At 68.9% G+C, this 41,211-nt stretch carries 35 protein-coding genes, 1 tRNA gene and 7 pseudogenes; 27 read left to right on the top strand and 16 right to left on the bottom strand.

Annotated elements, in window-relative coordinates:
- Positions 1 to 592 precede the first annotated feature (592 nt).
- From OO54_RS34925 to OO54_RS48420, 3 genes are read left to right on the top strand one after another with little or no spacing between them, the layout of a single operon-like run.
- Positions 593 to 1,063 (top strand): hypothetical protein, encoded by a 471-nt coding sequence (locus OO54_RS34925; protein WP_234439585.1) that lies wholly within the window; start codon positions 593 to 595, stop codon positions 1,061 to 1,063.
- Complete coding sequence (locus OO54_RS44260; RefSeq protein ID WP_234439584.1) at positions 1,060 to 2,100, top strand: transposase; 1,041 nt, start codon at positions 1,060 to 1,062, stop codon at positions 2,098 to 2,100. Before OO54_RS34925 ends, OO54_RS44260 begins: the two co-directional genes overlap by 4 nt.
- On the top strand, positions 2,097 to 2,231 hold the full coding sequence (locus tag OO54_RS48420; RefSeq protein ID WP_267888972.1) for a hypothetical protein: 135 nt from the start codon (positions 2,097 to 2,099) through the stop codon (positions 2,229 to 2,231). The genes OO54_RS44260 and OO54_RS48420 overlap by 4 nt, the downstream gene beginning before the upstream one ends.
- Before the next feature lie 45 nt (positions 2,232 to 2,276).
- On the opposite strand, the gene OO54_RS34910 is transcribed toward OO54_RS48420, so the two are convergent.
- Complete coding sequence (locus OO54_RS34910) at positions 2,277 to 2,825, bottom strand: DUF4262 domain-containing protein (protein WP_033210653.1); 549 nt, start codon at positions 2,823 to 2,825, stop codon at positions 2,277 to 2,279.
- 329 nt (positions 2,826 to 3,154) lie between these two features.
- Between OO54_RS34910 and OO54_RS34905 the strand changes: the two genes are divergently transcribed.
- Positions 3,155 to 3,355 (top strand): hypothetical protein, encoded by a 201-nt coding sequence (locus OO54_RS34905; RefSeq protein WP_033210645.1) that lies wholly within the window; start codon positions 3,155 to 3,157, stop codon positions 3,353 to 3,355.
- Positions 3,356 to 3,493: 138 nt separating this feature from the next.
- Here OO54_RS34905 and xdhC read toward each other — a convergent pair whose 3' ends face one another.
- Genes xdhC through OO54_RS34890 form a run of 3 tightly spaced genes read right to left on the bottom strand, consistent with a single transcriptional unit; the run spans position 3,494 to position 8,164 of the window.
- Positions 3,494 to 4,315: a xanthine dehydrogenase accessory protein XdhC gene (gene xdhC, locus OO54_RS34900; protein ID WP_033210644.1), complete on the bottom strand. Its 822-nt coding sequence runs from the start codon at positions 4,313 to 4,315 to the stop codon at positions 3,494 to 3,496.
- A complete protein-coding gene (gene xdhB, locus OO54_RS34895; protein WP_051787537.1) occupies positions 4,308 to 6,692 on the bottom strand; it encodes a xanthine dehydrogenase molybdopterin binding subunit in 2,385 nt (794 codons plus the stop codon). The genes xdhC and xdhB overlap by 8 nt, the downstream gene beginning before the upstream one ends.
- Positions 6,689 to 8,164: a xanthine dehydrogenase small subunit gene (locus OO54_RS34890; RefSeq protein WP_033210641.1), complete on the bottom strand. Its 1,476-nt coding sequence runs from the start codon at positions 8,162 to 8,164 to the stop codon at positions 6,689 to 6,691. Before OO54_RS34890 ends, xdhB begins: the two co-directional genes overlap by 4 nt.
- Positions 8,165 to 8,889: 725 nt before the next feature.
- Between OO54_RS34890 and OO54_RS34885 the strand changes: the two genes are divergently transcribed.
- Both OO54_RS34885 and OO54_RS47800 read left to right on the top strand, forming a co-directional pair.
- Complete coding sequence (locus OO54_RS34885) at positions 8,890 to 9,693, top strand: ISL3 family transposase (RefSeq protein WP_167348166.1); 804 nt, start codon at positions 8,890 to 8,892, stop codon at positions 9,691 to 9,693.
- 852 nt (positions 9,694 to 10,545) lie between these two features.
- Positions 10,546 to 10,938: a restriction endonuclease subunit S domain-containing protein gene (locus tag OO54_RS47800; RefSeq protein WP_033210638.1), complete on the top strand. Its 393-nt coding sequence runs from the start codon at positions 10,546 to 10,548 to the stop codon at positions 10,936 to 10,938.
- 71 nt (positions 10,939 to 11,009) lie between these two features.
- Here the strand turns inward: OO54_RS47800 and OO54_RS34870 are convergent, their stop codons facing one another.
- On the bottom strand, positions 11,010 to 11,996 hold the full coding sequence (locus OO54_RS34870) for a helix-turn-helix transcriptional regulator (RefSeq protein ID WP_033210635.1): 987 nt from the start codon (positions 11,994 to 11,996) through the stop codon (positions 11,010 to 11,012).
- A 271-nt stretch (positions 11,997 to 12,267) separates the two neighbouring features.
- Between OO54_RS34870 and OO54_RS46095 the strand changes: the two genes are divergently transcribed.
- The 7 genes and pseudogenes from OO54_RS46095 (at position 12,268) to OO54_RS44250 (ending at position 16,629) form a co-directional block, all read left to right on the top strand.
- On the top strand, positions 12,268 to 12,420 hold the full coding sequence (locus OO54_RS46095) for a hypothetical protein (protein WP_157856558.1): 153 nt from the start codon (positions 12,268 to 12,270) through the stop codon (positions 12,418 to 12,420).
- A gap of 12 nt (positions 12,421 to 12,432) precedes the next feature.
- On the top strand, positions 12,433 to 12,603 hold the full coding sequence (locus OO54_RS47795; RefSeq protein ID WP_234439583.1) for a hypothetical protein: 171 nt from the start codon (positions 12,433 to 12,435) through the stop codon (positions 12,601 to 12,603).
- Positions 12,600 to 12,749: a hypothetical protein gene (locus OO54_RS47790; RefSeq protein ID WP_234439582.1), complete on the top strand. Its 150-nt coding sequence runs from the start codon at positions 12,600 to 12,602 to the stop codon at positions 12,747 to 12,749. Before OO54_RS47795 ends, OO54_RS47790 begins: the two co-directional genes overlap by 4 nt.
- Positions 12,750 to 12,877: 128 nt before the next feature.
- Positions 12,878 to 13,126: a hypothetical protein gene (locus OO54_RS46090; protein WP_033210633.1), complete on the top strand. Its 249-nt coding sequence runs from the start codon at positions 12,878 to 12,880 to the stop codon at positions 13,124 to 13,126.
- The gene (locus OO54_RS41935) at positions 13,057 to 13,566 is read left to right on the top strand and encodes a hypothetical protein (RefSeq protein WP_234439581.1); all 510 of its coding nucleotides are present in this window, start codon (positions 13,057 to 13,059) and stop codon (positions 13,564 to 13,566) included. Before OO54_RS46090 ends, OO54_RS41935 begins: the two co-directional genes overlap by 70 nt.
- A gap of 143 nt (positions 13,567 to 13,709) precedes the next feature.
- Positions 13,710 to 15,515, top strand: coding sequence for an FG-GAP-like repeat-containing protein (locus OO54_RS47785; protein WP_234439580.1), 1,806 nt, complete (start codon positions 13,710 to 13,712; stop codon positions 15,513 to 15,515).
- 293 nt (positions 15,516 to 15,808) lie between these two features.
- Positions 15,809 to 16,629 (top strand): annotated as a pseudogene (locus tag OO54_RS44250) (IS5 family transposase).
- A gap of 149 nt (positions 16,630 to 16,778) precedes the next feature.
- On the opposite strand, the gene OO54_RS34840 reads toward OO54_RS44250, so the two are convergent.
- From OO54_RS34840 to OO54_RS34830, 3 genes are all read right to left on the bottom strand, one after another.
- Entirely contained in the window at positions 16,779 to 17,537 is a 759-nt protein-coding gene (locus OO54_RS34840) for a class E sortase (protein WP_033210669.1), read from the bottom strand.
- Between the two features lie 181 nt (positions 17,538 to 17,718).
- Positions 17,719 to 18,186, bottom strand: a complete 468-nt coding sequence (locus tag OO54_RS34835) for a hypothetical protein (protein ID WP_033210630.1) — start codon at positions 18,184 to 18,186, stop codon at positions 17,719 to 17,721.
- 216 nt (positions 18,187 to 18,402) lie between these two features.
- Entirely contained in the window at positions 18,403 to 18,906 is a 504-nt protein-coding gene (locus OO54_RS34830) for a GNAT family N-acetyltransferase (RefSeq protein WP_033210628.1), read from the bottom strand.
- 444 nt (positions 18,907 to 19,350) lie between these two features.
- Between OO54_RS34830 and OO54_RS46085 the strand changes: the two genes are divergently transcribed.
- The gene (locus OO54_RS46085; protein WP_157856556.1) at positions 19,351 to 20,043 is read left to right on the top strand and encodes a hypothetical protein; all 693 of its coding nucleotides are present in this window, start codon (positions 19,351 to 19,353) and stop codon (positions 20,041 to 20,043) included.
- 558 nt (positions 20,044 to 20,601) lie between these two features.
- On the opposite strand, the pseudogene OO54_RS41925 reads toward OO54_RS46085, so the two are convergent.
- From OO54_RS41925 to OO54_RS34815, 4 genes and pseudogenes are all read right to left on the bottom strand, one after another.
- Positions 20,602 to 21,506 (bottom strand): annotated as a pseudogene (locus OO54_RS41925) (transposase).
- 15 nt (positions 21,507 to 21,521) lie between these two features.
- The gene (locus OO54_RS41920; protein WP_234439579.1) at positions 21,522 to 22,079 is read right to left on the bottom strand and encodes a transposase family protein; all 558 of its coding nucleotides are present in this window, start codon (positions 22,077 to 22,079) and stop codon (positions 21,522 to 21,524) included.
- Between the two features lie 128 nt (positions 22,080 to 22,207).
- Positions 22,208 to 22,450: pseudogene (locus OO54_RS47780) on the bottom strand (helix-turn-helix domain-containing protein); the annotation flags it as partial.
- Between the two features lie 65 nt (positions 22,451 to 22,515).
- Positions 22,516 to 22,968 carry a GNAT family N-acetyltransferase gene (locus OO54_RS34815; protein ID WP_200146773.1) on the bottom strand — a complete coding sequence of 151 codons (453 nt, stop codon included), beginning with the start codon at positions 22,966 to 22,968 and terminating at the stop codon, positions 22,516 to 22,518.
- A 403-nt stretch (positions 22,969 to 23,371) separates the two neighbouring features.
- Here OO54_RS34815 and OO54_RS34810 point away from each other — a divergent pair, with 403 nt between their 5' ends.
- Entirely contained in the window at positions 23,372 to 24,964 is a 1,593-nt protein-coding gene (locus OO54_RS34810) for an ISL3 family transposase (RefSeq protein WP_234439578.1), read from the top strand.
- Positions 24,965 to 25,198: 234 nt separating this feature from the next.
- Here the strand turns inward: OO54_RS34810 and OO54_RS34805 are convergent, their stop codons facing one another.
- Positions 25,199 to 26,665 carry a hypothetical protein gene (locus OO54_RS34805; protein WP_033210658.1) on the bottom strand — a complete coding sequence of 489 codons (1,467 nt, stop codon included), beginning with the start codon at positions 26,663 to 26,665 and terminating at the stop codon, positions 25,199 to 25,201.
- A 606-nt stretch (positions 26,666 to 27,271) separates the two neighbouring features.
- Between OO54_RS34805 and OO54_RS34800 the strand changes: the two genes are divergently transcribed.
- The 4 genes and pseudogenes from OO54_RS34800 to OO54_RS34785 all read left to right on the top strand — a co-directional run bounded on the left by OO54_RS34800 (position 27,272) and on the right by OO54_RS34785 (position 31,787).
- Positions 27,272 to 27,345: transfer RNA gene (locus tag OO54_RS34800), tRNA-Met, on the top strand.
- A 702-nt stretch (positions 27,346 to 28,047) separates the two neighbouring features.
- Positions 28,048 to 28,645: pseudogene (locus OO54_RS41915) on the top strand (hypothetical protein).
- Positions 28,646 to 28,872: 227 nt separating this feature from the next.
- On the top strand, positions 28,873 to 29,298 hold the full coding sequence (locus tag OO54_RS42670) for an SDR family NAD(P)-dependent oxidoreductase (protein WP_078905503.1): 426 nt from the start codon (positions 28,873 to 28,875) through the stop codon (positions 29,296 to 29,298).
- Between the two features lie 794 nt (positions 29,299 to 30,092).
- The gene (locus OO54_RS34785; RefSeq protein ID WP_033210623.1) at positions 30,093 to 31,787 is read left to right on the top strand and encodes an alkaline phosphatase D family protein; all 1,695 of its coding nucleotides are present in this window, start codon (positions 30,093 to 30,095) and stop codon (positions 31,785 to 31,787) included.
- A gap of 570 nt (positions 31,788 to 32,357) precedes the next feature.
- Here OO54_RS34785 and OO54_RS41905 read toward each other — a convergent pair.
- A complete protein-coding gene (locus tag OO54_RS41905; protein WP_234439577.1) occupies positions 32,358 to 32,897 on the bottom strand; it encodes a 2'-5' RNA ligase family protein in 540 nt (179 codons plus the stop codon).
- Positions 32,898 to 32,954: 57 nt separating this feature from the next.
- On the opposite strand from OO54_RS41905, the gene OO54_RS34775 reads away from it, so the two are divergent.
- A complete protein-coding gene (locus OO54_RS34775) occupies positions 32,955 to 33,938 on the top strand; it encodes an IS481 family transposase (protein WP_033210621.1) in 984 nt (327 codons plus the stop codon).
- A gap of 53 nt (positions 33,939 to 33,991) precedes the next feature.
- A complete protein-coding gene (locus OO54_RS34770) occupies positions 33,992 to 34,876 on the top strand; it encodes an IS5 family transposase (protein WP_033210619.1) in 885 nt (294 codons plus the stop codon).
- Positions 34,877 to 34,982: 106 nt separating this feature from the next.
- Here the strand turns inward: OO54_RS34770 and OO54_RS34765 are convergent, their stop codons facing one another.
- Positions 34,983 to 35,432, bottom strand: coding sequence for a hypothetical protein (locus OO54_RS34765; protein WP_033210617.1), 450 nt, complete (start codon positions 35,430 to 35,432; stop codon positions 34,983 to 34,985).
- A gap of 466 nt (positions 35,433 to 35,898) precedes the next feature.
- Here OO54_RS34765 and OO54_RS47775 point away from each other — a divergent pair, with 466 nt between their 5' ends.
- The 4 genes and pseudogenes from OO54_RS47775 to OO54_RS41900 form a co-directional block, all read left to right on the top strand.
- Positions 35,899 to 36,036, top strand: coding sequence for a hypothetical protein (locus OO54_RS47775; RefSeq protein ID WP_234439576.1), 138 nt, complete (start codon positions 35,899 to 35,901; stop codon positions 36,034 to 36,036).
- 153 nt (positions 36,037 to 36,189) lie between these two features.
- A complete protein-coding gene (locus OO54_RS48895) occupies positions 36,190 to 37,182 on the top strand; it encodes a transposase (RefSeq protein WP_078905502.1) in 993 nt (330 codons plus the stop codon).
- 474 nt (positions 37,183 to 37,656) lie between these two features.
- A pseudogene (locus tag OO54_RS34755) lies at positions 37,657 to 38,562 on the top strand (rhamnulokinase); the annotation flags it as partial.
- A gap of 115 nt (positions 38,563 to 38,677) precedes the next feature.
- Positions 38,678 to 39,294, top strand: a pseudogene (locus OO54_RS41900) ((Fe-S)-binding protein); the annotation flags it as partial.
- A gap of 188 nt (positions 39,295 to 39,482) precedes the next feature.
- Here the strand turns inward: OO54_RS41900 and OO54_RS34745 are convergent.
- Positions 39,483 to 39,884, bottom strand: a complete 402-nt coding sequence (locus OO54_RS34745; protein WP_051787531.1) for a winged helix-turn-helix transcriptional regulator — start codon at positions 39,882 to 39,884, stop codon at positions 39,483 to 39,485.
- A 35-nt stretch (positions 39,885 to 39,919) separates the two neighbouring features.
- On the opposite strand from OO54_RS34745, the gene OO54_RS34740 reads away from it, so the two are divergent.
- Positions 39,920 to 40,651, top strand: a complete 732-nt coding sequence (locus tag OO54_RS34740; RefSeq protein ID WP_267888971.1) for an NADPH-dependent F420 reductase — start codon at positions 39,920 to 39,922, stop codon at positions 40,649 to 40,651.
- A gap of 372 nt (positions 40,652 to 41,023) precedes the next feature.
- A pseudogene (locus tag OO54_RS47765) lies at positions 41,024 to 41,211 on the top strand ((4Fe-4S)-binding protein); the annotation flags it as partial.

Below are 41,211 nucleotides of genomic sequence, written 5' to 3'. Positions count from 1 at the left end.
GATCGCGTTCATCCGGGTCCAGGGACCATCCCCGCGGGTGCGGGGAGCAGACTCGACACCTGCCAGGTTAGGAGGCAGGGCCGGGACCATCCCCGCGGGCGCGGGGAGCAGGGAGCCGCCAGGCCGCCGCCCGGCAGCTCGCTGGGACCATCCCCGCGCGTGCGGGGAGCAGTGCTTCTCCTCGTCGGTGGCCTGGTCCCAGTGGGGACCATCCCCGCTCGCGCGGGGAGCAGACCGCCCGGTTCCTGCGGCATGAGCTCTTCGAGGGAACATCCCCGCGCGAGCGGGGAGCAGCTCGTGGGAGACGCGTCGCCGGTTCAGCACGCGGGATCATCCCCGCGGTGCGGGGAGCAACCCGTGGCGCGCAGGTCGACCGACAAGTTCCAGGGACCATCCCTGCGGGTGCGGGGAGCAGTTCGCGATCTTCAGCATCTGCTGCTCGATCGCCGGGTGGCTTTGTTCACGTTCAGCAGCAGCGTTTGTCGATGAGTTTCGGCAGCGGTTGGTCATCAGCCAGCTCGCGGATGCTCACGAGAAATGACGGCAGTGCCGTGCCGCTGAGGCAGACGGACGAAGGTGCAATCATCTGTTCGTGGTGACAGATGCCGAGTGGACTCGGATTCGGAGGGACCTGCGCTTCGGGCAGGTCTTCAAGGGCACCGTGGTGAAGGTTCCTAGGCCCGGTGCGATCGGGATCTTCGTGGACATCGGCCTGAGCGTCGGAGGCTTTGTCGACGTTCTGCTGCTGCCGAGCGAGGGCGAAGACTGGCCAGCGGAGGGCACGGTTGCCGATTTCGAGATCTGGTGGGCAGACAGCCGCCAGCAGATCCGACTGAAGCCGTCCGACTCTCGGTATCTGCGGACCGACTTCACAGACTTCGTCGAACGCTTCCGTCCCAGTTGGCCTGCCGATGTCGGCCAGCCCGTTCGTGACCCGGGGCCTGTCACCCCCGACGAGTTGCGGGCCCTGCTTCGCTCCGATGGGTCGTCGGCCAGCTCCCCCTGGCGGGACGAGCCGGCGCTCGGCTGGCCGCCCAGCTGGGCTTCGATGCTGGACGAATGACCTTGTTACGCAGGGTCATGGCACTGCCCGATCCACGGTTCGGCACGCCGCGGGTGCTGGGCGTGGACGACTTCGCGATCCGCCGCGGCCAGACCTACTCCACCGTGCTGACCAGCGTCGAAGACCGTCGCGTGGTCGATGTGCTCCCGACCCGTGAAGCCGGGCCGCTGGCAGCTTGGCTGGACCGCCACCCTGGCGTGGAGATCATCTGCCGGGACCGGGCGGGCGCCTATGCCGAAGGGGCCCGCCGCGGTGCCCCCGATGCTCTGCAGGTCGCTGACCGGTTCCATTTGTGGCAGGGCCTCGGCCGGGCCGTGGAGACCTGCGTCGCCGCCCATCGTGACTGCCTGCGCACCCCGGCGCCCAGCGGCACGCTGACGGAGGCCACTCGACCGGCTCCAGGGCGATCGCAAGACGACGCGGAGCCCGCCGGCCGACGAGCCGAGCGCAAGAAGGCCGCACACGCCCTGGTCCACGAGATGCTCGCCCAGGGCCACTCACGCCGGGCGATCGCCCGGCACCTGGGCTGGGGCCTGAACACCGTCCTCCGGTACGCGAACGCCGCACGCTGGCAGGACACCATCCGCGACAACCGGCCCCGGCCCAGCAGACTGGACCCCTACAAGCCCTACCTGGAACGACGATTCGCCGAGGGATGCACCAGCGTCACCCGACTGCACAGCGAGCTGATAGCTGAGCACGCCCCGGTCACCTACGGCATGGTCCGCGCCCACATCGCCTCCTTGCGCGGGGCTCCGGCCGCGGCCCAGCCAAGGCCGCCGACGGTACGCCAGGGGACCGGCTGGCTCACCCGCCACCCCGCCACCCTGACCGAGGAAGACCGGACTGGCCTCAAGGACGTCCTGGCCCGTTGCCCCGAACTGGCCAGGCAGCCGGGTACATCCGCGACTTCGGCGAGACACTCACCGACCACCTCGGCAGCACGCTCCCCACCTGGATCGACGCGGTCGACGCCAACCAGCTACCTGGCCTCACGGGCTTCGCACTCCACCTGCTCCGAGACCTCGACGCCGTGACCGCCGGGCTCACTCTCGACTGGAGCTCGGGCAGCATCGAGGGCGCCGTGAACCGCATCAAGAAGATCAAGCGGCAGCTCTACAGCCGCGCCGGATTCGAACTGCTACGCAAGATGATCCTGCTCCAGTAGCGCATCGTCCGGGTGCCGGCTCGCCAGCTTCCCGGTCCCTTGAGATCAGAGTTCGGTCGTCCAGATTCCGACAGGATGGTCACGCGACGGGAGCCACAACTGAGGCTGTGAGTCGCGATGCCTCTCGTCAGCCTGCTCATCCCAGTGGAAACGGCCCTCGGCATCAGGCCACGGGACTTTCAGCACGGGCAGAGGCGGCCGCCGGTAGAACCCGATGGCCTGCCCGAAGAAGGTCCGGTACCAGCTGCGATCGACCTGCCTGAGCGCGACTCGATACCCGTGGACAACATCAGGATGGCTCTGGCCGTCCGCCAGCACTTCACCCGCTGCGGTCTTCTCTCCGAGCGTGTTGAGCATGCGGTGCATGGCGTGGACATCGAGCCCGAACATGGCGAGTTCAGGTCCGCCGTAGGTGTGCGCGAGGCCGATTGTGTAGGCGAATCCAGGACCGATCTCGTCGTCGGGAACCATCACGACGTGCCATCCGTGCTGCCGCACGTGCTCGATGACCATCAGATCCATGCGGTCCGCTTCGTCCCGGTCGCCATAGTCATGACAGAGGACACACCGGCACTGGAACGGATCATCAGTCATGTGCCGAAGGTATGAGGTAAGCCTTCAGGCCGAGCAACCGGGGTTTGGACCCTCTCAATCGAAGAGCGCCAGCACCCTCCGCAAGGCTCCCCAAGATCTGTGCCAGAACCCACTACCCGTGGACAAAGCCACCGGCTGGAGATGCACACCCCCGCTGCCGTCTGGCGGAAGAAGAGCGAGTACGACGAGGCGAGGCACAAGGCCCTCGTGCTCCAGACTGTCCTCGATCCCAAGGGCCCGCCCTCACCGCGCTGAAGGACCTGCGCAACCGGCTGACCCACTCCGGCTGGAGCGACACGGCCGAAGCCGTTCGAGCCCGGACGCTGCCCGTGCTGACCCTGCTGCTGAGCTTCCTCCGCCTCGACGTTCTGCCGCATGTCGAGGACCCGCACGAAGCGTGGACCGCTGAGCAGGCGATGGAACAGATCCGCGGCCAGCTGCGGCACCTGACGGGCTACGTGGCGCAGCACATGGCCGAGATCGCCGACCAGCTCCAGGGGCATGAGGATGTGACCGTCGCACGCCGCTAGTGCGGCCAGGACGCGGTCGTGCTCAACGGCGGCGCGGCAGGCCTGACGTGCCACTTCTGTGGGAAGAACTACGGCAGCGGCATCGACACGCTCTCGCGGCATGACGAAGGAGTTTCCACGATCACGGGGAAACATCACTCAGCGGTCTTCCCCCTGGAAGGTCAGAAGGAGGTCTGCGGCGATGCTGATCGCGATCGTGGCGGGTTCCTTGCCGGTGATCTCGGGGAGTCCGATCGGAGTCCTGATCCGGTCGATGGTGGCGGCGTCGTGGCAACCCTCGTTGGCCAGGCGCTGGCGGAAACGTGTCCATTTGGCGGCCGAGCCGATCAGACCGATCGAGCCGAGGGCCGGGGTCCGCAGGGCGACGTCGCAGAGTGCGGCGTCCTCGGCATGGTCATGAGTCATGATCAGGACGTGGGTGCCGGGTGCCAGCTCTTCGAGCACCTCCTCCGGGAGGAGGGGGGTGTGGTGCACCTTGATCTGTGCGACCGCGTCCGCAGTGAGCACGTCGAGGCGTTCCCCGGCGATCATGTCGGCACGGCTGTCCGTCAGATGCAGGTCGATGTCGTGGCGGGCCAGGATCCGTGCCAGTTCGAGGCCGACGTGCCCGATGCCGAAGATCGCCACCGCCGGGACCACTGGCAGCGGTTCGAGGAACACGGAGACGGCGCCGCCGCAACACTGCACGCCGTGCCGACCGGTGACCTTGTCGTTCAGAGCGAACTCCATGAGCTCCGGCTCCGCGTCGGGTTTCTTGATCAGCTCGCGGGCCCGGTCGATCGCGACGGCCTCGATGTTGCCGCCGCCGACGGAGCCCCATGTCTGGGTGCGACCTACGACGAGTTTGGCGCCGGCCTTGCGTGGTGCGTGACCGCGCACGGTCGCGACGGTCACGAGCACGCCGGGTTCCCGGCATGCCCGCAACCGCGCGACCGCGGCGATCCAGGTCGTGTCAGGCATGATTCAAGGTGTGTGCTTCCGCGCGGGGCTCACTCCCCCGCACCTCGCTCGCACGGGCAGCTTCGACGGCCCAGTACACCGCCTCCGGTGTCGCCGGGCAGGCGAGGTCGACGCTGACGTCGGCCGGCCCGAACGCCGCAGCGGCCTGCCTCAGCGCCTCCCGCACCGAAAACGCCAGCATGAGCGGGGGCTCACCGACGGCCTTGGAGCCGTACACGGCGCCTTCCTCGGTGGCGTTCTCCAGCAGCGTGACGTTGAACTCCTCCGGCATCTCGGAAAAGCTGGGCAGCTTGTAGGTGCTCGCCGCCTGGGTCAGCAGCCGGCCGCGGTTCGGTCCGTCGCTGGTGTCCCAGCGCAGGTCCTCCAGCGTCAGCCAGCCCGCGCCCTGGACGAAGCCGCCCTCGACCTGGCCGATGTCGATCATCGGGGAGAGGCTGTCGCCGACGTCGTGCACGATGTCGACCCGCCGGATGCGGTACGCACCGGTGAAGCCGTCCACCTCCACCTCGGTCGCGGCGGCGCCATGCGCGAAGTACTTGAACGGGGAGCCCCGAAAGGACTTCGCGTCCCAGTGGAGGCCCTCGGTCCGGTAGTAGCCGGCCGCCGACAGCTGCACGCGCTGGAAGTACGCGGTGCGCACCAGGTCGTTCCAGGCGAGCTCCTTGTCGCTGCCGAGGGCGCGCGCGACGCCGTCGACGACGCGTACGTCGGAGGCGTTGACGCCCAACTGGGTGGCGGCCACCTGGAGGAGGCGCTCACGCAGCTGCTCACAGGCGTTCTTGATCGCCCCGCCGTTGAGGTCCGTGCCGGCGCTGGCCGCGGTGGCGGAGGTGTTGGGCACCTTGTCGGTGCGCGTCGGGGCAAGACGCACCCTGCTCAGCGGGATGCCCAGCGTGGTCGCCGCCACCTGCATCATCTTGGTGTGCAGGCCCTGACCCATCTCGGTGCCGCCGTGGTTGATCAGGACGGAGCCGTCCTTGTAGATCAGCACCAGCGCGCCGCCCTGGTTGAAGGCGGTGAGGTTGAACGAGATGCCGAACTTGATGCCGGTGATCGCGATCGCCCGCTTGGTGTTCGGGTGCGCGGCGTTGAAGGCCGCGATCTCGCGCTTGCGGTCGGCGATGCCCGCATCGTTCTGGACCTGGTGCCAGATGGTGGAGATCCGCTCGGCCTGGGTGACCGGCTGACCGTACGGCGTCGTCTGGCCCTGGCCCGGCCGGTAGAAGTTGCGCTCCCGCAGCTCCATGGGGTCCAGGCCGAGCCGCGGCGCGCAGCGACCGAGGATGTCCTCGATGACCAGCATGCCCTGGGGTCCGCCGAAGCCGCGGAAGGCGGTGTTGGAGACCGTGTTGGTCTTCGCGATGCGACCGGCGACGCGCACGTGGGGGATCCAGTACGTGTTGTCGATGTGGCACAGAGCGCGGGCGAGCACCGGCTCGGACAGGTCCAGGCTCCAGCCGCCGTCCGCGGTCAGCGTGGCGTCGAGGGCCTGGATACGGCCCTCGACGTCGAATCCGATTTTCCACGTGGCGTGAAATCCGTGCCGCTTGCCGGACATGGTCATGTCCTGGGTTCGGTTGAACCGGAAGCGGACGGGCCGGCCGGTGAGCTTGGCGCCGAGCGCGGCGATGGCCGCGAAGCCATGGGGCTGCATCTCCTTGCCGCCGAAGCCGCCGCCCATCCGCAGGCACTGCACCGTCACCTCGTGCGCGGGCACACCGAGCACGTGCGAGACGATCTCCTGCGTCTCCGACGGGTGCTGGGTGCTGCTCTGGACGAACACCTGCCCGTTCTCGTCGATCTGGGCCAGTGCCGCGTGGGTCTCGAGATAGAAGTGCTCCTGGCCGGAGAACTGGAACTCACCGGTGATCACGTGCTCGGAGTCGGCGAAGCCGGCATCGATGTCGCCGGACTCCATCAGGGGCCGGGCACCATGGAAGCTCTCGGCCGCGATCGCTTCCTGCAGGGTGACCAGCGAGGGCAGCTCTTCGAACTCCACCTCGACGGCCGCCGCACCGAGCCGGGCCGCCTCCAGGGTCTCACCGAGCACCCAGGCCACGGCGTGGCCGTGGAACATGACCTCGTCGGGGAAAAGCGGCTCGTCGTGCTTCATGCCGGCGTCGTTGACGCCGGGCACGTCGGCTCCGGTCAGCACGCGGACCACGCCTGGCACGGCGAGCGCGGGCTCGGTGCGCAGTGCGGTGATCCGGCCGTGCGCCTTCATGACCTGGACGGGGTAGGCGTGCAGCACGTCCTTGGTCCGGTAGACCAGGTCGTCGGTGTAGAGCGCGGCACCGGTGACGTGCAGGTGGGCACTCTCATGCGGCATCGAGATGCCGACGACGGGCTTCTCGGGACGCTCGGACAGATGACTCATGACGACACCGCCTCGGTGTTCTGGGCGTACAGCTTCTTCAGGCTCTGGCCGAGCATCGCGGCACGGTAGAGGGCACTGGCGCGATGGTCGTCCATCGGTGTGCCCTCGGAGCGCAGCTCGCGAGCCGCGGCCTCGACGGTCTCCGCCGTCCACCGCCTGCCCTCCAGAGCGGCCTCGGTGGTGTGTGCGCGGATCGGGGTGGCGGCCACGCCGCCCAGGCCGATGCGTGCCCTGCGGACGATGCCGTCCTCGATGTCGAGCGCGAAGGCGACCGCGACGCTGGAGATGTCGTCGAAGCGCCGCTTGGCGATCTTGTGGAAGGCCGTGACGGGCGACAGGGGCAGCGGGATCCGCACGGCGCGGATCAGCTCGCCGGGGTGTCGCACGCTCTGTCGGTAGCCGGTGAAGTACTCGGCGAGGGGGACCTCGCGCTCGCCGTCGGCGTCGGCGAGCACGAGCGACGCGTCGAGCGCGAGCAGCACCGGCGGACTGTCACCGATCGGGGAGCCGGTGCCGAGGTTGCCTCCGAGGGTGGCGCTGTTACGGATGAGCCGAGAGGCGAACTGCGGGAACAGCTCGGCGAGCAGCGGGACGTCGCCGTCGAGGCGACGCTCGATCTCGGTGAGCGTCACTGCCGCACCGATCTCCATGTGGTCGGACTCGACCCGCAGCTCCCGGAGTTCCGGAAGTCGATCGATGGCTACCACGTAACTCGCGCGGCGGGAGCGGATGTTCACCTCGACGCCGAAGTCGGTGCTGCCGGCAACCGGTACCGCGTCGGGCTGCTCGCGCAGCGCCCGCAGCGCATCGGCCAGGGTGGGGGGTCGCCGGAACGTGCTGCCGTCCCGGGTGTATTCGGTGGCGACAGGCGCAGGCGGCTCCTGATCCCGGCGCTGCGCGAAGGGATCGTCCTCGGCGGGCTCGCCGACGGCGAAGGCCGCGTCACGGATCGGCCGGTAGCCTGTGCAGCGGCAGAGGTTTCCGCTCAGCGAGTGCAGGTCGAAGCCGTTGGAACCATGCTCCGTGCCGGCCTGGTCGGCGGCGTCCGCGTCCGTCCCGCCGTGCGCGCAGCGGTCGGGCCGGTAGTACTCCGACGCCATGCTGCAGATGAATCCCGGCGTGCAGTAGCCGCACTGGGAGCCACCACGGACCGCCATCTCCTCCTGCACCGGGTGCAGCGTGGGCGGCCTGCCGTCTTCGCCGGACGTGGCGAGGCCCTCGGCTGTGACGACCTCCTGACCGTCGAGCGCCGCAACCGGCATCAGACAAGCGTTGACCGCCACCCAGTCGGTGGGCTTCTTCACTCCGGGCCTTGCCACCAGCACCGAACAGGCACCGCATTCGCCCTCGGCACAGCCCTCCTTCGTGCCGGTGAGACCACGCTCACGCAGGAAGTCGAGCACCGTCAGGTGAGGCACAACAGGAGCAATCGGAAAAATTTTCCCATTAATGGTAACTTGCGCTCGACTCATGACTTCTTCTCATCTCGGCGCATGGGGGAACTGCTTGCACGGGTCGCCATATCAGACCTTCTGTTCAGTACACAGAGGGAGGATTTTTGAGGCGTGCGCCGGTATGCACACAACGACACGCCACAGGAATGTCAGAAAAGAGAGAACCCGGGCCGGAAAAGGGCACTCCGGGGTATGCCTGCTCAGCAGCCGTGTGCTACACGGCCCGGAACCCAGGCGCTCTGTCGAGTGAGGCGATTCAGGTCGGAGAAGATCGACATCCGACCTCACCCCTTCCAGTCACGAGTCGGCGCGGACGAAAGTACGTTCCCTCCGGCCCATCGGTCAAGCACCGTTCCAGAACCCGAGCAGATTCCTCCACCCGGGTGGAAGACGTGTGAGACGTCTGGCCCTCGGGCAGCGGCAACACCCACTCGGCCGGGCCCTTGCCGGCCTTCGCCCTGTGCGTGCGCGTCATGACCGCGACCAGGAGGTGGGAACCTCCTGCTCGTTCGCGTACGCCTCGCACCTCTTCATCGCCCGGTTTGGCTTTGTTCACGGGTAGCGGTTCTGGCTCAGGTTCCGTGCAGTCGGCACGGTGAGCGACAGCTGGGCGTTCCCGAGCGGCATGCGAAGTCGCCCGAAAATAGATGATGGTCAGTGCCGCCGGGCTGACAGTCCGGGCCGTGGAAGAGGTCGTGCTCCGGCTGTAGGAGCTTCTGTTCCCGGCGGTCGCAGACATCGCGGTGCTGTCGGTGGACGCGGAGAGGGAGAAAGGGCGTCTTGATGCGCAATGCACCACGGCCGGCGCCGCCTGCCCGGGCTGCGGAGCCTGCTCGACCCGGGTTCACAGCTCCTACCCTCGGTTTCTCGCTGCTGTCCCGAGCTCCGGACGAAGCGTCGTACTCCAGCTGCGGGTCCGGCGGTTCCGGTGCAAGAACACCAAGTGCCCGCGCCGGACGTTCGTGGAGCAGATACCCAGCCTGACCCGCAGGTATGGCCAGCGCACCGAGCGGCTGCGTTCCACCCTGACCCCAGTCGGCCTTGCCCTGGCCGGTCGAGCCGGCGCCCGCCTGGCTGGCGTGCTCGGCATGCCCATCAGCCGGAGTACGGTCTTGCGCCTGGTCGAAGCGCTGCCCGAGCCACAAGTGCCGACGCCGCGAGTGGTCGGCGTCGACGAGTACGCCGCCCGCAAGGGCAGCCACTACGGCACGGTCCTGATGGACGTCGAAACCCGCCGTCCGATCGGTCTCCTGCCTGATCGAGAAGCATCGAGCCTGGCCGCCCGGCTCGCCCAGCGGCCCAGTGTCGAGGTCGTCTGCCGAGACCGGGCGCCGTTCTTCGCAGAAGGCGCCACCGCCGGGGCACCGCAGGCGATCCAGGTCGCGGACCGGTGGCATCTGTGGCACAACCTGAGCGAAGCCACCGAGCGTTGTGTCGCAGACCGCCGCGGGTGCCTGCGGGTGGACCCCGGGGAATTGCATCTGCTGCAGGGTCGGCCGGTGGCCGTTGGCCCTGAACTGCGGGAAGTTTACCGGCTGACTGCTTGATGCCCAGTGAACCTCATCCAGCCATTGACCTGCTCATTTTACAGGGTTCATTCATCAGATGCATGCCTCCACCCTCTGGCGAGAGAGGGTGGGGAGTGTCCGACGGTACGAGGGAAGCGCACGGGGCGGCGGTCCTGGAGCTGGGCATCTGCTGCACCCCGAGGACGCGGTACTCGACGCGATGCTGTCTGGCTGGGCATGGCAGCAGTTGGGTGGTCGGGGACTTCAGCCGGGGACCATCGACGGCCGCCGCCGGGTCATCGCAACGTTCGGGTCATCGCAACGTTCCAGCAGTTCACAAACGAATACCCATAACACCGGACGGCTGCGCACATCGACGAGTGGATGGCGGACCTGGTGATGCGGCACAACCGTGCCAAGTCGACACTCCGCAACTACCAGGGGGCCTCGGCCTATTCATGGACTACCTCCTCAACCCGGTCTACGGGTGGGTGGAGGTCTGTCTGGATCGATTCGGTACGCACCCGGCCCCGATCCTCCAACTCCCGCCCCCGGCCGCCGCCGAGGGCGCGGCCCAGCTGGCCGGGGTACGCGAGCGGCTGACCGAGACCCTCCGCCGCCCCCAGGGGCTCACCCCGCTGCCCGTGACCGGACCCGCCCCCGCCGGCTCCCCGGCCCGCAGGCACGCAGGCACGCAGGCACGCAGGCACGCAGGCACGCAGGCACGCGACGACCGTCGGCGAACTCGCCCGCTCCGGCGCCCTCGTCCTGCGCGCGGGCGGCACCGGTACGGCTCCGACGGGCGCGCCCGTCGCCGTCCTCACCGACCACGACGTCCTCGTCGCCCAGCCGCCGTCCGGCACGCTCCCCGACGGCCCGCCCGAGGAGCCGGTGCTCCTCGCCGCCGACGACGTCGTCGTCCCCGTCCTGGGCGGCGGCACGGCGGTCCGGGTTGTCACCGCAGCCGACGCGGCCGGCGCCCTCGGCCGCAACCTCCAGCTCCTGCGCCCCGACCCGGCGGCCCTCGACCCCTGGTTCCTGGCGGGCTTCCTGCGCGCCACCGTCAACACCCGCCAGGCCAGCAGCTACGCCTCCACGGCGACCCGGCTCGACGTCCGCCGCCTCCAGCTGCCGCGCCTGTCCCTGGCCGAACAGCGCCGCTTCGGGGAGCAGTTCCGCGCCCTCGCCGCCTTCGAGGAGTCCCTGCGCCTCACGGCCCGCCTGGGCGAACAGCTGGTACAGGGCCTCCACGACGGCCTGGCGGACGGCACGATCGCACCCTGAGGAACGGCGAAGGCCTTCTGGTCCTTCCGGACTAGAAGGCCTTCGCGCATCGTTCGCCCGGCGCGGGCGGCCTACAACCAGTCGCAGCGCGCCGCCTTGAGACCCGCCTCGAACCGGCTCGTGGCGTTGAGCCGCTCCATCAGCCCGGCCATCTGGCGGCGCAGGGTCCGGACCGAGATGCCCAGCCGCTTGCCCGCGCCCTCGTCCGTCAGCCCCGAAGCGAGCAGCCGCAGCAGCTCGCGGTCGCTGCTGCTGATGCCGTCCTCCGACGGCTGCCGGTAGTCGGCGCCGAGCGGCACCGCCGTCTCCCAGGTCTGCTCGAACAGGGACAAGAGCGAGGCGACGATCCCGGGCGACGACGTGCACAGCGCCCCGAGCTTCGAGTTCTCGGGGTCGATCGGGACGAGCGCGGTCCTGTGGTTGAAGACCACCATGCGCGGCGGCAGCACGGGGCTCGTGCGCACCAGGCCGCCCAGCTCCGCCGTCCACTGTGCGTACGCCAGCGTCGGCCCGTCCTTGCGGGCGCTGTCCTGGTACACCGCCCGGATGTGCACGCCGCGCCGCAGCGCCGCCTCGTCCAGCGGACGCGACGCGTCCAGGCTTCGCTGCGACTGAGCGCCGCCCGGCATGATCGACATGAGTTCGTCGGAGAGGCCGCGCGTGAGGGCCTCCAGCCAGGTCTGGATCGCGTCGAGACCCACGAGCCGCTCGGACTGCTCCGTCTCCGTGTTGGGCCGCAGGCGCGCGTACGCCGCGACCGCCCTCGCCACCGCGGCCTTGCAGCGCGCGAGCTCCTCCTGCCGGCGGGCCAGTTCCTCCTCCTGCCGCCGGATCATCACCTCCAGGCCCACGTCGGGCGAGACCACCCGCAGGCCCTTCCCCGCGTCCTGTGACGGTGCCAATAGGTCGAGGTCGACCAGCTGATCGAGGGCGTCCCTGACGCGGGCCTCCGTCATGCCGAGATGTGCGGCCAGTTCCTCCACGCCGCCCGCCGGAGACACCAGCATCTCCTGGTAGACGGATTCCTCGTCGATGCCGAGCCCCCATGCTCCGAGCACTTCACCCCCCTGGGTTTCATCAAGCCTGACCGGCCGAAAGTACCTGATGACGGGCGGATGAAGATCAGCCAGATGGGTCGCGTTGGCAGCAAGCTGCCCGGCAGCTTGGCGACAGTCGTCATCCCTTCCGGGGGCTGCCGACGGGCGGCAGAGTGGTGATCACGAGGACGGCGGCGGGAAAACCCGTTCCCCGCCGGGCAGGAAGGGTTTCGTCCCCCGATCCGCGCAGTTCCCCTCCGTACCGCTCCGCACCGTCGACCGAAGGAATGTCATGTCGCGCGTCTCCGCACTTCTCGCCGCCGCCGACCTCGCCGCCCTGCTCTCCGCCGGAGCGGCCGTCACCACGGTCCAGGCCGCCGACGCTCCCGGTGCGATCAGCTGGGAGTCTGCCCAGGCCGGTGACGGTTCGGGGGCGATCAGCTGAGACTCGGCTGAGGTGTCCGCACCCGCCGCCCAGCAGAACGCCATCAGCTGGGACTGGCCTGCCGTGCGCGTCATCCTGACCTCCCTGACGGCACCGTCGGGAGCCCCTCGCCAGGAAACCCTCGCAGTCTTCACCGATCTCCTCTGGGCCCACGCCGTACCGCCGACGGGCTGGAGCACGTGAAGGCCCGCTTCATCCACGACGGCCTCGACCTCTACTTCTTCGTACGCGCCGCCGACGACATCGCCCTGCCGCGCATGCGCTGCCTTCTCGACCGGGTGTCCCACGCCATCGCAGCGCAGGGCCGCGCGCGCTCCGGCGCCCGCTGAACCTCCCGGGGCCCTCGACCCCGACCGCCCGCCCGCCTCCCGGGCCAGGCCCTTCCTCTTCCCCGCACGTCCCCTGCTCAGGGCACCGCCATGTCGCCGTCAGGAGTACCTCCGTGTCTCGTGCCGTCATGCCCCGTCCGATCCGCGCCGGCCTCGCCTCGACCCCCGTCCACGCCTCCGAGTTCACCGAGATGGCGGCGCTCGCCAAGAGCCAGACGGGCAACGGCCCCTGCGCCGGCGGCGGCTACCACAACGGTCTGAACCAGAACAACAGCTGCAACGGCTACGGCGGCAGCGCCCACGCCTGGTGCGCCGACTTCGTCGGCTGGGTCTGGTCGAATACAACAACGGCCAGCAGACGGACGGCACCAACGTGACCGCCCTGTGGACGCTGACCTCCACCGGCACGGACTTCACCAACCCGTCGAAGAAGTGGGACAACGTCTCCACGGCCACGGCCACGGGCTCCTGGAACTGGGACCGCTCCAAGGTCACCACCGGCGACTTCACCGGCGACGGCAAGGCCGACGTCGGCATCCTCTACGACAACGGCCAGACCGAGGACAGCCGCAACGTGTCGGCGCTGTGGACCTTCACCTCCACAGGCAGCGACTTCACCAACCCGTCGAGGAAGTGGGACTCGGGCACCGGCAGCTGGAACGCCGACGCCAGCAAGCCGGCCGCGGGCGACTTCAACGGGACGGCAAGACCGACATCGGCATGCTGTACGGCTACGGCGTCCAGGACGACGGCAGCAACCGCACGGGCCTGTGGAAGTTCACCTCCACCGGCGCCGACTTCGCCAACCCGGCCATGACCTGGGACAGCGCCAGCTCCGGCAGCTGGAACTGAATCGCCAGCGACCTCGCCTGAGTCTCCTCCCCCAGGCCCGCCCCTCGCCCCGCTCCCACCAGAACCCGCACCCACCAGAACCCGCCCACAGGACCCATAGGACACACGATGAGACTCACCCGCATCCCGACCGCGCTCCTCGCCGGTGGCATGACCCTCCTCGGTCTGGCCGCCCCGGGGGCCCAGGCCGCCACCACGACGGCCGTGACCTCCCCCATGACCATCATGTCGTGGAACATCTGCGGCGAGGCCGGCGGCAGCAGGGGCTCCGAAGGCTTCTGCCCCTCCCGGCTGACGACGGCGGACAACGAGGCCAAGGTCCAGGAGATCGTCGAGCTGCTCCAAGAGCAGCGGGCCGACGCGATCGTGATGCAGGAGGTGTGCGGCGCCCCGGACGGCGTCCCGGCGGTCGTCGACGGCGTCACGCAGGTGGAGGGGTACCACCAGCGGCGGCTGAAGGAGATCCTCGGCCCGGCGGGCTGGAGCTTCGACTTCGCCCCCGTCCGGCGCTGGGACGACGACTCGGTGAACTCCGCCGTCTACGGCAGCCCCTGCCGCGGCGTCCTCCAGGGCGGCAGGCTCGGCAACCTGATCGCGGTCAAGGGCGGGATCAGCGCGCGGGACCACGTGAACGCGGTGCCGAATTCGGCGTCCGTCAGTGATTACCGCTCGCTGCCCGTGCAGTGCGTCGCCGTGACCGGCAGGTCCACGGCCGTCTGCAACACACACATCATCCCCGGCTCCACCGATCCCCGGATCGCGCAGCAGATCACGAACGTGAAGGACTTCGTGGACGGCTTCACCACGCGGCACGGCCTGGGGCGGAGCGCGGTCGGCGGCGACTTCAACCGCGAGGCGGACAACGCACTGATGGCGCCGCTGACCGGGGCGTACGAGCACTGTGTCACCGGCACCACCCACCACGGCTGGACGGGCACGAGCCACACCTGGCACGAGTTCGACCACGTCTTCGTGAGCGCGCCGGGGACGAGCCGGGCCATCGCCTCCTGCGACATCGACGAGGACCGCATGGACACAACCGCGAACGTCGAGGGCGTGACGCCCAACGGCTTCTCGGACCACGCCCCCGTCGTCGTCCGCGCCGGGGACCAGCCCGCCCCCGTCCACGTCCCCGGGGACCTGCGCGGCTCCGGCGGCACGCCGGACCTGGTCGCCGTCGACACTACGGGCGCCCTCTACGTCTATCCGGGCGACGGCCGGGGCGGGGTCACCTCGCGCCACCAGCTCGGCAACGGCGGCTGGCTCGGCGCCTCGGTCAGCCACCGGGGCGACTGGACCGGCGACGGCCATGAGGACCTCGTCGCCCGGATCGGCACCCAGTTGCGCGTGTACCCCGGCGGCATGGACGGACGGCTGAGGCCCCCGGCCGTCCTGGGGACGGTGGCGGCCGACGCACAGGTGGTCAGCGCCGGCGACATGACCGGCGACGGCCGTACCGACCTGGTCGTCGCGGCGGAAAACAAGCTGTGGCTGTACGAGAACGACCTGGCCGCGACCGGAGCCCCCGCCGTGAAGGCCGCCCGTGAGATCGGCAACGGCGGCTGGGACCCGATGACCCTCACCGCCCCCGGCGACGTCACCCGCGACAACCTCCCCGACCTCCTCGCGCGGGACACCCGGGACGGCGTCCTGTACCTCTACCGCGGCCGCGCCGACGGCACGTTCGGCAGCCGCACCACCTACGGCACCAACTACACGACCGCCAACCGTCCGCTGATCGCGGGCGGCGCCGACGCCGACCGCGACGGCACCGCCGACATGTGGACGACCACCGCCGACGGCACCGGCACCCTGCGGTTCTACGAGGGCGGGACGTCCGGTACTACCCCGGTCGACGGCCCGAGCACGGTGGTGGGCGCCAGCGGCTGGAACACCATCACCACCATGAGCTGATCCGGAGTTTCCGCCTCCACCCGTCCTTCGGCCTCACCGTCCGGCAACGGTTCCGTACATCGGGGAACCGTTGCCGGACACAGGTGCATGCGCTCGTCTCCGCACCCGACCCGTCCGAGTCCGTCCGAGCAGGAGCGCCCACGCACGGCCCGCCGCAGCCGCCTTCCTCACCGCAGGGCGCGCCGCCCGCCGCGATCAGGAGGCCGCCGTCGCCCATGCACTTGCTGATCGTTTCAGAATGAGTTCGGTGTGAGGGCTTGGCGGGCGGGTCCGGTGGCGGCAGAGTGGTGCGAGTGTCGGATGATCTTGTGCCTGATGACCTGTGGGAACGCATCGCCCCGCTGCTGCCGCCCCGGCCGCCGCGGCGTCATCGGTATCCCGGGCGCCTGCCGGCGGACGACCAGGCGGCCCTGCGGGGCATCGTTTACGTGCTGCGCAAGAACGTGAGCTGGAGAGACGTGCCCGCTGAGCGGACTGGCTGCAGTGGAGTGACCGCCTGGCGGCGCCTGCGGGACTGGACCGAGGCCAGCCTCTGGCCCCGCCTGCACGAGGTCCTCCTGGCCGAGCTGCGCAAGGCCGGTCTGCTGGACATGGACGACTGCGCGATCGACGGCTCGCACGTCCGGGCCCTGAAAGGGGGGCTCACACCGGACCTTCGCCGGTCGACCGCGCGCGGCCGGGCAACAAGCACCACCTGATCGTCGACCGACACGGCACACCCCTCCCCGTCTCGCTGACCGGCGGAAACAGGCACGACGTCACCCAGCTGACGCCGCTGCTGGACGCGGTCCCCCGCATCCGAGGGGGCCGCGGGCGGCCTCGGCACCGGCCGGGCCGGTTGTTCGCCGACCGCGGCTACGACTACGACTACGACTACGACAAGTACCGGCGCATCCTCCCGGCCCGTGGCATCACACCCAAGATCGCCCGTCGAGGTGTCCCGCACGGCTCGGGGCTGGGCATGACCCGCTAGGTCGTGGAACGGACCTTCGCCTGGCTCCACCCGTTCAAACGACTGCGGATCCGCTACGAGATACGTGCAGATCTCCACCTCGGCCTGCTCCAACTCGCCTGCAGCATCATCTGCCTGAGACGACTCCGAACCTCATTCTGAAACGATCAGTAACGACCTCGTGCACGAGAGGAGCCGTCGCTGCATCTGTGCAGGTCAACGATGCGGGCTCCGCGGAGACGCAAAGCGCTGACCTGCAGCGATGCCTACCATGCACGAGGTCGTTACCCTTCGCTTTCCTCGCCCTCCACTCAAGCCGGACGGGTCGCTGCCAGGACGCCTATCTTGTCGATGCGGTGTTCCGGGTTGCCCTGGGCGTCCCGCCAGAAGTTGCCCGCCGCGTTGTCCTCCGGCGTCGCGCAGGTGGAGAGAGTGATCATGGCTCGGGTGGGCTTCTCGCCCGGCTCACCCGGCACCGCGGCGCGCTGCTCGGCGAGGGAGTGGGCGGAGCGGAAGGACGTCTCCCGCGTCTCGGTGATCTTGTACTCGTAGACAGTGTCACCGAAGGTGACGAAGACCTTGTCGCCCGCGTCGACCGCGGGCAGGTCGCGCAGGGGCCCGCCGGCGGAGAGCCGGTGGGCGGTCACCAGATAGTTGCCCGTCTCTCCCGGACCGACGCCGCCGCGGCTTCCGTAGGGGCTGGCGGCCACGCCGCGATCCTGTATGCGGGTGCCCGCCGGGTCGTCGGTCGTCCCTTCGTAGGGCACTACGGTGAGCTTCTCGACTCCTATCGAGGGTATGGCCATCACCGCGGCACGGGACCGCTTGCCGGGGTCGGGCTCGGGGGCCTGCTGCGAGGGCACCGGGGGCACCGCCGGTGACGTGGACACGGCGCCCACGGGCGCCGTGTCGGCCGTACCGGATGCGGCGGGCGGGCCGGATGCGGTGGACGAGGTGGCCGTACGGGGCGTGGTGGCCGCACCGCCTGCGCCGTCCGCCGCCGAGCAGCCGACAAGCACGGCTGTGACAGTCGCGGCAAGGACGCAACAGGCGCCTCGGAGTCTCTGCATGGCCTTCCGAAGGGATAGCTCGACGGTCGTCAGCCGCCAGAACACCGGAAAACGAGGACGTATTCCCGAACGAAAGGGGTGTATCGGCGAGAAGTGGAGGGCTGCTCGGCCCCGAAACGTCAGCCGAACCGCCTTGACCACAGCTCATTCTTTAGCGACTTCGAGCACTCCCCGCAGACACTCAGCCATCACTCAGAGTGACTACTGCATGGAACCTGAGCCAGACCGTCGTTCCTCCGTCGTAGCGGATCGACGCGGCCGCCTTGCCCTTGGCTACGGTGTCGTAGGTGTTCTTGGTGAGCTGATGAGCGTTGTCCTTGACGTCTTCCCAGGTGCCGACCCGGCGGCCCAGAATGTCGTACTCGCGGAGGAGCGTTCTGGTCGTGCCGTCCACGGTGGCCGTGGTGGTCAGGACCTGGTCCGCATCGTTGTAGGTGCTGGTGCTCTTGCCCTTGTCGGGGTCGGTGGGCTCGACGAGCCTGCCGCGCAGGTCGTAGGTGTAGGTCCACTTGGCGCGGTCAGGGCCGGTCATCGCCTCGACCTGGCCGCCGGGCGTGTAGGTGTACTTCGTGGCGGTGCAGTCGTCTCCCGTCGGGGTGATCCGATACCGGCGCACCCGGTCCGGATGGTCGGCCGCGTTGCCGTACACGTGCGCGAGGCAATCGCACGACGCGGCGGGCGAGTTGCGGTCAACATGCCCGGGCACGTACGACAAAGACAACAGGGCCTCCGGGACCACTCGGAAGGGGATCGCACCCCCGAGCCAGCTGGAGGCCCTGCTTCCGCGCGCGGAAACCGCCGCAGTCACCCGATCGAGACTCCCGTTCGACCGACAGCCTTCGAGATCGGTACGGGCAACAACCACTTACGTGTCGGGATGCTGCGGCAGGGCGAGCCAGTCCGACCAGGAGATCTCACGGCCGAGGAAGCGCGGCTGCTCGAACGGCCAGTCGGCGGCGATCCACCGCGGCACCAGCTCGTCGAGGGCCTGCTCGACCTTGCCGCCCACCAACTCGTCCACCACCCACCAGGAGATCTCGCCGTCCGCGCCGGCCCTCTCCGGCGGGTCGATGTAGACACAGCCGAGCAGAACTGTCTCCGCCGCGTCGAACAACGCGTAGTTGAAAGACTGGTGCGCGGCGATCTCCTTCTCGTGCCGCAACAGGTCGGCCTGGTCGGCCTCGTAGGTCATGGTGTCCGCGGGCCAGCCCCAGGCCGGGCCGAAAATGGTCCACAGCCGCTCGCGCGAACCCATCACGGCCGGATAGTCGAGCGGGGTGTCCGCCTCCCGGATCGGCCGCAGGTGATGGCCACCGCCCGGCAGCGGTACCAGGACGGGGTGGACGAAGTCATCGGGAAGCCAGCTCATGGCGCCCGACCGTAGCAGCGCGCGGCCGTCCGCTCCCCCGGATTATCCCCGCATACCGCCAGGCTCTGCTCCCATCCCGGGCAAGGCCCGCGATCACCCGATCGACACTCCCGTTCGACCGACAAACTCCATGATCGATATGGCAACGGCTCTGACACCAGCCCGAGGGGCTGCGGGTGCCGTGTGCGGTTCAGATGCCTGTTGCTGCCCCGGGTCGGCAGCAACGCACTGGAGTGTGTGCAGGCCCTGGGCTCCTCTCTCTTGGGCCACGTGGCGGCTGGGTGGGCTCTGTGACCGTTTCGAGGCCGAAACACGACGGGCCACCATCAACCAGCCCTACGCTCATATACCCCCAACCACCCATAGTCCCTTGGAGGATCGTTGGCCTCGCCGCCGCCCCCACCCCCACCCCCGCTCCCGCCATCGCCATCGCCGCTACAGCGAGTGCGGATCTGGTACTCCGGCTTGGGCCAGGGGAGCAGGATCTCGTTCTGGGGTGTCGCCATCACCGGTGTGCTCGGCGTCATCGGCATCATCGTGCCGGTCGTGACCAGTGCCGAGGGAAAGCCGGATGCAGAATCTCCCTCTGTGCCGTCCACGGCTGCGCCGGACAACGAAGGTACGCCCACCGCCACCAGTAAAGCCCCTGCACCAAGCAAGCCCCCTTTGCAGAAGCAGCAGGCAGCGTACAAGGAGGTGTACTCCGGGCGCCTTCTCAAGCTCCGCACACCGCGATCCAACGAATGCTGGAACTCGTTCATCGACTTTGACAAAGGGCAAGTGGGGTCCAACCGCAGCCGTGTGTCTGTCCCCAAGGAGGCCGACCTCTCTCTGAACAGGTGTGCTGGTTTCGGCCTTGGAGTTCAAGTAGCCGCTGCAGGTGCATCAAGTACTTCTGCCCCCTCAGCAGAGCAGTGTCTCGAGGCGGCCAGGCAGGGCGGGATCCAAACTGTCGAAGGCTACGACCTGCTCAGAGATGAAGATCCGATCAAGCGCGGCACCGTGCTGTGCCTGGAGACCTCAGAGGGCACGGTCGTTCAAGCTGTCGCCGAGGAAGTGCGCTGGACGAAGCTGAACGACCTCCCGGTCGAATGGGGTGTCGACTACACATTCAACGCGACCGCCTGGGAGCTGTAGAGCGAGATGGGGAGGTTCCTGACGCCGCGTGGGCGGTGATCGCGCGGTTGCTGCCGCCCGCAGGTAGGGCTCGTGGCCGGTGTCAGAATCATCACCGCCAGGTCCTTGTGGGCATCGCGTTCAAGTTCCGTACCGACCTGCCCTGGCACGGTGCTGGGCGCATGTCCTGTATCGGTGCGGAGAGGCGGTCCGGCGACTTCGCGAAAGATCGCTTCGGCGAGAACGCCACGGCCGAAGGCGGCGTAACGGTGCACATGGGCCTTGGCCGGCCCGGGCTACTTCCTCGTCCAGCGAGGCGTTGGACGAGATCCTGGCCGTGGCCCTCAGCGCCGTACGCGAGGATGAACGACCGGGTACGTGCAGTGCCCGGACGACTCCTGATCCAGGCCTTGTGCGCGGCCCCGGACTCTGCGGAGTCTGAGGCCTCGCCGGTTCTATAGCCCGGGTCCTGCTGACCTCTGCGGGTCACCGCGCATCTCGCGCCGGGACGCGACGGGGTGGCTTTACGAGCTGGTGCGTGATTGCGGTTGATACGCACGGTCCTGAGCTGGTGGTTTGTCAGGCGGTGGTGGTGCGGTCGGAGACGGGGCCGGCGATGGCCCGGTAGGCGTCGGGCAGGGCATCTCGCCGGTGTCCAGCGGGGCAGCTGCTTCCAGCGTTTGTGGTCGGCGAGCGCGTGCTCGACGGTGATGCGCTTCGATGAGTGTCTGTGCCGGGCCTCTTCTCTGGCGGCGTGCACCTACGGGAAGGCGACCTTGTTCGGCTTTCTGGGTGGCGTGATCGCCTTACCGGGGTGGTCGCGTCTGAGGCCGAGGCAGCCGTCATCCAGCAGCACTTCCACGCCTGGGAAGTGCTGGAAGCAGACGGCGATGCCTTCGTTGCGTGCGGCGGTCGCATCGCGCATCCGCCCCGGCCGCAGGGCATCGGTCCAGAGCGTGCGGCCCTGACGGTCGGCGATCACGGTGGCCTTCATGGTGTTCTGCTTCTTCTTGCCCGAGACGAACGCCCGGCATCCGCCGCGGCCGGCTGCGGGACGCCGGACCTGGACCTCGGTGGCGTCCAGCCACAGCTCGACACCCTCGGCGTGGGCATAGGCGAACACGTCTGCCAGGGTTCGCAGCCGCAGGCCAGGACGGTCGGGGACCGCGCATCCCCGCTCGGCCAGGAGCCTGCGTATCTCTCCGATGTCCCGGGTGACGGTGGAGCGGTCGACACCGAACAGCAAGGCGAAGACAGAGTGCGGGAGATCGTGCCGCAGATGGATCAGCGTGGCGACCAGCCGGTCGACGAACACAAGCCGATGCCGGGCACCTGCCCCCCGCCTCGCGTTTCCTGGCCCCGCCACGTGCTTCGTGACGGCGCCCCTCGACAGCGGCCTGCCACGGGCCGGCCAACTCCTCGACCAAGCCGGCTGACGAGCTCGTGCACGGTAAGCGGTGAGACGTCGAGGGCTTCGGTTGCACCGGTGCTCACCCCTGTCATCGAGGTTCCAGGTCCGCGGTCTGCTGGTGGGAGAGCAGGCCGGCGACGGCCTGGACCATGTCGCTCATGTGCTCGCGGCGGCCAAGGCGGCGGGCCGGTGCTCGCCAGTTCTTCAGGTGGGCGATGCCGTGCTCGACCCGGATACGACGGGAGGAGTGGGCCTCGCACTGCCGCTCGTACATCTCCTCGTACCAGTCCGGGGCGTTCTTCTTGAACTTGCGGTGCGGTGGTGTCACCACTCGTCCGCCGGCCTGCGCTCCGAGTCCTTGGTAGCCGGCGTCGGCAAGGATCTCGACTGCTGGACCGTCGGCCAGAAGCTTGACCAGCCCTGACTCGCGGGCGTGGGTGATGTCCGCGCAGCTTCCGGGTTGGGTCGGACTGCACCACAGCATGCGTCCCTCGCCGTCCGTGATCACCATGGACTTCACGGCGTTCTGCTTGTTCTTGCCGGAGATGAAGCGATCCCGATCCTTGCGGCCGATGGCCGGGCGGCGGACCCGGATCTCGGTGCCGTCGATGATGCCGGTCCGCCCACTGGCGCCGAGATGGTCCACAACCTCCGCGGGGGTTCGCAGCCGGACGCCGGGACTGATCGTGCACCCCCGCTCGGCGAGCAGGGGTGCACCTCGCCGATGGCCCGGGTGATGGTGGAACGGTCCACGCCGAACCAGCAGGCCGGCACGTCATGAGTAACCCCATGGCGAAGGTGCACGAGCGTGGCCAGGAGCCGGTCGACGAACACCAGCCGGTGCTTCGCGCCGGCACCCACGGCACGCTTCCGCGGCCGAGAGGCCAGCTTGGCCTGGTGCCGTTCATGCCACAACAGGCCTACCAAGGCGACGAGTTCAGCGATCACACCGGCCGACAGCCCCGTGATCCGGCGATCGCCGACGATCACCGCACGAGTCACAGTCCCCCCGGCCATGGTCGACCATCCGGGACTCGACGTCTCACCGCTAACCGTGCACGAGCTCGTTAGGGGGCGAAACTTTAGGACGCCATGTCACGCAGGTCAGGGCGGTTCCTGGGTAGTCCGAAGCCCGCCATCTGCTTCTCCTCGTAGGACAGGAAGCCAAGGCTTCGGTAGAACGCGTGGTTACGCCTGCCTTCCGGTGACGACTCGTGGTCTGTGGAGAGCAGGAAGAAGCGGCAGTGCGAGTAGCGTCGCATGAGGTGCTCGACCAAGGCCCGGCCGACGCCCTGCCGGTGATGCGCCGGGTTGACCACGACGTCCTGGACATAGCAGATGTGTTCGTCGTCGGAGACGGTCCGGGCCAGTCCGAGGAGCGTTCCCGAACCGTCTCGTGCGGTGATGACCAGGTGAGAGTTCCGCAGGCCGCGGCAGAGCTTGTCGACGTCGGCGGTGTAGCCTTCCCAGCCGACTGAGTCGTAGAGGCTCAGCATCTCATCAGGATCGAAAACACTCTCCTCCGTGATGAACACGCCAAACCCCCTGCGGCCCTGCCGCTCCTCGATGTCGATTTCTCACCGCATCTGACCTCATGCTCTCCAGCGACGTCAAGATCGACAGCGATCGGCCTGGACGGCCTCTTCGGCTCGCACTCGGGTGCCGCCCAGGCAAGAACCTCAGCGCCTCCCAAACTCGTCAACACCACCCATCCCTGGATCCGGGCGCCTCCCGAACCCGTCGACAAGCGATTTCACTACTGGGTTCTGGCACAGATCTTGGGGAGCCGTCGCAGGGCGTCACCTTGGTGTTCGATTGTGAGGGGGCGGGGACCCGTGAGCCCGCGTACGCCTACCCACCCGGCAGCCGTAAATGACGCTCCGTCAAGTCCTTGGTCGTCCCTGCCGCGGTCGGTCCTAGACGGTGATGGTGCTGGTCATGCAGACCTATGCACCGTTCTGGGACTCGCTGGTGTTCGGCGGAATCGACGATGTGGATGTCGAGGCGGTTACGGCCGCGTTCGGCACGGTCGAGGTGGTGGCGAGAGGCCGCGCGGCCGGGGCTGCATGTCCGGACTGCGGACGGTTCTCGGGACGGGTCCACGACCGTTACCAGCGCAGGCTGAAGGACCTTCCGCTCGCTGAACAGGGCTTCGTGATCCGGCTGACGGTCCGGCGCTTCATCTGCGGAGCGGCGGACTGCCCGCGCCGGACGTTCGCCGAGCCGTTCTCGCGGCTGGCCGCCCCGCACGCACGGTTCACCACGCGGCTCAACCGCGCCCTGGAGCGGGTGGGGCTCGCGCTGGCTGGGCGGGCCGGCGCCCGGCTTGCTGCCCAGCTGGGCTTCGACGCGGGCCGGATGACCGTGTTACGCAGGGTCATGGCATTGCCCGATCCATCGTTCAGCACGCCGCGAGTGCTGGGTGTGGACGACTTCGCGATCCGTCGCGGCCAGACCTACTCCACCGTCTTGACCAGCGTCGAAGACCATCGCGTGGTCGATGTGCTCCCGACACGTGAAGCCGGACCACTGGCCGCCTGGCTGGTCCGCCACCCCGGCGTGGAGATCATCTGCCGGGACCGGGCGGGCGCCTACGCCGAAGGTGCCCGGCGCGGTGCCCCCGACGCTCTGCAGGTCGCCGACCGGCTCCACCTGTGGCAGGGCCTCGGCCGAGCCGTGGAGACCTGCGTCGCCGCCCACCGCGATTGCCTGCGCAACCCGTCGCCCAGCAGCATGCTGCCGCAGGCCACCCGACTGGCTTCCAGTCGGCCGCAGGACGACTCGGCGCCCGTCGGCCGGCGGGCCGAGCGAAAGAAGGCAGCACATGCCCTGGTCCATGAGCTGCTTACCCAAGGGCACTCACGCCGGGCGATTGCCCGGCACCTGGGCTGGGGCCTCAACACCGTGCTCAGATACGCGAACGCCGCACGCTGGCAGGACACCATCCGCGAAAACCGGCCCCGACCCAGCAGGCTGGACACCTACAAGCCCTACCTGGAGCGACGCTTCGCCGAGGGATGCACCAGCGTCACCCGACTACACAGCGAGCTGCTTGCCGAGCACGCTCCCGTCACTTACGGCATGGTCCGCGCACACATCGCCACCTTGCGCGGCGCTCCGCCCGAGGCGCCGCCCCGGCCGCCAACGGTGCGGCAGGTGACCGGCTGGCTCACCCGTCACCCCACGACCCTGACCGAAGAAGACCGGGCCGGCCTGAAGGATGTGCTGACCCGATGCCCCGAACTGGACACTGCCGCCAGACACGTCCGCGACTTCGGCGAGATACTCACCGACCGCCTCGGCTCCACACTTCCCACCTGGATCGACGCAGTCGACGCCAGCCAGCTACCGGGCCTCACCGGCTTCGCACTCCACCTGCTCCGAGACCTCGATGCCGTGACAGCCGGGCTCACTCTCAACTGGAGTTCCGGCAGCATCGAGGGCGCCGTCAACCGCATCAAGAAGATCAAGCGGCAGCTCTACGGCCGAGCCGGATTCGAACTACTCCGCAAGATGATCCTCCTCCAATAACACACCACAACTCTTCAAGATCTTTCACCCATGGAGCCGTATCGCGCAGGTCAGGGCGGTTCCTTGGCAGTCCGAAGCCTGGCATCTCCTTTTCCTCGTAGGACAGGAAGCCCAGGCTTCGATGGAACGCGTGGTTGAGGTTGCCCTCTGGTGACGACCCGTGGTCCGTGGACAGGAGGAAGAATCGGCAGTGGGAGTAGCGCCGCATCAAGTGATCGACCAGTGCCGAGCGGGTCATTGGCGGCTCACCGTACGGGTCACGCCGGCGACGATCGTCGTCGCCAGGATCCAGCCGGTGATGATCAGGGTGTACGACAACCACTGGTGCCAGCCGACAGGGGCGAATGCCGACTCCTGGCCAAAGCTGATGATCGGCAGGAGCAGGTCGAGGGTGTAGAAGACGGGGTTGAAGGCAGGCCCCTCGCCTGCCTTCACGGGGCTGGGGTGGTCCAGGCCGTAGGCGATCGACCCGACGGCCATGAGCGACAGCAACCAGACAGCCGCGCGCAACGGGCGGAAGCCGTAGCCGACGACGCCGTCCTGGAGGTACCCCCACAGTCGTCCGTACCAGGTGAGCGTGGTGCGCCGGCGGCGCTGCTTGGCAAGTTGGACGAGTCGGGCCGCGTCATCGTCACCGACGTGGCGGTAGGCCGCCGTCAACTGCTCATAGCCGAACGGCTCATAACGGTCGCCGTCCCGCTCCAGCATCGGAAGGCGCCTCTCGGCGGGCTCGTGTGGGGTGAGTACGGTGTAGGTGAGATTGCTGATCAACACCTGGTCCGGCAGCACCTTCGGTTCGACGTTCATGATCTCTATACGGGAACGCCGCAGATTCAGGGCACCCTCGATGCGATCGCCACCGAGCAGCCAGAGTTCGCCGATGACACAGCTGCTGGCCCGAAGTGCCGTGCCGCCCGGACGCGACAGGTGGGCGTCGAGCAGGTCGAAACGGCCTGATATACGCGAGCCACGGAGCTCGACCCCGCCCTGCGTACGTACGCGCCGCGCCCGCACATGGGCTCCCACGGTGAGGTTCTGTGCGTCCAGTGCGGTGCCACCGGGCTGGTTGAGTTCGGCGTCCTGAACGTTGATCCGCCCGGCGACAGAGGCGCCGGTGAGTCGTACCTGTCCGTTCGCGCGCATCTCCGGCGCCCACAGGTCGGCACCGATCACAGCCTGATTGAGCTGCAGCACCGGCTCGGAGTCGTCCGGCGCCGTGAACTCCGCCTCCTCCATGAACAACGCCCCGGAGATCTGCGCCCCGCCGAACCGCACCGGCCCCCGCGTACGGCAGCCTGTCATCCGCAGCACCCCCTCGACCCTTAAGGTCTCCGCAGTCAGGCCCGGCAGAACCGACTTGCTCAGATCGAGCTCGCGCAGCTGGGCACCGTACAGGTCGGGAACGTCGTCGAATTGGCAGTGGCTCAGCCGGATGGCGGCATCGATCGTGGCATGTTTCAGGTCCAGTACGCCGGTCATCCGCGCCCCCGTGATCTTGAGCGCGGCGATCTCTCCCTCCTCCTGCGGAGCCTTGATGAGCAGTGCCCGCAGCACTCTCGCCCGCACGGTCCGCTCAGCGCCCCAGGCGTTGGCGAGTGCCGGATCCTCGTCCTCGGCGGCGCGGAAGTCCACGGACTCGCCTCGCGGAAAGGCCCGCCATATACGCGCTTCCGCCGACGTCAGATCGTTGGTCTCGCTCACGCCGGGACTCTGACGTGTCGCGTTCGAGCTGTCACTTGCCGCACAGAGAACGCCATTCCGCTCGAATCCCCCGTCCCGCCCGGCCAGCGCCGAGCCCGGCCCCCAATTTATCAACTGCGAGTTCATCACGATCTTCACCACCTCTCGAGCAGCGTCGAGGACCTCGCCGCGTTCGTCCTCGATGCGTTCGTCCCCGACGCGGTCTCACGCGAACAGCCCCCTCGCAATCGAACATCGAGGTAACACTCCGCGACGGCTCCCCAAGATCTGTGCCAGAACCCACTACTGCTCGACAAAGCCGCCGAGGCTCGCCCCAGGGCATGCGTGGCGGCCCTGACCAAATGGAGTCGGACGGGTATGACCTGAAGAAACTGGGCGTCGACTTCACCGCACTCCGCGACCATGACCTGTCCACCGCCGGTCTCGATCAAGCGGCCTTGGGTCAGTGATTCTTAATGTGGCCTGTCAAGGTGGTGTCGTTTGCCGGCTGCGGGTGCCGACGTAGAGGGGCGAGTGAGCCCCGGATCGTGCCGGTCCTGTGGTCGAGCGAGCCAAGGGGTCTGGTCTTGGGCGGTGCCATGGGTAGCGTACAGTTGGTCCTACCGACGCGGGGTGGAGCAGCTCGGTAGCTCGCTGGGCTCATAACCCAGAGGTCGCAGGTTCAAATCCTGTCCCCGCTACTGACGTGACATGAGGCCCGGATCCTGTGGATCCGGGCCTCATGCGTGCACCTGCATCTCAAGCCGTCCGTCCGGTTCTCGTCGTCCGGGCCGACGAAGCCTCCCCCTGCCGTGTAGGAAGCGGGGGCCCGCCCCTTTCCTGGTCCGGCTCCGCGTCGACGGCTTCGTCGTTCGAGCCGCTTCGCCTGGGCCGGCCTGGTGTAGCCGCGCTCGACGTAGCAGCTGTTCCAGGACAGCACCGCGTGACCAGCTGACCAGCCCTGCCTCGCGGCGGCTGCGCAGCCGCCGTTTCCTCACCTGCGCGCGAAGCCTCTGTGGAGATCGGCCAGGCGGCGTCTCGGTTGGGCGTTTGTGATCACTTCCGTTCTCGGGGAAATTCGGCCAGGAGGCGATCCGCCTGTTCGAGGCCCACGCAGTGGAGTTCCGCTGCAAGGTGCTGGCATGCCTGCGGACGGAGTTCCCGGGACTGAAGGACTACGGGGAGGAGAGCACCCAGGAGGCCGTGGAGCGGACCTTGCACGTATGGGTGGAAGGCCGCAGCCGGCCTGGTGTCCGTGGTCCGCTGCCACCCCGTCCGATGTACGTCTGGCAATCGCACCCATCCGGCTCACCGTGATGGCGGTGTGTCCGGGGCTGGGTGAGGGTGGGGTGCGACGTTTGCGTCGGCCAAGCCCACTGCTACCGCTCAGAAGGAGCACTCCCGTGTCCGAACGTCACACGCTGATTCGCAGTCTGCACGATGTGGGCCTGGCCGCTTGGTTCGGTGGCTCGCTGATGGGTGCGGTCGGCCTCAACGGTGCTGCCAGGAGTGAAGGCGGTACAAGGGCGACCACGGATCAGATCGCCTCTGCCGGCTGGACGAAGTGGACGCCGGTCAATGCCGCTGCCATCGGCGTGCACCTGTTCGGCAGTGGGGGGCTCCTGGCCGTGAACGTCCACCGCGTCGCCACCCAGCAGGGCGTCGCCGCATCCACCACGGCCAAGACCGTCGTCACCGCGGCGGCCCTGGCAGCCACCGCCTACGCCCGCGTACTGGGAAAGAAGGTCGAGCTAGCCTCTTCCTCTGACCCGGAGGACGCCGAGAAGGCGAGCAAGCACCCCGTCGACCTCGACAAGGCACGTCGACAGCTTGACCTATGCGCAGTGGGTGGTACCGGCGCTCACGGGGTGTCTGGTGGCGCTCAACGCCCTGCACGGCGAGCAACAGCGGCCCGCCGAGCAGGTTTCGGGCATGTGGCAGCGCGCCGCGGCCCTCTCCCCGCACCTGCCGGCCGGCATCAGCTGCTACCTGCCGCACTGATTTCGGTCGGCATCCGGACCCTCACTCTCGTACAGGTCGGACCCAAGCGATCACATCCTTGGAGCACCTGACCGGATCGAACGAGCAGTCCCGTCTTCAGCTGTTCCACCTTCGCCGACCGGCCAAGGGCTCGTGGTCAGCCGTCGACGCCGGGGCCGTTAGGGACCACTGGATCGGCGGGGCATCGTGAACCGGCCGGTCCGGCCCGTGGTGGTGGTCACCGGAGCATCGAGCGGCATCGGCCGCAGGAGGGCGTAGGCACTCGCCGCCCTCGGGGCCGGCCTCGTGCTGGCGGCCGCACCGAGCGGACCCTCGTCGCGGTCGCGCGGGAGTGTGAGCAGCGAGGAGGACGGGTGCTGGCCGTCCCGACGGACGTCGGGGATGAAGCGGCCGTCCGTGTTCTGGCCCGAGGTGCTGTCGAAAGGTTCGGGCGCATCGACGCCTGGGTGAACGCCGCGGCCGTAGGGAGCTACGGCCTGTTCGAGGACACTCCCGGCCCTGTGTTCCGGCAGATTGTGAACACCACGCTGTTCGGCCAGGCCCACGCGGCCCGGGCGGTGTTGCCGCAGTTCAGGTCTCAGGGCAACGGGGTGATCGTCAACATCGGTTCTCTGTGCGGACGGCTCTTCTCCCCTGTGTCTCACCGTAGGTGACCTCGAAAGGGGGATTGCTTGGTTTCTCGAGGTGCTGCGTCAAGAGTCGCGCAACGCTCCTGGTGTCGCTGTGTGCGTTGTTCTGCCGGGCGCGCTCGACACGCCGATCCGTCGTCATGCCGCGCACTACATCGATCGTCGAATCCGGCCGCTGCCGCCTGTGACGTCGCCGGAACGAGTGGTGGCCGCGGTAGTACGCGCCATCGATCACCCTCGGCGCGAGATCGTCGTCGGACGAGCACAGCGTGTCGGCGTCTGGGCGCACGATCTCGCGCCCGGTCTCTGTACGATCGTATGTTCGGGCTCCTGGTGAACGTGTTCGCCCTACGGGGCGCCCCTGTCCCTTCGCGCGATGGCACCGTGTTCGCCCGATCCCCTGCCGTGCGCTGTCGACGACGGAGGGCGTCGGCACGACCACCGTGTCATCGGGGGGGAGCCGTGGCGGTGGCCGCGGGCTTGGCAGCACTCGCAATCGCGGTGAAGGTTCTCGGTCGACGACGGTGACGAGCCGTATCCGCCGCCAGCCTTCGGGGCGGGGCGCAGGAGTGTGGAACCGAGCCGCTCGGCGGCCGCAAGAGCAGTCGCGGTGACCTTCTCCCTGCTCCCCTTCGCGTCGGTGTCGATCTTGACCATCTTGTCCTCGCCCATGCCGGGCGCGAGCCGGCGCTACTCGCGGGTCCGTCGGGCCCGGCGCGGGGCATCCGGGCGGCGCAACGGCGCCGTTTCCGCAGCGGGTTCAGTACCGTACAGAGCGGCCGTTCCATACCGTACGGAGCGCCGGAAGGGGACTCGTGATGGCCGGTCTGAGGCTGGGACCGCTCCTGCGGCACGTCGACTGGGAGTCGGGCACGAGCGCGACGGTGTGGGTCGAGACCGACCGGGCGTGCACGGCGGAGGTACGGTGCCCGGGCGGCGCGGGGGGTTCGGCTCCGACGTTCCGCGTCGCCGACCACCACTACGCGCTAGTGGTCGTGACCGGACTCGCCCCTGGGGCCGCCACGACGTACGAGGTGCTGCTCGACGGCGAGCAGGTGTGGCCCCTCGCGGACTCGTCCCAGCCGCCCAGCACCATCCACACGCCGCCGGTCCCGGCGACGGGCGCGGTGGTCGCCTTCGGCTCGTGCCGGTGGGCGGCGCCTGCCGTGGACGAGTCCGACCCGGTGGGCCCCGACGTCCTCGACACCCTTTCCGCCCGGCTCGCCGCCGACCCGGAGGCCGAGCGTCCCGACGTTCTCCTCCTTCTCGGCGACCAGGTGTACGCCGACGAGACGTCCGCCGACACCCGCGCCTGGATCGCCCGGCATCGGCGGGCCGCCGGCACCGGCTCCGCCGCCCCACCGGACCAGGTCGCCGACTACGAGGAGTACACCCACCTCTACGACGAGTCCTGGAGCGACCCCGAACTGCGCTGGCTGCTCTCGACCGTGCCCAGCTGCATGATCTTCGACGACCACGACGTCATCGACGACTGGAACACCAGCGCCGCCTGGGTGGCCGACATGCGGGCGACGCCCTGGTGGCACGAGCGGATCACCGGCGGTCTGATGTCGTACTGGGTCTACCAGCACCTCGGGAACCTCTCCCCCGCCGAGCTCGCCGAGGACGAGCTGTACGCGGCGGTACTGGCGGCCGACGACGCCACAAAAGTACTGCGCGCGTTCGCCGAACGCGCCGAAGCCGACCCGGCGTCGGTGCGCTGGAGCTACCGCAGGGACTTCGGTCGCACCCGGCTGCTGATGGTCGACACCCGGGCCGCGCGTGTGCTGGAGGAGCAGCACAGGACGATGCTGGACGCTCAGGAAGCGGCCTGGTTGCGGACACAGGCCTTCGACGAGCTCGGCGGCGTCGACCACCTGTTGGTCGGGACCTCGCTCCCGTGGCTGCTGCCTCCGATGCTCCACTTCGCGGAGAGCTGGCACGCGGCGCTCTGCCGGGGCGAACGCGGCCCGCGCTGGGCGCGCTTCGGCGAGTGGCTGCGTCGGCGGGCGGACCTGGAGCACTGGGCGGCGTTCACCTCGTCGTTCGAAAGTCTGACGGAGACGGTCGCCCAGGTGGGGAGGGCCGACGCCGCCCCGGCGACGGTGTGCGTGCTGTCCGGGGACGTCCACCACGCGTATGTGGCGGAGCCCGTCTGGACCACCGGGCAGCCGCCGCGCTCCCGCGTCTTCCAGTTCACCTGCTCACCGCTGCACAACTCGGTGCCCGCTGCCATGCGGGCCGGGTTCCGTTTCGGCTGGAGCCGGTTCGCCAAGGGGATCGGGCACCTCCTCGCCCGCCACGGACGGATCGCGCGACCGGCGGTCCGGTGGGAGCGCACCGGCGGGCCGTGGTTCGGCAACCAGTTGATGACGCTGACACTGCGTGGACGTACAGCACGGCTGCGACTAGAGAGGGCCTCGGCGGATGCGAAGCATGGGCGCCGCGGGACCGACCGCGCGGGAGCACGGCTCATCGGCGTCCTCGACCGGAATCTGACGAAGGGAAGTTGACGTCTCGCCGGACGGCGCGCACCCCCGTCCCGCCTTTCATACCCTCGTCGCCCGGATCCGTGCGCTGATGATCCTCGGCCGCTCCGTGCGCTGACGATCCTCGGCCGCCACCAGCAGGCCACCGCCCGACCCGCCCTGATCGTCACCGGGCCCGCCGCCGTATATGCAGTGCAGTGCAGTGCGGGGGAGGTGGGGCACGCGGTCAGACCGTGTTGTTCGTGCTCGGAACGGACGGGATGGTTGTCCACCGCCGACTGCTGGTGAGTTGTTCGGACGACTGGCCTTCAGCCGCGGGTCCCTCGTGTGCTCCATTCGGTGGGCGATGCTCGGTCCTGTCACCCCAGCGAGGCGGTGGGGTGCCGAACGAGAGGCAGAGCGCGCGCATCACGGCGTGCGCCGATGGCGCGGATCCGGTTCTGCCGGGGCCGGGGCTGGGCCCGACGCGGCTGCCCGACGGCTAACGGGCGGCGTCCGCGTCCTGGAGCCGCCGTCGCTGCTTGCCTGGGTCCTCCTCCTTCTTCGCCTTCGACTTCGGCGAAGGGGCACTGGCCGGTCGGTGTCGGGGTCGTCTCAGGGGCAGGGTTCCAGCACCTTCATGGCACCGGTCTCGGTGTCGTAGCTGCGCAGGTTGACGAGCCGGGCCGAGGGCGGCGACACCGGCAGCAGGTCGGGGACACGCCGACCGGCGAAGGCACCCGCACGCCGGGTGCGACCGAGGGTGATGTGCGGGCTCCAGCGCCCGGGCTCATGCAACGGATTGAGGGTCTCGGACGGGCTGTCCGAGACCACCGCCTCCCACACCCGGCGGTGCAAACCGGTCAGCGCGGAGTCCAGCTCCAGCGCCCAGGCCAGCACCGGGGTGGGCCGCTCGAAACGGACCACCCCGGTGAACCGCACCGACAACGCCAGGACGGCGGCCACCTCGGCGAGCTCCCACCGAATCGAGGCGGTCAGCTCCGGGCAGGACGCCAGAGTCAGATGGGGCTGTTGGTCGGTGAGCGGTGGTGCGCCTGACTGGGGAGCCCCGCGTCCGCGAGTCGCCGCCAGGCCTCCCGAACCGCTAGGTGTATTGATCACGAGCGTTGTTGACACTCGGTAGGTCTTGAACATGGCGAAGACCTCCGGTGTGGTGGGAGCTGTCTAGGAACTCACCGCACGGAGGTCTTCGTGTCCCACCGTAATGCCCGGCTGACCGTCTTCGGTAGGCGGCTGCTGGTCGAACGTGTCCGCTCGGGCCGCCCGGTCGCCCATGTCGCGGCCGAGATGGGCATATCCAGGGCCACCGCCCACAAATGGGTCCGCCGCTGGCGCACGGAAGGCGACGCGGGACTTCACGACCGCTCCAGCCGCCCCCGCACGACACCCCACCGGACGTCCCCCGCGCTCGAGGCACACGTCTGTGACCTGCGCAGGAGCCGCAAGCTCGGCCCCGCACGGATCGCTCCGATCCTCGATCTGCCCACCTCGACCGTCCACCGCATCCTGGCCCGGCACGGCCTGGGCCGTCTTGCCTGGCTGGACCGGCCTACCGGCGAACCGATCCGCCGCTACGAACGGGCCCGGCCGGGCGAGCTGGTCCACGTCGACATCAAGAAGCTCGGGAACATCCCCGACGGCGGCGGATGGCGCACGGTGGGCCGGGCTGCGGGCGACCGAAACCGCCAGGCCACCACCGCCGAGCGCAGGAGCTCCACACCGGTGATCGGATACTCCTACGTCCACTCGGCCGTCGACGACCACTCCCGCCTGGCCTACAGCGAGGTCCTTGCCGATGAGAGGCAGGAAACCGCGGCCGGCTTCTGGCAGCGGGCGAACACCTTCTTCACCGCCCACGGCATCACCGTCGAACGCGTCCTGACCGACAACAGCTCCTGCTACAAGTCCAGGCTCTTCACCCAGACCCTCACCGCCACCGGCATCAGCCACAAACGCACCCGGCCCTACCGGCCCCAGACCAACGGCAAAGTCGAACGCTTCAACCGCACCCTGCTCGACGAATGGGCCTACCTGCGGCCCTACACAAGCAACACCGAGCGGACCGAAGCCCTGGCAGACTTCCTCCACACCTACAACCACCACCGCTGCCACACCGCACTCGACGGACACCCACCCATCAGCCGCGTCAACAACCCTGCGGGTCAATACACCTAGGCCGTGTCCGATGGGTCGCGTGACGCTCCCGCTGGGCACTCGTTCCGTGGGACATGGGGCGGGGAGATCTTTCGGATGAAGAGTGGGCTCGACTGGAGCCGCACCTGCCGACGAATCACGGGCGGGGTGGACGCTGGCAATCCCACCGCCGTGTGATCAACGGGATTCTGTTCCGGCAGCGGACCGGCCTCCCCTGGCGGGACCTGCCTCCTTGCTTCGGTAGCTGGAAGACGGTCCACGACCGTCATCGCAGGTGGTCGGCGGACGGCACGTGGGAGAGAATCCTGCGGGCCGTCCAGGCCGACGCCGATGCCGAGGGCCGGATCGACTGGAGCATGGTCAGCGTCGATTCCACGACCTGCCGCGCTCATCAGCACGCGGCCGGCGCCTCCACCCGCGCCCCGAAGATCCCGGGTCGGCGCAGGACCCCGGCGCGCCACCGCTCCGATGAGGCCCTGGGACGCTCGCGAGGCGGGCTCACAAGCAAGATCCACCTCGCCGGGGAAGGCGGGTGTCGCCCGCTCGGGTTTGTCATCACGCCCGGCCAGTGGGGGGACGCACCGCAGATGATTCCCGTCCTGAAAGAGATCCGCGTGCCCCGGCAGGCTGGTGGACGACCGCGCACCCGGCCCGACCATGTCGGGGGCGATAAGGCGTACTCATCACGCCGTAATCGGCGTCACCTGCGCAGACTCCAGATCAAGCACACGATCCCCGAGCCAAGAGACCAGCGGGCCAACCGCCGACGCCGCGGCAGCCAAGGCGGCCGGCCCACAGGCTTCGACAAGACGATCTACCGCCGCCACAACGAGGTCGAGCGGACCATCAACCGGCTCAAGAACTTCCGAGCCGTCGCCACGCGCTTCGACAAACGGGCGTACGTCTTCCACGGGACGGTCACCGTGGCCGCGATCCGCCTGTGGCTCTGTCCGCAGTGAGACGCCTCGTTCAGAGCTTATCGGCACCTGGGTAGTGGTGGCGCAGTTCGCTGAGTAGGCACGCGTCGACAGCCCTGGCGTCCCAAGATGAGCTGTCGAACTCGGTCTACCAGGGTGAGCGGGGGTCGCGGCGTGCTTCTGGGGTCTGCTCGGGCAGAGCCGTGTTCTGGTCTGTGCGCAGCAGCATGCCCGGGTCGGGTTCGAAGTCCTCATCGGGCGGTGCTGGCTGGTGGAAACGCTCGGTGCGCGGAATGGTGACTTCCACCAGACGGCCCTCCTGGAACATCCATAGCCCGAAGCAGTCATCGTCCTGGTCGCGAAGCAGAACTTGCACCGTGTGCGGATGCGGCCACGGCAGCGACTCCAGGTGCCTGAGCAGGCCCTTGCGGGCACGCATTTTCTCGAACTCGAGGGCCCACCCGAACTCGTAGCCCCAGTGCCCCGCTATCGGGACGAAGCGACCTCGCCACGTGCGTTCCGGGTCGTCCTGGGTCAGCGGTTCCATCACCTCGTCCGACCAGCGGGCGAGCACGATGACCTCGGCGTCTCTACTCATGCCGGAGTATCACCGCATCCGCCTGATCCACCGCAACCAAATTCCTCAACCGACCGACGCAGGCAAGGGTGGGCGGATTGGCGACGAGCCTCAGTGCCAGCGAGCCCGACGACGGCGCCTTCGGAGAAGCTCATCTGCGCCTAAGCCACTGCCCTGATCAGCTCAAACGACCCATCGGACAGCCCCTAGGCGCGCCGCCTCGTCCAACAAGAGCTCGACCGTGCGCACCGCCAAAGCCTACCGGGATGGCCAGGACAGCAGGAGCTCCGGCCGAGTCAGTCGGTCAGCGCCACCTCGGAGCATCTGTTCAGCGGGTGGAGTGACCTCGTCCCGGGATGCGTGTGCTGGCCGTGGCCAGCCGCCTGGGTTGCAGATCGTCTGGGGGCCGATGAGTTCACCATCGTCGCATGGCCTACCCAGTGACACGACCGTTCTCGACGGGAATGCCATGTCCACCATCCAGCCCGTGAGCGTGACCGCCCACCAGGACAGTCTGCTCGGCTTCTGTACAAAGCTGTTCGGCGCTGTGGAGATCTTCCGAGTAGCGGCGTGGACGATCGCGAAATTCGGCTCTGTCGGGGATCTTGTGATGTCGCAGGGCTGAGCTGGGCAGTCTCCGGGTGTGTGGTTCAGGGGTGTGGAGCGGTTGTTGCCGCATCTTTCCGGTGTTGTCATCGAGTCGATCAAGCGAACGACCGAGGTCATCACGCTTCGCGCGGGATGCCAAAAGTCGCCGGTGAGACGCCCGGGGTGCGGTATGCCGTCGTGGCGGGTGCACGGCCGGTACGTGCGTCGGCTCGGCGACACGCCCGTGGCCGGCAGCCCCGTGGTCATCGAGCTGACCGTGCGCCGGTTCAAGTGTCTCAGCAAGCCGGTGCCCGGCCGTGACATTCGCCGAGCAGATCGATGGGCTGACCAGGCCACATGCCCGACCGACGCAGGTGCTGCGGTCGATGCTCGTCTCGATCGCTCTGTGCCTGGCGGGCCGTCCCGGCGCCCGCCTGGCCGCGGCCTCGGCATCCGCATCGCCAAGGACGCGCTGCTGGACCTGCTCCGCTCGGTTCCGCGGCCACCGGTCGGCGCCGTCGGATTCCTGGGAGTGGACGACTTCGCTCTGCGCAAGGGCTACTCCTACGCGACGATCCTGGTTGATCTGGAAGCACGCCGCCCGGTCGACGTCTTGCCCGGCCGGGACGCTGAACCGCTGGCTGCGTGGCTGCGCCGCCACCCGGAAGTAGAGGTGATCTGCCGGGACCGGGCTGGCGCTTACGCCGAGGGAGCCCGAAGCGGTGCCCCGCAGGCGATACAGGTCGCCGACGCCTGGCATCCGTGGCGGAACGTCACGGATGCGGTGGAGAAGACGGCCGGCTCTCACCACGGTTGCATCCGGGCCACGTTCGCGACAACCCCGGTCATGGCGGAGGCAACCGCAAGGGACCTGGTCACGCCGGAGCCGTCCGAGGCGGTGGTCGCGCCGTTCGTCACGCCGGACGGCACTCTCGACGTCAGCGGCCACCCCGGCGTCTGGTGGCCCGCACGACCCAGGGATACGAGGCAGTCCATGCACTGCTGGCCGCGGGGAGTCGCTGGCGGCGATCCGCCGGACGCTGCGGCTGGACCACTCCACCGTCCGTCGCTTCGCCCACGCCGGCAGCCTCGACGAACTGCTGGTCAAAGCCACCGGGCGACCGTCTGTGCTCGACGAGCACAAGCCCTATCTCCATGCCCGCTGGCTGGAGGGCTGTCATGACGTTCCCCAGCTCCACCGCGAACTGCGCGAGCGCGGATTCACCGGGAGCGTCCAGTGCCTCCGCCGCTCCTTCCGTGCCTGCCGGCCTGCCCGCCAGCCAGGCCGGAAGCTGCAGCCGGTGTCCCGACCGCAGCCAAGGTCGGCCCCGGAGCCCCGCCGCATCGTCAGCTGGATCACGACGCACCCCCAGCACCTCGCGGCCGCTGACGCCGCGGAACTGAAGGAGATCCGTACAGCCTGCCCTCACCTCGACGCCGCGCACGGCACGTCCACGACTTCGCCGAGATGCTCCACAGCCTCCAGGGAGACCGGCTCCCGGACTGGGTGGACCGTGTCCTTGCCGACGGACCCCCCTGCCTTGCGCTCCCTGGTCAGCGGCCTACGACGAGACTTCGACGCCGTCACTGCCGGCCTCTCCACCCCATGGGGCTCCGGGCAGGTCGAGGGTCACGTCACCCGGGTCGAACTCATCAAAACGCCTCCACCACCCAGCTCCTCGACCCTGCCACCGGAGCCTGGGCCATGGACGTCGCGCAGGCGCTGGGCATCGACATGGCACTGTTTCCTGCGCTGCGCGCGCCCGGCGACCCAGCCGGCATGCTGCTTCCGCAGGTCCGTGAGGAGCTGGGGTGGGATAGGGCGGTGCCGGTGACGACAGTCGCCTCGCACGACACCGCCTCGGCGGTCGCCGCCGTCCCGGCCGGGCGCGGGGAGCACTTCGCCTATATCTGCACCGGAACCTGGTCGCTGGCGGGCCTGGAGCTTGCGGCGCCAGTGCTGAGTGAGGCAAGCCGGCAGGCGAACTTCACCAACGAGCTCGGTATCGACGGCACCGTGCGCTATCTGCGCAACATCATAGGCCTGTGGCTGCTGCAGGAGTGCATGCGCAGCTGGGGCGAGGACGATGTGGTGGGCCTGCTGCGGGAAGCCGGCGGTGTGGAGGGCCTTCGGTCGGTGGTCGATGCCTCCGATACGCGGTTCCTGGCGCCTGGCGGGATGCCGCAGCGCATTGCCCAGGCGTGCCTCGACTCAGGCCAGTCGGTGCCGTCGACGCGCGCTGAGATCACCCGATGCATCCTCGATTCCCTCGCGCCGGCCCACCGGCAGGCGATCGAGCAGGCGCAGGAACTCTCCGGCCGCCACGTCGATGTGATCTACGTGGTGGGTGGCGGGGTGCGGAACGCGTTGCTGTGCCGGCTGACCGCCGATGCGTGCGGGCTTCCCGTGGTCGCCGGTCCGGTGGAGGCTGCCGCACTCGGCAACGTGCTGGTCCAAGCCCGGGCTCGCAGGCTGGTCGGCGAGCGTGCGCAGATGCGTGAGCCGGCGGCACCTGGCGCGCCGATGCGCCGTTACCAACCGTCCGGAGACCGGGCGGCGTAGGCCGCTGCGGCCCGGCGCGTCGCCGGAATCTCCGGCTCCTGAACCCTCCGGGCGGGCACGGACCTGACAGACGTGCCCACCCAGAGCCCTACCGTACGAAGTGAAGGACCCCGCGATGCGTGTCGCTCTCTTCCTTATCTGTGGCAACGACACGCCCTACCCGGACACCGGCCGCGCCGTGGTACGGCTGCTGAACCGGCTCGGTGTCGATGTCGACTTCCCGATGGGCCAGACCTGCTGCGGGCAGCCGCACTACAACACCGGCTACCGCAAGCAGGCCGAGCCGCTCGCCCGCCGGTTCGCCGAGGTCTTCGCCGGCTACGACGCGATCGTCACGCCGTCGGGCTTGTGTGGAGCGATGGTGCGCGAACTGTATCCGCGGACGGGTGAGCGGGCCCAGATGGAGGGCCGCGGAAGCGCTCTGGCCGAGGCGGTCGCGGACGTGGTGCCCAGAACGTTCGAGCCGACCGAGTTCTCATCGATGTCCTGGGGGTGAGCGACGTCGGCGCGTACTTCCCGCACAAGGTCACCTATCACCCCACCTGCCACGGCTTGCGCGGTCTCGGCCTGGCGGACCGGCCCCGGCGGCTGCTGGAGGCGGTGAAGGGTCTGGAGCTGGTGGAGCTGCCGGGCGCGGAGGAGTGCTGCGGCTTCGGCGGGACGTTCGCGGTGAAGGACGCGGACGTGTCCACTGCCATGGGCACCGACAAGGTGAACGCCGCCGTGGCTACGTAGGCCACATGCAGGAACGGTTGTTGCCGGATTCTGGGAACGACCGTGGGAGGCTGCTTGGGGAAATGTTGGCGAGAAACAGGAACGGAGTCCTGTGGGTGTCGCGCGACGGCAGCCTGCAGCGGCGGCTCGCCGGCCAAGTCCGGGGTAGTGAAACGTCCTGGCCAGCTCCTGTACGGGCGATCTTCTCAGGGTGCGAAGCGGGCCTGGGCCTCCAGGACGGCTTCGGTGTAGCGTCCCGCCCACGCGCCCATCGCACGGATCGGGCCCAGCAGCGCGAGGCCCGCCTCGGTGAGGGAGTAGTCGACGCGTGGTGGGGCCTCGGCATACGCCTGGCGTACAACCAGGCCGTTGTACTCAAGGCGGCGCAAGGCTTCGTTGAGGACCTTGGGGCTGATCCCGCCGATGCGGGTGATCAGCGCGCGCGGCCTCATGGGTCCGCTCTCGCCGAGGATGTAGACGATCACGCTGTCCCAGCGGTTCGACAGTACGTCGAAGGCCACCCTCGCCTGGCAGTCCGCGGCGTACTCGCCGCCGCCCAGGTCCTCGCCCAGGCCTTGTTCGTCTGCCACTACCGCCGCGTCGCTCATGTGATCATCCTGCCCGACCCGATGCACACCATGCGGTGTGCATCGGCGCGCCTAGCGTCCTTTCCGTCACACCTCGCACATCTCGCGACACGGACGACAGGAGCAAGCACATGCGCATCGGCATTCTTGGTACAGGGGCGATGGCCACGGCCCTCGGCGCGGCCTGGGTTCGCGCAGGCCATGACGTTCGGGTGGGCGGTCGGGACACCGAGGCGGCCTCCCGCACCGCCCTGCTCACCGGAGCTTCCGAACACGGCAGCCTCGCCGAGGCCGCGGCCCACGGGGACGTGGTGCTCATCGCCGTGCCGGCGGGCGCCGCGCCGCAGTTGGCCAGGGAACTGGCCACCCTGCTCGCCGGGCGGACGGTGATCGACTGCACCGTTCCCATGGCGCCGGGCGAGGACGGCCCGGCCCTGACCACGGCCGGCGCCACCTCCGTCGCCCGGCTCATCGCGGACGCCGCCCCCGGCGCCCACGTGGTGAAGGCGTTCGGGGTGTGCCACGAGAGCATCTGGACCCTGGACCGGCCGGCCTTCGAAGGGTCCCCACTGGCGGTCCCGTTCTGCACCGACCAGCCGGGCGCCGCCACGCGGGTGGCGGAGATCATCACCTCCATGGACTGCACGCCTCTGCCCTGCGGCGGGCTCGATCGCGCTGCCCTGCTGGAGGCCACTGCCGTCTTCGCCGTCGGCGTCTGGTGGTCTGGCGCCGAGGCCCGCTTCGCGTTCCCGGCCCCGGCCCTGGCCCCGGGGGCCGTTGACGACTAGCCAGGACCTGTCCGGCCGATCCCGCGTGGGGCTGTGGAACGAATGGGTCCTGCCAAGTCCGTTGCGTTGCGCACGTGAGCACAACCACGGTCCCCAAGCAAGCACCGAGGTGTTCCCGGAATTCGACGACATCACTTTCCCGATGAGGCGAGTGTTCCTGCGGCCGGACAACAGACGTTCTCGAAACCCGACTACAAAGCCAGCCGCCGCCTCTACGGGAGCGTCCGTCCTGTGCACTGCGGACAACTCCTTTCTGATGCACATCGGCGGCATCATCCGACGCCTGGACGCAGACATCCGCCCGTTGCACATCGTCGAGATCCTCGCCGGCACGGAAGAAGACCCCCTGACATGAGTGGCACCTAGCTCGGCATGCCGGCCTTCCCCAAGGCCGCGCGAGGAGCAGTGGGCAACACCACGCTCCGCGCCAACCTGCGAAACGCCACCCACGCCATCCGGGGCAAGCGGGCGCGGGCGGTGGCCGAGCTGGACGACTGGGCCGAGCTGCGCGAGGCCGGAAAGGAGATCAAGGACGACGTCCTGAGGAACCTCGACACCCA

It is taken from the genome of Streptomyces wedmorensis (assembly GCF_000716445.1).
In the GTDB taxonomy this organism is placed as follows: domain Bacteria; phylum Actinomycetota; class Actinomycetes; order Streptomycetales; family Streptomycetaceae; genus Streptomyces; species Streptomyces wedmorensis.
Note: the sequence above shows the minus strand (reverse complement) of the source record. Positions and strands in the feature narration are given on the sequence as shown.

What these genes read in the sequence shown, in the direction of transcription:
- OO54_RS48895 (WP_078905502.1), top strand. Translation starts at nt 36,190, where the DNA reads ATGCCGTCGTGGCGGGTGCACGGCCGGTACGTGCGTCGGCTCGGCGAC.
- xdhB (WP_051787537.1), bottom strand. Translation starts at nt 6,692, where the DNA reads ATGAGTCATCTGTCCGAGCGTCCCGAGAAGCCCGTCGTCGGCATCTCG.
- xdhC (WP_033210644.1), bottom strand. Translation starts at nt 4,315, where the DNA reads ATGCCTGACACGACCTGGATCGCCGCGGTCGCGCGGTTGCGGGCATGC.
- OO54_RS41905 (WP_234439577.1), bottom strand. Translation starts at nt 32,897, where the DNA reads ATGTTCAAGACCTACCGAGTGTCAACAACGCTCGTGATCAATACACCT.
- OO54_RS34830 (WP_033210628.1), bottom strand. Translation starts at nt 18,906, where the DNA reads ATGAGCTGGCTTCCCGATGACTTCGTCCACCCCGTCCTGGTACCGCTG.
- OO54_RS34810 (WP_234439578.1), top strand. Translation starts at nt 23,372, where the DNA reads ATGCAGACCTATGCACCGTTCTGGGACTCGCTGGTGTTCGGCGGAATC.
- OO54_RS46095 (WP_157856558.1), top strand. Translation starts at nt 12,268, where the DNA reads ATGTCGCGCGTCTCCGCACTTCTCGCCGCCGCCGACCTCGCCGCCCTG.
- OO54_RS34840 (WP_033210669.1), bottom strand. Translation starts at nt 17,537, where the DNA reads ATGCAGAGACTCCGAGGCGCCTGTTGCGTCCTTGCCGCGACTGTCACA.
- OO54_RS47785 (WP_234439580.1), top strand. Translation starts at nt 13,710, where the DNA reads ATGAGACTCACCCGCATCCCGACCGCGCTCCTCGCCGGTGGCATGACC.
- OO54_RS34785 (WP_033210623.1), top strand. Translation starts at nt 30,093, where the DNA reads ATGGCCGGTCTGAGGCTGGGACCGCTCCTGCGGCACGTCGACTGGGAG.
- OO54_RS46090 (WP_033210633.1), top strand. Translation starts at nt 12,878, where the DNA reads ATGCCCCGTCCGATCCGCGCCGGCCTCGCCTCGACCCCCGTCCACGCC.
- OO54_RS34745 (WP_051787531.1), bottom strand. Translation starts at nt 39,884, where the DNA reads ATGAGCGACGCGGCGGTAGTGGCAGACGAACAAGGCCTGGGCGAGGAC.
- OO54_RS44260 (WP_234439584.1), top strand. Translation starts at nt 1,060, where the DNA reads ATGACCTTGTTACGCAGGGTCATGGCACTGCCCGATCCACGGTTCGGC.
- OO54_RS34890 (WP_033210641.1), bottom strand. Translation starts at nt 8,164, where the DNA reads ATGAGTCGAGCGCAAGTTACCATTAATGGGAAAATTTTTCCGATTGCT.
- OO54_RS34765 (WP_033210617.1), bottom strand. Translation starts at nt 35,432, where the DNA reads ATGAGTAGAGACGCCGAGGTCATCGTGCTCGCCCGCTGGTCGGACGAG.
- OO54_RS34910 (WP_033210653.1), bottom strand. Translation starts at nt 2,825, where the DNA reads ATGACTGATGATCCGTTCCAGTGCCGGTGTGTCCTCTGTCATGACTAT.
- OO54_RS34770 (WP_033210619.1), top strand. Translation starts at nt 33,992, where the DNA reads ATGGGGCGGGGAGATCTTTCGGATGAAGAGTGGGCTCGACTGGAGCCG.